This window comes from Ensifer sp. ENS11 (assembly GCF_014851895.1).
Lineage (GTDB): Bacteria > Pseudomonadota > Alphaproteobacteria > Rhizobiales > Rhizobiaceae > Ensifer > Ensifer canadensis.
Window position 1 is genome coordinate 1 of record NZ_JACVAN010000026.1, and the last position, 57671, is coordinate 57671.

51 protein-coding genes and 6 pseudogenes (1 of these 57 running past the window's edge) are annotated in these 57671 nt (G+C 60.6%); 35 read left to right on the forward strand and 22 right to left on the reverse strand.

Annotation, left to right across the window (positions count from 1 at the left end; all coding sequences use genetic code 11):
• Window positions 1–372: 372 nt before the first annotated feature.
• Both IB264_RS30125 and IB264_RS30130 read left to right on the forward strand, forming a co-directional pair.
• On the forward strand, window positions 373–558 hold the full coding sequence (locus IB264_RS30125; RefSeq protein WP_192434732.1) for a hypothetical protein: 186 nt from the start codon (window positions 373–375) through the stop codon (window positions 556–558).
• A gap of 381 nt (window positions 559–939) precedes the next feature.
• Window positions 940–1176, forward strand: a complete 237-nt coding sequence (locus IB264_RS30130; protein ID WP_192434842.1) for a hypothetical protein — start codon at window positions 940–942, stop codon at window positions 1174–1176.
• A 345-nt stretch (window positions 1177–1521) separates the two neighbouring features.
• Here IB264_RS30130 and IB264_RS30135 read toward each other — a convergent pair whose 3' ends face one another.
• Both IB264_RS30135 and IB264_RS30140 read right to left on the reverse strand, forming a co-directional pair.
• On the reverse strand, window positions 1522–1677 hold the full coding sequence (locus tag IB264_RS30135) for a hypothetical protein (protein ID WP_192434734.1): 156 nt from the start codon (window positions 1675–1677) through the stop codon (window positions 1522–1524).
• Window positions 1678–1774: 97 nt separating this feature from the next.
• Window positions 1775–2641, reverse strand: coding sequence for a hypothetical protein (locus IB264_RS30140; RefSeq protein ID WP_192434736.1), 867 nt, complete (start codon window positions 2639–2641; stop codon window positions 1775–1777).
• Window positions 2642–2882: 241 nt separating this feature from the next.
• On the opposite strand from IB264_RS30140, the pseudogene IB264_RS34905 reads away from it, so the two are divergent.
• The 15 genes and pseudogenes from IB264_RS34905 to IB264_RS30210 form a co-directional block, all read left to right on the forward strand.
• Window positions 2883–3091, forward strand: a pseudogene (locus IB264_RS34905) (hypothetical protein); the annotation flags it as partial.
• Between the two features lie 289 nt (window positions 3092–3380).
• Window positions 3381–3809, forward strand: coding sequence for a SyrB-like regulator (locus IB264_RS30145; protein ID WP_192434738.1), 429 nt, complete (start codon window positions 3381–3383; stop codon window positions 3807–3809).
• A gap of 229 nt (window positions 3810–4038) precedes the next feature.
• Entirely contained in the window at window positions 4039–4554 is a 516-nt protein-coding gene (locus tag IB264_RS30150; protein WP_192434740.1) for a hypothetical protein, read from the forward strand.
• Window positions 4555–4586: 32 nt separating this feature from the next.
• Window positions 4587–5165, forward strand: a complete 579-nt coding sequence (locus IB264_RS30155; RefSeq protein WP_192434742.1) for a hypothetical protein — start codon at window positions 4587–4589, stop codon at window positions 5163–5165.
• 361 nt (window positions 5166–5526) lie between these two features.
• Entirely contained in the window at window positions 5527–5970 is a 444-nt protein-coding gene (gene dtd, locus IB264_RS30160; RefSeq protein WP_192434744.1) for a D-aminoacyl-tRNA deacylase, read from the forward strand.
• Window positions 5971–6481: 511 nt separating this feature from the next.
• Window positions 6482–7369 (forward strand): amino acid ABC transporter permease, encoded by an 888-nt coding sequence (locus tag IB264_RS30165; RefSeq protein ID WP_192434746.1) that lies wholly within the window; start codon window positions 6482–6484, stop codon window positions 7367–7369.
• Entirely contained in the window at window positions 7369–8130 is a 762-nt protein-coding gene (locus IB264_RS30170; RefSeq protein ID WP_192434748.1) for an amino acid ABC transporter ATP-binding protein, read from the forward strand. Before IB264_RS30165 ends, IB264_RS30170 begins: the two co-directional genes overlap by 1 nt.
• A 34-nt stretch (window positions 8131–8164) precedes the next feature.
• On the forward strand, window positions 8165–8992 hold the full coding sequence (locus tag IB264_RS30175; protein WP_025430818.1) for an ABC transporter substrate-binding protein: 828 nt from the start codon (window positions 8165–8167) through the stop codon (window positions 8990–8992).
• Between the two features lie 168 nt (window positions 8993–9160).
• On the forward strand, window positions 9161–10054 hold the full coding sequence (locus IB264_RS30180) for a polysaccharide deacetylase (RefSeq protein WP_192434750.1): 894 nt from the start codon (window positions 9161–9163) through the stop codon (window positions 10052–10054).
• Window positions 10051–10944, forward strand: a complete 894-nt coding sequence (locus IB264_RS30185) for a polysaccharide deacetylase family protein (protein WP_192434752.1) — start codon at window positions 10051–10053, stop codon at window positions 10942–10944. The genes IB264_RS30180 and IB264_RS30185 overlap by 4 nt, the downstream gene beginning before the upstream one ends.
• Entirely contained in the window at window positions 10937–12298 is a 1362-nt protein-coding gene (locus IB264_RS30190; protein WP_192434754.1) for an MmgE/PrpD family protein, read from the forward strand. Before IB264_RS30185 ends, IB264_RS30190 begins: the two co-directional genes overlap by 8 nt.
• A 56-nt stretch (window positions 12299–12354) precedes the next feature.
• Window positions 12355–13743 (forward strand): argininosuccinate lyase, encoded by a 1389-nt coding sequence (gene argH, locus IB264_RS30195; RefSeq protein WP_192434756.1) that lies wholly within the window; start codon window positions 12355–12357, stop codon window positions 13741–13743.
• A 73-nt stretch (window positions 13744–13816) separates the two neighbouring features.
• Window positions 13817–14734, forward strand: a complete 918-nt coding sequence (locus tag IB264_RS30200; RefSeq protein WP_192434758.1) for a LysR substrate-binding domain-containing protein — start codon at window positions 13817–13819, stop codon at window positions 14732–14734.
• A 247-nt stretch (window positions 14735–14981) separates the two neighbouring features.
• Window positions 14982–15278 carry a DUF1778 domain-containing protein gene (locus IB264_RS30205; protein ID WP_192434760.1) on the forward strand — a complete coding sequence of 99 codons (297 nt, stop codon included), beginning with the start codon at window positions 14982–14984 and terminating at the stop codon, window positions 15276–15278.
• Window positions 15275–15772, forward strand: a complete 498-nt coding sequence (locus IB264_RS30210) for a GNAT family N-acetyltransferase (RefSeq protein ID WP_192434762.1) — start codon at window positions 15275–15277, stop codon at window positions 15770–15772. Before IB264_RS30205 ends, IB264_RS30210 begins: the two co-directional genes overlap by 4 nt.
• A gap of 184 nt (window positions 15773–15956) precedes the next feature.
• Here the strand turns inward: IB264_RS30210 and IB264_RS30215 are convergent, their stop codons facing one another.
• Genes IB264_RS30215 through IB264_RS30245 form a run of 7 tightly spaced genes read right to left on the reverse strand, consistent with a single transcriptional unit; the run spans window position 15957 to window position 23397 of the window.
• The gene (locus IB264_RS30215; RefSeq protein ID WP_192434764.1) at window positions 15957–17258 is read right to left on the reverse strand and encodes an NtaA/DmoA family FMN-dependent monooxygenase; all 1302 of its coding nucleotides are present in this window, start codon (window positions 17256–17258) and stop codon (window positions 15957–15959) included.
• Between the two features lie 15 nt (window positions 17259–17273).
• The gene (locus IB264_RS30220; RefSeq protein WP_192434766.1) at window positions 17274–17924 is read right to left on the reverse strand and encodes an NAD(P)-dependent oxidoreductase; all 651 of its coding nucleotides are present in this window, start codon (window positions 17922–17924) and stop codon (window positions 17274–17276) included.
• Between the two features lie 19 nt (window positions 17925–17943).
• Window positions 17944–19194 (reverse strand): NAD(P)/FAD-dependent oxidoreductase, encoded by a 1251-nt coding sequence (locus IB264_RS30225; protein ID WP_192434768.1) that lies wholly within the window; start codon window positions 19192–19194, stop codon window positions 17944–17946.
• Window positions 19191–20069: an NmrA family NAD(P)-binding protein gene (locus IB264_RS30230; protein ID WP_192434770.1), complete on the reverse strand. Its 879-nt coding sequence runs from the start codon at window positions 20067–20069 to the stop codon at window positions 19191–19193. Before IB264_RS30230 ends, IB264_RS30225 begins: the two co-directional genes overlap by 4 nt.
• Complete coding sequence (locus IB264_RS30235) at window positions 20066–21100, reverse strand: ABC transporter substrate-binding protein (protein WP_192434772.1); 1035 nt, start codon at window positions 21098–21100, stop codon at window positions 20066–20068. Before IB264_RS30235 ends, IB264_RS30230 begins: the two co-directional genes overlap by 4 nt.
• Window positions 21101–21110: 10 nt before the next feature.
• Window positions 21111–22343, reverse strand: a complete 1233-nt coding sequence (locus tag IB264_RS30240) for an acyl-CoA dehydrogenase family protein (RefSeq protein ID WP_025430805.1) — start codon at window positions 22341–22343, stop codon at window positions 21111–21113.
• 13 nt (window positions 22344–22356) lie between these two features.
• Window positions 22357–23397 (reverse strand): ABC transporter substrate-binding protein, encoded by a 1041-nt coding sequence (locus IB264_RS30245; RefSeq protein WP_192434774.1) that lies wholly within the window; start codon window positions 23395–23397, stop codon window positions 22357–22359.
• Window positions 23398–23695: 298 nt separating this feature from the next.
• On the opposite strand from IB264_RS30245, the gene IB264_RS30250 reads away from it, so the two are divergent.
• The 5 genes from IB264_RS30250 to IB264_RS30270 are packed head-to-tail and all read left to right on the forward strand — an operon-like array spanning window position 23696 to window position 28679.
• Window positions 23696–24682, forward strand: a complete 987-nt coding sequence (locus tag IB264_RS30250) for an ABC transporter permease (protein ID WP_192434775.1) — start codon at window positions 23696–23698, stop codon at window positions 24680–24682.
• Window positions 24682–25680 (forward strand): ABC transporter permease, encoded by a 999-nt coding sequence (locus IB264_RS30255; RefSeq protein ID WP_084814791.1) that lies wholly within the window; start codon window positions 24682–24684, stop codon window positions 25678–25680. Before IB264_RS30250 ends, IB264_RS30255 begins: the two co-directional genes overlap by 1 nt.
• A gap of 2 nt (window positions 25681–25682) precedes the next feature.
• On the forward strand, window positions 25683–26681 hold the full coding sequence (locus IB264_RS30260) for an ABC transporter ATP-binding protein (RefSeq protein ID WP_025430801.1): 999 nt from the start codon (window positions 25683–25685) through the stop codon (window positions 26679–26681).
• Window positions 26659–27603, forward strand: a complete 945-nt coding sequence (locus IB264_RS30265; RefSeq protein ID WP_192434777.1) for an ABC transporter ATP-binding protein — start codon at window positions 26659–26661, stop codon at window positions 27601–27603. Before IB264_RS30260 ends, IB264_RS30265 begins: the two co-directional genes overlap by 23 nt.
• Before the next feature lie 14 nt (window positions 27604–27617).
• Complete coding sequence (locus tag IB264_RS30270; RefSeq protein ID WP_192434779.1) at window positions 27618–28679, forward strand: aldo/keto reductase; 1062 nt, start codon at window positions 27618–27620, stop codon at window positions 28677–28679.
• A gap of 88 nt (window positions 28680–28767) precedes the next feature.
• On the opposite strand, the gene IB264_RS30275 is transcribed toward IB264_RS30270, so the two are convergent.
• The gene (locus IB264_RS30275) at window positions 28768–29721 is read right to left on the reverse strand and encodes an amidohydrolase family protein (RefSeq protein WP_192434781.1); all 954 of its coding nucleotides are present in this window, start codon (window positions 29719–29721) and stop codon (window positions 28768–28770) included.
• Complete coding sequence (locus tag IB264_RS30280; RefSeq protein ID WP_192434783.1) at window positions 29718–30818, reverse strand: LLM class flavin-dependent oxidoreductase; 1101 nt, start codon at window positions 30816–30818, stop codon at window positions 29718–29720. Before IB264_RS30280 ends, IB264_RS30275 begins: the two co-directional genes overlap by 4 nt.
• A gap of 348 nt (window positions 30819–31166) precedes the next feature.
• Between IB264_RS30280 and IB264_RS30285 the strand changes: the two genes are divergently transcribed.
• On the forward strand, window positions 31167–32798 hold the full coding sequence (locus IB264_RS30285; protein WP_192434784.1) for an ABC transporter substrate-binding protein: 1632 nt from the start codon (window positions 31167–31169) through the stop codon (window positions 32796–32798).
• Window positions 32799–32887: 89 nt separating this feature from the next.
• Window positions 32888–34111, forward strand: coding sequence for an acyl-CoA dehydrogenase family protein (locus IB264_RS30290; RefSeq protein WP_192434785.1), 1224 nt, complete (start codon window positions 32888–32890; stop codon window positions 34109–34111).
• A gap of 515 nt (window positions 34112–34626) precedes the next feature.
• Here the strand turns inward: IB264_RS30290 and IB264_RS30295 are convergent.
• The gene (locus IB264_RS30295) at window positions 34627–36384 is read right to left on the reverse strand and encodes a SulP family inorganic anion transporter (protein ID WP_192434786.1); all 1758 of its coding nucleotides are present in this window, start codon (window positions 36382–36384) and stop codon (window positions 34627–34629) included.
• A gap of 83 nt (window positions 36385–36467) precedes the next feature.
• Window positions 36468–36740, reverse strand: coding sequence for a helix-turn-helix transcriptional regulator (locus tag IB264_RS30300; protein ID WP_025430787.1), 273 nt, complete (start codon window positions 36738–36740; stop codon window positions 36468–36470).
• Between the two features lie 254 nt (window positions 36741–36994).
• On the opposite strand from IB264_RS30300, the gene IB264_RS30305 reads away from it, so the two are divergent.
• Window positions 36995–37297 (forward strand): alkylphosphonate utilization protein, encoded by a 303-nt coding sequence (locus tag IB264_RS30305; protein WP_025430786.1) that lies wholly within the window; start codon window positions 36995–36997, stop codon window positions 37295–37297.
• Window positions 37298–37592: 295 nt separating this feature from the next.
• Here the strand turns inward: IB264_RS30305 and IB264_RS34910 are convergent.
• From IB264_RS34910 to IB264_RS30320, 3 genes and pseudogenes are all read right to left on the reverse strand, one after another.
• A pseudogene (locus IB264_RS34910) lies at window positions 37593–37812 on the reverse strand (sugar phosphate isomerase/epimerase); the annotation flags it as partial.
• A gap of 191 nt (window positions 37813–38003) precedes the next feature.
• The gene (locus IB264_RS30315; RefSeq protein WP_309141680.1) at window positions 38004–38429 is read right to left on the reverse strand and encodes a plastocyanin/azurin family copper-binding protein; all 426 of its coding nucleotides are present in this window, start codon (window positions 38427–38429) and stop codon (window positions 38004–38006) included.
• 867 nt (window positions 38430–39296) lie between these two features.
• Entirely contained in the window at window positions 39297–39818 is a 522-nt protein-coding gene (locus tag IB264_RS30320) for a universal stress protein (RefSeq protein WP_192434788.1), read from the reverse strand.
• Window positions 39819–40329: 511 nt separating this feature from the next.
• On the opposite strand from IB264_RS30320, the pseudogene IB264_RS34915 reads away from it, so the two are divergent.
• Together IB264_RS34915 and IB264_RS30325 are read left to right on the forward strand one after the other, a co-directional pair.
• Window positions 40330–40496 (forward strand): annotated as a pseudogene (locus tag IB264_RS34915) (transcriptional regulator); the annotation flags it as partial.
• Between the two features lie 192 nt (window positions 40497–40688).
• Window positions 40689–41051: an EF-hand domain-containing protein gene (locus IB264_RS30325; protein WP_192434789.1), complete on the forward strand. Its 363-nt coding sequence runs from the start codon at window positions 40689–40691 to the stop codon at window positions 41049–41051.
• A 264-nt stretch (window positions 41052–41315) separates the two neighbouring features.
• Here the strand turns inward: IB264_RS30325 and IB264_RS30330 are convergent, their stop codons facing one another.
• Together IB264_RS30330 and IB264_RS30335 are read right to left on the reverse strand one after the other, a co-directional pair.
• Window positions 41316–41801 carry an adenosine-specific kinase gene (locus tag IB264_RS30330; protein ID WP_192434790.1) on the reverse strand — a complete coding sequence of 162 codons (486 nt, stop codon included), beginning with the start codon at window positions 41799–41801 and terminating at the stop codon, window positions 41316–41318.
• Between the two features lie 393 nt (window positions 41802–42194).
• A complete protein-coding gene (locus IB264_RS30335; protein ID WP_192434792.1) occupies window positions 42195–43025 on the reverse strand; it encodes a universal stress protein in 831 nt (276 codons plus the stop codon).
• Window positions 43026–43324: 299 nt separating this feature from the next.
• On the opposite strand from IB264_RS30335, the gene IB264_RS30340 reads away from it, so the two are divergent.
• Both IB264_RS30340 and IB264_RS30345 read left to right on the forward strand, forming a co-directional pair.
• Window positions 43325–43765: a universal stress protein gene (locus IB264_RS30340; protein WP_025430778.1), complete on the forward strand. Its 441-nt coding sequence runs from the start codon at window positions 43325–43327 to the stop codon at window positions 43763–43765.
• Between the two features lie 58 nt (window positions 43766–43823).
• On the forward strand, window positions 43824–44000 hold the full coding sequence (locus tag IB264_RS30345) for a hypothetical protein (protein WP_192434794.1): 177 nt from the start codon (window positions 43824–43826) through the stop codon (window positions 43998–44000).
• 261 nt (window positions 44001–44261) lie between these two features.
• On the opposite strand, the gene IB264_RS30350 is transcribed toward IB264_RS30345, so the two are convergent.
• Window positions 44262–46148: a heavy metal translocating P-type ATPase gene (locus IB264_RS30350; RefSeq protein ID WP_192434796.1), complete on the reverse strand. Its 1887-nt coding sequence runs from the start codon at window positions 46146–46148 to the stop codon at window positions 44262–44264.
• A 181-nt stretch (window positions 46149–46329) separates the two neighbouring features.
• Between IB264_RS30350 and IB264_RS30355 the strand changes: the two are divergent.
• The 4 genes and pseudogenes from IB264_RS30355 to IB264_RS30370 form a co-directional block, all read left to right on the forward strand.
• Window positions 46330–46890 (forward strand): annotated as a pseudogene (locus tag IB264_RS30355) (mechanosensitive ion channel family protein); the annotation flags it as partial.
• A 598-nt stretch (window positions 46891–47488) separates the two neighbouring features.
• Window positions 47489–47721: pseudogene (locus IB264_RS30360) on the forward strand (LysR substrate-binding domain-containing protein); the annotation flags it as partial.
• Between the two features lie 495 nt (window positions 47722–48216).
• Window positions 48217–49845 (forward strand): DUF1254 domain-containing protein, encoded by a 1629-nt coding sequence (locus IB264_RS30365; protein WP_192434798.1) that lies wholly within the window; start codon window positions 48217–48219, stop codon window positions 49843–49845.
• 92 nt (window positions 49846–49937) lie between these two features.
• Window positions 49938–50693: a hypothetical protein gene (locus IB264_RS30370; RefSeq protein ID WP_057210195.1), complete on the forward strand. Its 756-nt coding sequence runs from the start codon at window positions 49938–49940 to the stop codon at window positions 50691–50693.
• Between the two features lie 307 nt (window positions 50694–51000).
• Here the strand turns inward: IB264_RS30370 and IB264_RS30375 are convergent.
• Window positions 51001–51633 (reverse strand): annotated as a pseudogene (locus tag IB264_RS30375) (tyrosine-type recombinase/integrase).
• Between the two features lie 366 nt (window positions 51634–51999).
• Here IB264_RS30375 and IB264_RS30380 point away from each other — a divergent pair.
• Together IB264_RS30380 and IB264_RS30385 are read left to right on the forward strand one after the other, a co-directional pair.
• Window positions 52000–53706, forward strand: a complete 1707-nt coding sequence (locus IB264_RS30380; RefSeq protein WP_192434800.1) for an adenylate/guanylate cyclase domain-containing protein — start codon at window positions 52000–52002, stop codon at window positions 53704–53706.
• Window positions 53707–53886: 180 nt separating this feature from the next.
• Window positions 53887–54090, forward strand: coding sequence for a hypothetical protein (locus IB264_RS30385; RefSeq protein ID WP_192434802.1), 204 nt, complete (start codon window positions 53887–53889; stop codon window positions 54088–54090).
• 88 nt (window positions 54091–54178) lie between these two features.
• Here IB264_RS30385 and IB264_RS30390 read toward each other — a convergent pair whose 3' ends face one another.
• Window positions 54179–55477 carry an alpha/beta hydrolase gene (locus IB264_RS30390; protein ID WP_192434846.1) on the reverse strand — a complete coding sequence of 433 codons (1299 nt, stop codon included), beginning with the start codon at window positions 55475–55477 and terminating at the stop codon, window positions 54179–54181.
• Between the two features lies 1 nt (window position 55478).
• Window positions 55479–57671, reverse strand: partial view of an efflux RND transporter permease subunit gene (locus tag IB264_RS30395; RefSeq protein ID WP_192434804.1) — the 3' portion only. It continues 858 nt past the right edge of the window; only the last 2193 of its 3051 coding nucleotides appear in the window; its start codon lies beyond the right edge, outside the window; its stop codon occupies window positions 55479–55481.

Sequence of the window (57671 nt, forward strand, 5' to 3'; positions counted from 1 at the left end):
TCTGGTCCCATAGTGGGAGGGCCACGCAGGCCGATCCCGGAGAGAAGCGCGATACTGCGAAGACATCAATCAACCATAGCTACGGACAGTCAGAAGGTGCTTGACCTCACCACGCCGAATAGAGAAGGCAACCAGTTGCGTGCGCCGATGCCATCGTCCAAAGCGCTAAATGCGGCAAACTCCGTGCCGCGATCTGAGGTGAAGCTTTGGCGTGCAGAAGATAGTTAGGGGGAGAATGTTCCCATCCTGACCGCCCAGCGGCTGCTGTGTTTCGGCGTGCAAATTTTACCCCGCCATGGAGTGCGCCCCTGAGGGTGGACAGATAGGCCTGATGAATTGACCGGGCTGGCCGGGTTTCCGAAAGTGGAACCCATGGCAAAACATCGCATTCACAGTATGGAATTCAAACGGCAGGTCGCGCAGGAGTTTGTCGCGGGCATTCGAGAGGCCGCATCCGCATTTCCTGCGCTGGCATCGAGAGAACTGTTTCAAGCAATAAAAGGTAGCGCAGAGCACGGTACTCCTCGCAAGAAGTTTGAATCCGCTCCAGACGGCTAGCCGCCGAATCCGAGCTTCAAATTATTCTCGCTCAGGTTAGCGGACCACCACCACCGAGCGAGGCCAAGTTGGGGCGTTGAGCGTCGACGGCAATGGAAGGCGATGGGTTGGAACCTTCCGTCCGCATTCGAAGACATGTGGCACTGGAGGCAGACCAGCGCGACCCGCCCCTTGCAATCGAGACGCTACGGTCGCTTCGCACGGTTTGCGGTCAGTGGCGCTGTCCCGAGGGAGGCGCCCGGGGCAGAGGGACCCCCACGGGCAATCCGATGCACTAAACGGTGCTGAAGCGGCGCCACGGCCTTCGCCTTGACGTGGGCATTTTTCACGAACATAGGATCAAGCAAGAAAATGTGGTAAGCGCCAGCCAAAGGGAAAATAATCGTGAGTGAGCCGACCGTAGCAGATGCAACAAACCGCATTTATGAATCGCTCCAGGCGGACAATGCCGACATCGATGTACATATCGCGACCCTCAAGGAAGCGTTGGTGCGGGTAGGTTTGAAAGAGGCCGTGTTCGACCCTGCTAAGCTCATGCAAAATAATCGTTCTGGCAGGAAGTTTATGCAGGCCTACTTTCGCCAGCGCGGCGTGACGGTGAAGTTCTCGGCTTCATGAAGTTTCCATTGACGCCAGACAGGTCGCATTTGGACGGCCGGATCACCCTCAATGGCCTGACACCCAAGTTTTGACCTCAAGCGCGAATTGAAGTGCCGCCGCCGTTCCGGGCGGGCTGCCCAAGCAATTTGGTAGCGATCGGCCATAAATCAGTCATTCCAGCCCGGCCAAGTTCATGTCTTGCCGAATGAACGTGTATCAGGGGGAAATGGTAAAAACTGGGTCATTGGTTCTGATCCGCGGATATTTTCCCTGGCCGATGGCGAAGGATGGCGTGGCGCACCTGACACAGGCCCCACTTTCCATGCTTGTCGAGGGGATCGACTGGCGTCGACCGGCGTGGGCTTACGCAAAGTTGCTCTTGAACCATTTGATTTCATCTTTGACGGTGATCCAACTCTCCATTGATTCATCGGAGCGCTGCTCTTCGATGGTCGCGATCGTTCGGATCCACGGCGTGGCGTCATGGCGCTTCCGGGCAACGTAGTTCGGATGCGGCATTCTATCTGCGATGCTGACGTCAATGCTCTTGAGGTAGCGTGAGCGCGCACTTGGTCACAACGGCTGTTCGAGCCGTCGTCTGCCGAATGAAGACAGCTTAGCTAGCGTCCCCCTTCGGAAGCGCCAGCGCCGTCTTGCTGGCATTTTCAGAATCAACGATGTCGGCCAGTTGGTTCTGGAATGCGATGAAGAGACGGTAGGCTCCGTGGGCGGCCTTGCCCGGCATGGTTCCGTTCTGTGTTTCGCACGTGAAGGAGAGTTCTGCGACGCTCGGCTTGGCCTCAGGCCCATCGAAGCACCAAAGGCTCAACGTGAATTTGCCATCGATGTTATCGCTGAACTTTGCCTTGGCTCTCTTGAATGCGTATTCGTGGATCATTGATCCGCCGACCAAATCTGCACTGGTCGCCTGCTCGCCGATCAGGTCTCCCACCCCCGGGAACATTCCAAAAACATCGGCGAGCCTTACGGGCCGCTGCTGCGGGTTGCCTTCGATGGTCGTAGAGAGGGAAAACCGGTTTCTCGTCGACCTCTTGACGGGAACAATGACGCGAGTCCCCGCTCCTGGACCGACAACTTCGAGCGGACCGATGTCTTCCTCAAATTTTGTCTCTGGGCCCTCACCGTCCTCAGCGAAGGACGTCGTCGCGACCACGAACTGATCGGGCATGCGTAGCTTCAAGGTTGTCTCGAATGTACCGGCCGAAACAAAGTTCTCATCCATCTCTTCGCGCGTTCGCAGGATGAGATCGTTTCTCGACAGGACGCAGTCTGCCGTATCCCAGAACCGGATGGTTCTATGGACTACCCTCTCGAAGGGTTCAGGTTCCTCGTCTATCAGCGAGACAATTCCCGCTATCCGCGACGTCCAAAACGCGTTGGCGGATTGTAGCGTTGGTTCTGCCTGAAACTCACTCGCCTTAAGTAGTAGTTTGTATTCTCGTGCAGCAAGCACGTGTCCCATGATCCCAGTCCTCCCGGGAATCCGGCAACCAAGGATTTCGCCCTTTGCGATCCCACCCGTAGATTGCGGTTAAATTAGCCGTAACGCAAGTACAAGCGGAGATAGACCGATCAGAATAATTTACAAGTTCTGGCGCGATCATGAACTTAAGCGATGCGTTTAGAGGAATATCGCAATGGTGCCGAGGACGGTTTCCAATGTGCGATTGTGCTGATGGCATGAATGTAAGTGTCGAGAGCACGCCGGCAGTCTCGCCGATGGGCTTGGCGAAAAACGCCATGCAGATCTACTTGCACCGCATCGTCGGCGCCTTCGTCGGATCGGCCCATGGTACCGAGCAGCTGTATTCCCGCGCAGTCTCCGGGGCGCGACGCCACAGCCAACGCGTCGAACGACTTCCGCGACGAGGATCTCGACGGTCCAGTCGGCTACGACAGCGCCGACCAACGAAATGATATTACCGGAATGCAAGCGCTCGCAATGACCCCTCGGCGACAACCTCGGGGTTCTCTTCTTCCTGATCCCGACGGGCAGCACACACGTTCGCGCTTTGCCCCAAGACTTACAGGCGAAGAGTGTAGCGGATCTACTGAACAACTCTCAAAGCACGCGGGAGCACAGGTTTAACCGCGCGAGAGAACTTCTGAAAGACGCGGGCGTGGGTCGGATCTCCACAGCGCTTATTGACTCCACCTTTTTCTCCGCCGAAAAGAATTCTTACCACAGAGGGAGATGATTTATGGCTGACGAGAACAGTTCGGGCTCGACTACCGACGTTGTAGAAACGGCTGCACCGGCAGAAATACCGGCGCCTAAAAAACAGCGCGCGCCAAGGCGTCCGAAGGCAATTGCCGAAGCGTCTGCAACACCACTCGTGAAAGCACGCAGGGGCCGCAAGAAGCGTAGCGAACAAGGCGTAGACGCGAAGCAAACGTCTGCCGAAACGCAAGTCGCTGGCAACAGCGCGGCGAAGGACCTCACTAAAGGCACGAGAAAAAAGCGGGCGCCAAAGCAAGCCGAGCGATCGGCTAACCTGCCTCTTCCGGCGATGGATGAGATGGCAGACCTTATTCGGCTCGAAGAAGAAAATAAGCGGCTCCGGAAGACTCTGGCAGACAAGCTGCGTGCCGAAAACGCAGACCTGCGCAAGCGGCTCGGACTCGATTGATCACCGAGGGGCGGTTGAGCGATCGACCGTGTCCACTACATTCGTGGTCGGACAGATTTTCGCCGGGCTCACGTCGTGAGCCCGGAACTCAAATTGCGGAAACGTCGTGGTGCGGGCTGCTCGAGGTTGAAGCGCAATGAAATCACCTTGGAAATTCCTTACTCAATTGGTGTCGCGGCGAGGGTCGCCCGAGACACCAGGGGGTTCGGTTGGGCATGATGCTGATGCTATGGCAAACGAAAACACAGCGCAGCGAGCGTCGGCGCCTGCACAAAACCCAACGGAAGCACCCCGCCGATCTGAGCACGGTGAAAACCGATCTGCTGGGTTCGTAGCGACCGCATCTTCAGATCAAACGGAACCTGAGGTCGATACCGCGCGCGTTGGCGACGGGCCAGGGAATGTTGAAGAGGCCCAAGCACCCGCGCGTCAAGAAGTCAGCCGATCCAGTGCAGAAGCGCATCCGATACTGCCGGAAAGCGAGACCGGCAAAAAGCCTCCACGAACAACACGGGCAAAGAAGCCAGGACATGCGAAGAATTCCCGTACGGACGTGATTGCGCAGAGCGACGCCGTGGTAAACAGCGATCAAAATGCACGATCTTCTTCGTCTGGAGGGGTGTTCTTTGACGAGGTGTTAGGCCTTGACGATGAAATCCAGCAACTGAGAATTCAATTGGCTCGAAAGCTGCATTTGCAGAATGTTCAGCTTAAGAAGATGCTTGAGCGTTTCGATATATCCTGAGCCTGCCCTACAATCTCAAAGATCGGACACATATGAAAACACCACAACGAAAGTTCGTTGTCGAACTCAAATCGGCGCGCCGACGGTCGTCCATGCGGCCTACCTCCATCTGGGGCGACACAGATCTCAAGGCTCTGGTGCGTGAGGCTGAAGCTGACGCGCCGCATCTTTTCGAACCCGGTGTGGTCTCAGAGGCTCGGGCCCAAGACCGCGATCCGCAGCCGGACCCGAGACTGGAAACTCACATCACGGAGAACACTCAAACCGGTGACGGTGAGCTGATTACATCCTCCCCAGTGGAGGCGGAGCAAACCTATCCATCACCGCAAGGTAATGATCCACCTTTCAATTCAGTTTCAGATTCGAAAGAGGAAACTTCAGCGCCGCGTTCTCCACGAACAGCGAGGCGCCGGCGCCAGGTGAGTGACAAAACTGAGGCTACGAGAAGCATGCCGATTGCGCGATCAACCGCCGTGTCGGGCGGAGAACCTGTCGACGAGTTGACCGCGCTTGAAGAGGAGAATCAGCGGCTCAAGGGCCAGCTGACAGAACATCTTCTTGAACAAAATATGCGTCTTCGAAAGATGCTTGCGCGTTTTGGTGTCGTTTGAATTCCACAGCGTGGCGCCAAATGAGCCACACAGTTGCACCTAACGAAAGGCGGCGACGATCAGCCAGATTCAGCTGCGAATAGCTTCGTGACATCCCAAAATCTCCAAGGGTATGCCATTGAAATAATTGGATTGTCGCACTTCGAATTCGAATGTACCTTTTGTGCTTCGAGGATCGCACAATGTATCGTCCAGAATGAGCTCTCGGGGCAGAGACGGGTCGCACACGGCCGGCCGCTCTATGCTTCCGATTACGACTTCAACGACGATCTCCTGACCGTCGACGCGAAGTTATGGGTAGGGCTTGATCGCGACTGCCTCGGAGCCGATAAGAGCGCGAAGGCATAGGGAGATCGTCGCCGTGAGAGCACTGATCCAGCGCGTTTCATCTGCGCGCGTCACCATCGACGATGCGGTGACGGGGGAAATCGGCAATGGTCTGTTGGTCTTCGTATGTGCGATGAAGGGCGACACTGAAACGGAAAGCGAATGGCTGGCGCGCAAGATCGCCAACCTGCGCATCTTCAGGGACGATGCGGATCGCATGAACCGTTCGCTTGTCGATGTGGGCGGCTCAGCTCTGATCGTCAGCCAGTTCACGTTGGCCGCCGAGACGAAAGGCAACCGCCCGGGCTTTTCTACGGCTGCGCCGCCGGACGAGGGCAAACGCCTTTATGAGAACTTCTCTGCCAATGTCTCGGCCCTTGGCATTGCCGTTGCGAATGGCGTCTTCGGCGCGGACATGCGGGTGGAATTGGCCAACGACGGTCCTGTAACGATCTGGCTGGACACGACGTCCAGTTAACCGGTCAAACCGCACGCGAACGGGCTCTGGCCGCTTGTGCGGTCGACGCCTGGTGCGCTCATTTTTGTGTCACAGCGTCACTGCGCCCAGGCTTGCCTGTGGCACCGTTCGCTGCTCGTCGCCTCGATTGTAGCGTCGCAATCCGAATTCCGAGCGAATCCACGGCTTCCACGCACGTCAGCTGGTAGCCGCCGTTCACGCAACCGGCGCATCAAGACGTCGATCCATTGATCGAGTGGTTCGCGCGCCAGCCCCTGGGGCCGAGATCGAGGAACCGATCCCGAGAGAGAAAACGCGGCCAGGATCGTTGGAGACTGAGTCGAGTAGATATTTGATTCAGAAGGCTTCGTTTGTGGTGCCTGGTGCAATTAGATCGCCCAGCAGAAATTCGGATTTATGCATTCGACGCATGAATTGTATGTCGATATCTCGTTTGCGCGGGCCGAGCCGTCAGGACTAGGCTGACATCAATCCAGAACAACAGTGAAGCACGAAGCTTCGGGGAACCTATATGAGCGATACCAGACTTGCCGAATCCGGCCAGTTTGTCGTCGTGCCGCGACGCAAGATCGGCACGAAGATACTGGCCCTCGTTTTCATCGCAATGCTGCTCCTGCTTGTCAGAGCCTTCTGGCTCGGCGACATCGCTTGGAGTTACGTCGGCGAAAACCTGTTCTCGAAGGCGGTGATGGCCGGTGTCGTCAACACGATCATCATGACGTTTTGTGCCATGGCACTCGGTATTCTGCTGGGTGTTCTAGCAGCTGTGATGCGCATGTCCGACAATCCGGTGCTCAGAAGCGTTTCGGTCGGCTATATCTGGCTGTTCCGGGGCACGCCGGCGCTGCTGCAGCTGCTCCTGTGGTTCAATCTCGCGCTGATCTTCCCGACGATAGGCATTCCCGGCCTCTTTGCGCTGCGCACCGTCGATGCAATGACGCCTTTCGTCGCCGCTTTTCTCGGCCTGGGTATCCAGCAGGGCGCCTACACGGCGGAGGTCGTGCGCGCCGGCATTCTCGCCATCGATCGCGGACAGACGGAAGCTGCGCTATCGATCGGCATGACGAAGCTGCGCGCCACCCTGAAGATCGTGCTGCCGCAGGCGATGCGGGTAATCGTGCCTCCGATCGGTAACGAGACGATTGGCATGGTCAAGCTGACCTCGCTTGCCAGCGTCATCCAGTATTCCGAGGTGCTGCGCAGCGTCGAGGACATCTACTACGTCAATTCGCGCGTTATCGAGCTGCTGATCGTCGCCGCCGTTTGGTACATGGCCGTCGTCACCGTCCTCAGCATCGCGCAGATGTATGTCGAGCGCTATTTCTCCAAGGGGTGGGGTGCCTCCCGGCGAACGGAAGCCGCTCCAGCACCGCAGACCACAGTCGAGGAGGCCGCCTGATGGAACCGCTTATCGTCGCCCACGGCCTTCAGAAGTACTTCGGCACTTTCCATGTGCTTCAGGACATCGATTTCAGCATCCGCAAAGGTGAGGTCGTCTCCATCATCGGTCCTTCCGGCTCCGGCAAGAGCACGTTCCTGCGCTGCATCAACCAGCTCGAAAGCATCGATGGCGGCTACGTCACCGTCGATGGTGAAATTGCCGGCTATCGCCGCGACGGAAACCACCTCTATCCCCTCTCAGACGGGGAGGTTGCCCGCCAGCGGCAATCCGTAGGCATGGTCTTCCAACGTTTCCATCTCTTTCCCCATCGAACAGTGCTCGAAAACATCATCGAGGGGCCGGTCGGCGTCCAGCGGCGACCGAAAGCACAATGCGCCGAGGAAGCACACGTCCTGTTGAAACGCGTCGGCCTCGCACACAAGGCGGATGCCTATCCGGGCGAGCTATCGGGCGGCCAGCAGCAGCGCGTCGCAATTGCCCGCGCTTTGGCGATGCGGCCGAAGGCGATGTTGTTCGACGAACCGACATCCGCGCTCGATCCGGAACTTGTGGGTGAGGTGCTCGGCGTCATGAAGGAGCTCGCTGCCGCCGGCACGACGATGATCGTCGTCACCCACGAACTCGGTTTCTGCCGAGAGGTCGCGGACCGGGTGGTGTTCATGGACGCAGGCCGGATCGTCGCAAGTGGGACGCCCTCCGAGATCCTTGAGAATCCCACAAATCCCAGAGTGAAGAGCTTCATTTCTGCGGTGCTTTGAAAAACCAAGAAAACAACCTCAAGAGGAGAATGACATGAAATTTCTAAGGGTAGCCGTGTCCGCACTCGCGCTTCTTTCCGCCGGCGCCGCCGCGGCCGAGACCAAGCTCAACCTCGTCAACGACGGCGAGCTTCGCATCCTCACCAATCCGATCTATCCGCCGATGGAGTTCGTCAATCCGGAAAAGGGCACGCTCGATGGTTTCGACGTCGATCTGGCGACCGCGATCGCCACAAAGCTCAAGCTCAACCCGCTGTTTGTCACCTCCGCCTTTCAGGAACTGCAGAGCGGCCTTCAGACCGGGCGCGGCGACGTGATCATCTCCGGCATGAGCGACAACGTCAAACGCCAGGAAAGCATGGACTTCGTCGACTACCTGACGAGCGGCCCGATCCTGTTCACGACCAAGGCCGGCGGCGAACAGTACAAGCAGCCGGAAGACCTCTGCGGCAAGACGGTCGCCGGCAGCCGCAGCACCAGCTTCGGCGAGAACGTTACCGGCTGGAGCGAGGCCAATTGCGTCGGCAAGGGCAAGGCGGCGATCAAGTTCGAAGGTACGGCCGATTCCAACGCCGCCCGCCTCGGCATGAAGCAGGGTCGTTATGACGCCGTCGTCCAGGGCATCGAAACCATCGCCTACCAGATGCGCGTTGAGCCGGACACATTTACGTTGGTCGGCGATCCACTCATCAGCAACGACACCTTTGGCATCGGCTTCAAGAAGGACAATTCGGGCTTGCGCGACGCAGTTGCCGGTGCGCTCGACGAGCTGATCAAGGATGGCACCTATAGCCAACTCCTGACGAAGTGGGGCCTGGTCCATAACGCTGTACCGAACGCCGTGATCAACGGCGTCAAGTAAACCGCCTCTTCCGCCCCCGCATCCGATCTTTCTGAGACGACCGGGCGGCAACCATTCCAGAGTTCTACCGCTTTTCAACCGGCCGCGGAGCCGGAACGGCAGAGCTTTGACTCTAGAAAACCGCTCCCGGCGCTCCGGTCGGGTGCGGTCGCCAACCGGACAAACACCATGCTCACCGAACTTTCCCTTTCCGCTGACCTTCGGGCTTCGCGCTGGCCAGCCGGAAAACAATCCGCCGTCGCGCTCGCCTTCGACGTCGACGGACCGACCGGCGACGCAATGCTCGACGGGTCGCTGCTTTCCAACCCGCGCTATTTCACCCAGGGCGCCTACGGTCCCTGGAAAGCCCTGCCGCGCCTGCTCGATCTGCTCGGCGCCTATGACCTCAAGGCAACCTTCTTCATTCCTACATGGGTCGTGCTGCATTGGGGTGAGCGCTGCGAGCGTATCATCCGCGAAGGGCACGAGGTCGCCTATCACGGACACCGCCACGAGGTTTTCATCGATCTGAGCCGCCAGCAGCAGCTCGACATCATGGAGCGCTCCCGCGCGATCTTTCAGGAGCGGCTTGGCGTCACCCCGATCGGTTTTCGCACGCCATCGGGCGACTGGAGTGCGGAAACTGCGCACATCCTGCGTGCCTTCGGCGTGCTCTATTCGAGCTCGATGCGCGGCGACGATCGACCCTATTTCCACCCGAGCGCCACGCCCGAACATGGCCTCGTCGAAATCCCGGGGCGCTGGGACATCGACGACTATACGGCGCTCGCCTACACGGAGGAGCCCGACTTTCCCATAGGTCTCGACCGGATCTCCGACTACCGCACGGTCGAGAAAAACTGGCGCGCCGAGTTCGAGGGATACCACCGCGAGGGTCTCTGCTGGACGACCATCCTGCATCCCAAGGTCTGCGCCAAACCCGGCCGTCTCTCGATCCTGGACGGGCTTTTCCAGGCAATAGCAGCACATGGCGACGCGGTGTGGGCGGCGCGTTGCGGCGATATCGCTCGCTGGTGGATCGACCAGCATTCCCCCGGTGACCGGCATGGGAGGTCGGCATGAACGAACTCACGGCAATGACGTGGCCTGAGGGCAAGCGCTGCGCGGTTCTGGTCTCTGTGCTGTTCGACGACGGCATGGATGCGGTGGCCACCGCTCCGGATCTCCTTGAGCGTAGCAAGAGCTTCTCCGTCTGGAAATATGGCGCTGCGCGCGGTGTCGAAAGGCTGTGCCGGACCTTTGCGTCCTCCGAAATCGCTACCAGTTGGTTCGTGCCGGGGCAGGTAGCGGAAGAGCATGCCGCTCTTCTGACGGATGTTGCCGCAACCGGCCATGATCTCGAAAGCCATGGTTGGGCCTTCGAACGCCACGATCGCCTGCCGGCGGCGCAAGCGCTGGAGCTCTTGAAGCGGTCGCGCGATGTCCTCGCAAGGCTATCGGGCCGGGCAGCGACAGGCTTTCGTCTCCCCGGCGGAAACTGGCCGCGCGGCTTCGACCGATTGCTGTCTGAAGCGGGGTACTCGTGGTCGGCTTCGCTCAACGGCGACGACGTTCCCTATCTGCATCCCTCGCGTCTGATCGAGATACCAGTTCATGTCGAGCTGGAGGATCGTCCCTATTTCCAGTTCAACTTCACCCCGGCCTTCCCCAAGGGTCAAAGCCGCATCCCGCCTTATAACGGCGTTCTCAACAACTGGATCGCGGAGTTCGAGGCCTATCGTCGCTTCGGTCTCTGCTACGTACTTCAGCTTCGGCCGGAATGGAGCGGCACGCCCGGAAGAATCTCAATCGTCGAAGATCTCTTGGCGCACATTTGCGGCTTCGACGACGTCTGGTTCGCCACCGGCGCGATGATCGCCGACTGGTATCGGACAATCGGCGTCGCGCCGCCGCCGTCCCACCCCCTTCGCGTTTACGATGCTTATCAGCGGGAGCATCAATCCCATGACTGAGACCGTCCTGCATTCGCTGGCGCGCAAGGTCGTCGCCACGGCGTTTGATGATTTTCCCGAAGCGACCGTCAAGAAGGCGAAGCTGCACATTCTCGACACCTTCGGCGTTGCTGTAGCGGGCTCGGTCTCCGCCGAGACACGCATGACACTGTCGGCTCTCGGTGCTGGGGCGTCAAACGGCGCTTCGGTCATCTGGGGGACGCCGCTTTTGCTCGATGCCCGCACCGCCGCTCTCGTCAACGGCGTTTCGGCCCATGCCCTCGAACTCGATGATAGCGGTGGTTGCGACCACTCAGGCGCCGTCGTCCTGCCGGCAGTCGTGGCTGCCCTCGGAGAGATACAGCGACCTGTTCATGGCCGGGAACTCCTGAAAAGCGTCTTGATCGGATACGAGGTCGGCCGGCGCGTGCTGGAAGCGGCCGGCGGCTACGAGACGCACAACGGGCTCGGCTGGCACTCCACAGGAACTTGCGGCATCTTCGGCGCCGCGGCGGCCGTTGGCACCTTGCTTAGTTTTGATGCCGAGCGAATGGCCTCCGCTCTTGGTCTTGCCTGTTCCTTTGCGAGCGGCACATGGGCTTTTATCCACGATGGCAGCCCGGCGAAGAAGCTTCACGCCGGCCGTGCCGCCGAAGGGGGTCTTCTGGCCGCGCGTCTTGCCGCCAGCGGCTTTGCCGGTCCTGGCGGCGTGTTTGAAAAGGGTGCGTGGGGAAGCTTTTTTCAGGCGTTTTGTCGGGGCGCGGGGGATCTGGAGGCACTCGACCGCGCGTTCGGCGAGAACTGGCGTATCAACCGCTGCTCAATCAAACCTCATGCCACCTGCCGCGGCACCCATTCGGCAATCGACGCGGTAGACAAGTTGCTTGGCGATCATGATCTGAAGAGTGCCGATGTCGCTGCGATCACCGTCGACATGAGCGGTTTCCAGTTCGGCATGTGCGGTGGCAAGACATTGAGTTCGCGGGCGCAGGCACAGATGAGTTTGCCCTATGCGGTCGCCGCACGGCTCCGGTACGGCAAGGTGTCGCTCGCAGAGCTTGAGGAGCGAGCTTGGCGTGACGCGAGCATCGAGCAATGGCTCGGCCGGATTGAGGTGCGCATTGATCCGTCCATGTCCGACGAGGCGGAACCTGCAATTGCCCTTTCAACGCAGGACGGGAAGCGCCTGAAGACCACGGTGGAGTTCCCGCTCGGCAGCCCTGCAAATCCACTGAGCGACGACCGACTGATCGGCAAATACAACGAGCTCTCTGGCACCGTCTTGCCGGAGAAAAAGGCCGCTTACCTGCGCGATTGCGTTCTTGCGCTCGACAGTTTCGTCGATGCTCGGGCTCCTCTGGAGCTGCTGCACTGACGCCACGTCGGCCCAAGTGCCGGAGCCAAACCCCTAGAAAATGCTGAGAGGATCAGATGACAGCACAGGCACACGCGACTTGGTCGCCGCTTTTCAAGGAAGCCGTTTCCACGGACTTTCGCGATTTTCACGAATGCCTCGACCAGGACAAGCGCATCGCACTTTACGACGTCGCCGGCTCCAAGGTCCACGCCAGCATGCTGACGCGCGCGGGGATTCTGACGGCAGAGGAAAACGGGCAGATCCAGGGCGGGCTCGATCAGATCGCCGCGGAGATGCGCTCCGGCACCTTCGCCTGGAAAAAGGAGCTTGAAGATGTTCACATGAACGTCGAAAATCGCCTGACCGCACTCGTCGGCGACGCCGGCAAGAAGCTGCACACGGCGCGCTCCCGCAACGATCAGGTGGCAACGGATATTCGCCTCTATGCCCGTGCCGAGTTGGACGCGCTTGCATCCGAGCTGAAGGCGCTGGTGCTGTCGTTTGTCGATCTTGCTGACGAGCATGCCGATACGATCATGCCTGGTTTTACCCATCTGCAGGTCGCACAGCCCGTCACATTCGGTCACCATATGATGGCCTATGCTGAGATGTTCTTGCGCGACATCGAAAGGGTGAAACAGGCTCGCGAGCGGCTCAATGTCTCTCCGCTCGGCGCGGCAGCGCTTGCCGGCACGGGTTATCCGATCGATCCGGCCTATAGCGCTGCGGAACTCGGTTTTGCCCGCGCCTTCCGCAACTCGCTCGATGCCGTTTCCGATAGGGATTATGTCGTCGACATCTGCGCCGCCGGCGCCTTGATCCTCGGACATCTCTCTCGCTTTTGCGAAGAAGTCATCCTTTGGTGCACACCGATGTTCGACTTCATCGAAGTCGGCGACCAGTTCTGCACCGGTTCCTCGATCATGCCGCAAAAACGCAATCCTGATCTTGCCGAATTGGTCCGCGGCAAGGCGGCGCGGGTCATCGGCAACCTCGCGACTTCGGCGGCGTTGATGAAGGCGCAGCCGCTAGCCTTCAACAAGGACCAGCAGGAATCGAAGCCACCGCTGACCGATACGTTGGAGAATGTGCGGGGCGCGGTCACGGTAACCACCCAGATGCTCCCGACGATCAAGGTCCGCGACCGGAAGATGCTGGCGGCGGCCGAACAGGGTTATTCGACGGCGACGGATCTCGCCGACTATCTCGTGCGTGCCGGCCTGCCGTTTCGCGATGCCCATCATGCTGTAGCGGCAATCGTCGGCGCTGCTCGTGAAAAGGACCTTGCAACGCTTTCCGACATGCCGCTTGTCGAGATGCGGGCATATGCCCCTGCCATCGGCGCGGATGTCTATGAAGTGCTGACCGTCGAGGGCTCCGTTGCCAGCCGCAATCATCCGGGCGGGACCGCACCCGAGCAGGTAAGGAGCGCCATCGCCGAACTTCGTTCGCTTCTCGCCTGATCGAGCCATTCAGCGCTTTACCGCCGCGGTGGCGACTGTTTAAATGCTACGGTTGCCATCGCGGAGGAGCCCTTTGAAGCCGGTTTTCGAACAAAATCGCTTGCCGCCCTTGCAGACGCTCCAGACGTTTTCGATCGTTGCGGAAACCGGCAGCTTCACGGCTGCCGCCACCGAACTCAACTTGAGCCAGAGTGCGATCAGCCGCCAGATCCAGCAGCTTGAGCACTATTTCGGCTGCAGTCTGTTTGAGCGCCACACGCGCAAGGTGGTCATCACCGAGCAGGGGGCGGCAATCATGCCGATAGTCAACGGGTTGCTCGTCTCGTTGCGAAACTCGTTCGAGGCGACGCGAACGAAGAGCAGGTCGCTCACTATCAGGATGCCCCCGACCTTTGCCCGGCGGTGGCTTCTGCCGCGGCTGCCGGAATTGCAAAGTCGGCATGAAGATCTGAATATCACGATCGACACGGCTTGGTTTGCCCGCCCGACTTTCACGGTCGGTGACATCGATCTGCTGATCACCTACGGTAATGGTCATTGGCCCGGTATGGACGTTTTTCTGCTGCTTCCGGAAAAACTGACGCCGATGTGTGCACCCACCATGGCCGGAACGCTCGGCGATCCGGCGACGCTCGATAACCTCTCGTCCTGCGTACTGTTGCACTCCAACCCGCGTCAAAGCGACTGGACGTTGTGGCTGCAGGCGGAGGGCGCCTACGATTTTCGTGCGGCCCGCAACCAGATCTTCGATACGCAGGATTTTGCCATGACGGCAGCCGCAAGCGGCTACGGCGTCACGATGGGCGACCTTTATCTCGCAAGACAAGACTTGCAGAGCGGGGAACTGGTAAGGCCGTTCCCGCGCATCATCGACAGCGGCTACGGCTACTATGCCATCTATCCCGCTCAAGCCGAAGCCCGCAGGAAAGTGGCGGATCTGGTGGAGTGGCTGTCAGAATCGTGTCCGGAGACCGCGTCGCCTAGATCGTAATTCCGTCACAGTTGTTCGTCTGCGCCATCGAGCTCAATATCCAATGGAGAATCGGTCAGTTTCTAACGAAATCAATGTGCTAGGAACGACCTACGTGAGGGTAGCGCTGCTCTCAGCGGTTCGAATAGCGTGCAATGAACCTAACGCGGCTGAAGCCTGGGTCGGAATTTGTAACGACATCATCTTTACGGAATCTTGTAAAGATGATGTCGTTACGCTATCTAATGAGGGCAGACAGGAGTTTCCCATGCCTACCACCCGCACGAGTAGAAGTCCGGACGCAAGTGTGCCACTAAATATGCGCATCAAGCCTGCGACACGCAACTTGATCGACCGCGCCGCCGAGCTGCTTGGTAAGACGCGCACGGATTTCATGCTTGAGGCTTCCGAGCGCCGCGCTGAGGAAGTGCTGCTAGAGCGTTCCGTGTTCACGGTCAGCCCCGAAATCTATGCCGAGTACCTTGCCCGGCTCGATGCACCCGTGCAACCTAATGAGCGCCTGAAGCGCACTATGTCGACCAAAGCACCGTGGGATGAGGCGTGACTCTCAGTGCACCGACACCACTGGCCGACCACCATGAACTGGCCGATTTTAATTCCGGCGTGCCCGAACTGGACGACTGGCTGCGTCGCCGCGCCCGTACCAATCAGATAGGCGGCGCATCGCGAACGTTCGTCGTGTGTGAGGGAAACCGCGTCATTGCCTATTACGCACTCGCCTCCGGCGCGGTGAAGCAGCCGGAAGCACCTGGCCGTTTTCGGCGCAACATGCCAGATCCAATTCCAGTTGCCGTGCTTGGCCGCCTCGCCATTGATGGGGCCTATCAGGGGCGCGGCATCGGCAGAGCATTGGTGCGCGACGCAGGTTTACGCCTGCTCAATGCTGCAGAAATCCTGGGAATCCGCGGCGTGCTGGTGCATGCGATTTCCGATAGCGCGCAGGCCTTCTATGAGGCGGTTGGCTTCCTGCCTTCGCCATCGGACCCCATGATGCTGATGGTCGGGTTGCAAGATCTCAAAAGCGCGCTGAACTTCTAACCGTAGCTTGGGAACAAATCTGCTCCAGAGCAGAAGTCAGCGCGTGCCTGTTGGTCAGGCATGTTCACGTTCTGTGCTTCTGGAATCGCATAAGGTGTCGACCGGAACGGATTGCTCTCGCCGAAAGAGCGGTGCGATGACGCGGGGGCGGCCGCGAAGATGGGGAGGTCGAAGGCCTGGATCTTCAATCTGCCGGAAAAGGCAAACCGTAGCGCTCCCTCACAGTTCGCTCTTCGTAGCGGTTGCGATACACACCGCGGTCCTGAAGGATCGGGACGACCTTCTTCACGAATTCCTCGATATCGTCGGGTGCTCGTGGCGGCTGAAGCGTGTAGCCGTCGACGGTGCCGTCGTCCCACAAATCGATAAGCGCATCCGCCACCTCTTCTGCAGTCCCAAGTAGCAGGCGATGATGACCCTCGGAGCGGCGCACCACCTGTCTTGCCGTCAGTTTTTCATGCGTCAGCAGATCGGAAAGCCCCAAGCCCATCCCGACCGCCTGTAGACGGTTGGGATCCGGGATGAAGCGATCGGCGTTGAGCACCTCATCCGGATCGAAACCGGCGGGATCGATGCCGTTTTCCTTGACGAACCGCGCGATCAGACCGTCCTCCGAGCCGGCGCCGCTGAAGAGTTCGTGCTTGCGCCACGCTTCTTCTTTCGTCTCGCCGAGGATCACCACCACTCCGGGCACGATCCGGATGCCCTTGGGGTCGCGGCCGAGGGCTGTGGCGCGATCCCTGACCTTCTTGCCGAAGGCCTGGCCGGCCGGGCGGGAGAGGATGTTGCAATAGATGATCTCGCCGTGGCGGGCCGCGAGCTCGATGCCGCCCTCGGAAGCGCCTGCCTGCGCGATCACCGGATGGCCTTGCGGGCCGCGGGGAACGTTCAACGGTCCCTTGACCGTGAAATGATCGCCCTCGTGGTCGATCGCATGCGCGCTCCCGGCATCCCAGAAACGTTCGTCGGGCACATGGCCTTCCCGGGCCGGATCCCAGCTTGCCCAGAGCTTCTTGGCAACGTCGAGGAATTCGGAGGCCTTGGCGTAACGCTCGCTGCGCGGAGGCAACGGTGCTGAGCCGAAATTGGCAGCCACGTTCGGATTGAAGGACGAGACGATGTTGATGATCAACCGGCCGCCCGACACGATATCCGTCGATTGGGTCCGGCGGGCGAGATTGTAGGGAGAATTGTAGGTCGACGACATCGTCGCGACAAAACCGATGTCAGGCACCTGCGCGGCGAGCGCCGCACACAGGATCAGCGGGTCAATGGTATGAAATGGCCGGCTGTTCGGGTCGGTCATCAAAGCTGGATGATCGGAGAAGAACACGGCGTCGAACAGTCCGCGATGAGCGAGTTCCGTCAGGCGTCTGTAGTAGCCGGGATCGTAAATGTCGTGGCGGTTGCCGCTGCGGTACTTCCAGGCGGCCGGTAGATAGCCGGTCGTGTTGATGCCGACATTGAGGTTGAGCGTACGGGGCATGCGAACGAAAGTCCTTCAATAGGCCGCAGTGAAGCGGCGGCGGATGAACTGTCCCTTGTCGAGTTCATCGAGAATGGCGATGGCGAAATCGGCTTCGGAGATGCGGCTCTCGCCCGCATCGTCGCGCAGCAGTGCATCTTCGCCGAGCCTGAAACGGCCGGTCCTCTCCCCGGCCTTGATCGACAGCGGCGGGGAAACATAGGTCCAGTCAAGGTCGTGCTCGCCGCGTTTCAGGCTGCGCAGGATCTCGCGGTTGCGCAGGGTATGGGCTTTGTGGTCCGCGGGGTAGAAATCGCTGTCGACCACGTCGATGCCGGGGCTTGCCTCCAGGCTTCCAACACCGCCGACGATGATGATACGACGGACGCCCGCACGGCTGACACCTTCGAAAAGGGAGGCATGTGCTTTCTCGATGAGATCAGCGGCATCCTCCGCCGAATGGCGGCGCAGGCCAGGACTATAGGCGCTGATGACGGCGTCGTGACCGGCAACGATCTTTGCCACCTCCTCCGGATCGGCGATATCTGCCTTCAGGGCCGTCAGGCGTTCGGCGGGTTCAAGCGCGGTGGAGCGGGTCACGGCGGTCACACGGTGTCCGCGCGACAACGCCTCTTTGCGGATGTTGCTGCCGATGTTTCCGGAAGCGCCGAAGACGACGATGGGCATGATCAAATCTTTCCTGATGCTAGAGGGCAGGTATGGCCTTCAGCGGCCGAGTGGCGCCGACATTGCGCTGCATGGCTGAAAGTGACGACCGCACGGCTTCGTAGCCGTGTTCGCGCATGGCGTTTTCGTAGTCGTTCACCGCGGCAAGCGCCGGCTTGCCATGGCGCCGTGCAGCCACGAGCTCGCGAACGAGCAAGCCGGCATCGTAGAGGGCGGTGTTGCCGCCAAGCGCGCGGAAATAGGTCATTGCGTGGATGGCGTCGCCGAGCAGCGTCACCGGACCGCTTTGCCAGACCGCGCCGGGCGTGGAGCTCTTTACCTTGAGGAAGGCGACCGTCGACGGATCGCTGTGGCGAATAAGCTTCAGGATGCGCTCGTCCCAGTGGCCGATGCGCTGAAGGAGCGTTTCGAGCAGGGCCTCACCGTCGAGAGATTCAAGCACCTCGTCGGGCCCGAGTTCGTCGGTATCGTAGGCCGTGTTCCACCAGGTGTAGCTGGTCGAGTTGTTGAAGTGGAAGCCGGGGATGTCGCGGTGGCCGGGGTCTTCTGCACTGACAAAGTCGTAACGGGCATAGACGGATGGATCGACCCGGTGGCTGGTGATCATTAGGCCGCGGCCGTCGCGCGGGCGAATGTTGGTATTGAACTCCGTGAGAAGCGGCGAGATGGCCTGTCGTTCCGCCTCGTCGATCGTGATCTTGCCGGCCAGCCGCCGCACGCCGGTGTCGATGCTTTGGAGGTCAGGCAGACGTTGGCGACGTACCGCCGACCCCGCCCCGTCGGCCCCGACCAGCAGATTGGTGTGTATGGCCGTTCCGTCGGCGAAATGCGCAAGCACCGTTCCGTCGGCAAGCTGCTCGTAGCGCTCGAACCGTTTGCCTGTGTGAAAGATGCCGTCTAGCCCGGATAGGAGGATCTGGCGGAGCGTGATCCGGCTGACCGATTTCTCGATATGCGTATCCTCGGGTTCGCCTGATCCCTGGCTTGCGCTTTCCAGCCGATGGAATGCCTCGTCGAGAACAAGGCTTTCCGTCGGCGCAAGCCCAAGCGTATCAAGGAAAGCTCGAAAGAGATGAGCCGGCAGGTTCGCCCCGAGCGCGTCGATACCCCGTTGCCGGATCCGCATGCGAAAACCCTGCACATAGTCCGACCGGACCGGGTCGCGTTCGAAGACGGCGGTGTCTATGCCGTTCTTCTTCATGCCTTGCGCCAGGGCGAGACCACCCGGTCCCCCACCGATGATGGCAACGTCGACGAAGGGTATGGTCATGGCTGGTACTCGGGGACGGCAGTTTCGGCGGTCACTTGTTCGTGGATGAAGTCGGCGACGGCACGAGGCGAACGGCCAAGCAGGGTTGGAACGACGTCGGTCGTCGTCGCGGCGTGGCCGGCTGCGATCAACCTTACGAATTGCGCAACGGCGCGGTGTTCGAAGTCACCATCTTTTGGAACCGTCTGGGGCGGCTTCTCGAGTGCAGCAACCGGCCGTTTTAACGCAGCCGTCACTAGAGAAGCGATCTGACGGAATGAGACCACGTCCGGGCCGGTGAGGTTGAGCGTGCGGCCCCGGACGCGATCGGCCAGGAGTTGGTGCACGGCGACATCGGCAATGTCACGGGCGTCGATGTAGCCGATGCCGGCGTCGAGGTTGGCTGCGACGACCTGATTGTTCTTGATGGCGTGCCGGATGGTGTTGGCGAGCGAGACCTGCATCCAGGCATTGGGACGAAGCGAAACGGTCTCGTTCGGAAGGCCATTCAAGTGTCGTTCCACGGCCGCGTGCGCTTCGCCGGAGATCGAATTCCCCGGCGGCTCGATCGTCCAGTCGGAGCCCGATATCTTGACGATGCGGGCCACGTTTGCGGCGACGGCAGCATCGGCGACAGCGATCTGATCCGTGACGAGCCTCGTGCTGATGGGGGACAACAGAAGGAGGCGTCCAACGCCTCGAACGGCCGCGTCGAGTGCGGCGCGGTCGCCAAAATCACCGGCCGCAATCCGGACAGCTTCGCCGAACAGGGCACGTGCCGTCTCCGGGCGTCGGGTAAAGACGCGAACCGGTTGCCCGTGCGCGAGCAGTCGTTCGACAACCAGACGCCCGAGCTTGCCGGTGGCGCCGGTAACGAGGATCGGCGTGGCGCTCATGCGGCCGACCGCTGCGAGGCGGCCTCCAGTGGTCGGCGGTCGATCCAGCCGAAGACATCGAAATCATCAGGGATGAAATCCCAATCGAGAAGGAAGCGCTTGAAGTGATCGAACGCGGCGACCTGGTCTTCGTCCAGTGCCAATCCGAGATGGCGATGGACGTCCGGGCCATTGGCCGCCCAGACTGCGTCCTCGCCGACGCCGATCTCGTTGGCGATGAACCGAACCGCCGTATCCGGGTTCGAAGCCGCCCAGTCGCCGACACTGGCAACGGTCGACACCAAATCGACAACGAGGTCGAAATACTCATCAAGAATGCGGGCGTCGACTGTCAGCGGTCTTGGCGTGCCATTGTTGATGCGGATCTTCGGATCCGGATGGAAGCCGAATTCCGCCACCACCACGGCGCCGATCTGATTGGCGAGCACGATCCCTTCCGCACCTTTGACGAAGAAAGCGTCGATCTTGCCCGAGGCCAGGGCCAAAAGTTCGTCGCCATAGGGGTATCGGCGCTTCAAGCCCAGAAAGGTGGCATTGCCACGTTCGATCAGGTTGCCCTCGTTAGTGTCGAGATAGACGAGTTCGACATCGCCGGGATCGAGGCCGTCGAGCGAAAGCGCCGAGACGATGCCTTTCAACGCGGTGGCCCGCTGGAAGTCGACGACGTCGGAATTGGGCTTGCGCGGCACACCGATGCGGCGGCCTTTCAGGTCACCCGCTATAGCAATGCCGGAACCTGGAAGCGCTATGATCGCCTGGAACTCGTCGGTTGTGGTGATGCCGACGACGCGTGTCTCACGACCGCCGGATCGCGCCCAGATCGGTGGAATGTTGCCGCCTTGCCGGAACGAGTAATCCAGCGCATGGGTAAAATGGCTCTGGCGGACCGACGGGTCTTTGCTGTCGCGGATCGAGCGCACTGCAACGCCGGCGCTCTGAAACTGTTTGTCGATCCAGCCGAGCTGATGGGCGATCGACAGTGGGGTCGGGGCGGGGCAGCGCGTGTACCAGACGGAAGAGAGGGATGACATCACGGAACTCCTAGCGGCCGCCGACAACGGCAAGACGAGGTTGCTGTTGAGGCCGAACGGGTACCGGCTCGATGGCGACGGCAGGCGCAGCGGCATGCCGACTGAACGCGGTTTTGGCGAGCATCGTCCGAATGAGGTTGTTCTGCGGCGCGTGCGCCTTGCCGGAGAGCGCGTCACGATGGTGACGTTCCAGCGGATTGTCACGGCTGATGCCAGGATTGCCGCCAAGCTCAAGGGCAAGGGTCGTCACCGTGATTGCGTTGGCGATCACCGTGTGTTTGACCGCGGCGGCATCAGCGCCAAAGGCGCGTCCGCTGTCGAAATCTTCGGCGATGGAGCGCAGGAGCCTGCGGTTGACCGTCAGCAAGACCTCGATCTCCCCAAGACCATCTTGGATGCGGGGAACGGTCGAAAGCGGCGCGCCGAGGCTTGCCGGCGCCCGCGAGGTGGTGAAGTCGATCAGCCAGTCGCGTGCACCGCGCGCGGCTCCGTCATAGATCGCCGGGACGAGACTGAAGTACCAGGCGCCCATGCGCTCGTCGCGTTTCAGGCCCTCGCTCGCCGGTGCGATGTCGAGAACATCCTCCAGCGGGATCGCGACGTCATCGAGGATCAGGTCATCGCTGTTGGTTGCCCGCATGCCCGTCGCGTTCCAGGTCTTTTCGACGCGAATGCCGTCGGCCGATGTCGGCACGAGGAACGAGCCCAGTCGCGGTTCGGGTTCGTCGGTCACCGCAAGAACCGACACCCAGCGCAGCAGCGGAATTCCGGTGGCATAAGTCTTGTGGCCGGTAATGCGCCACTGATCCCCAACGCGTCGGGCAATCGTTTCCGGCAAGGACCCATGCGACGGCGAACCGACGCGTGGCTCCACCTGCGCGGCATTGATCAGCGCCACGCCCTCGCGGTTGGCCCTGGTAACACGCTCGACAAGGTGCAGCGGCCATTTGCCTGAGGTGCGCACCGAATAGTGCTGGTTGTAGTGCATCGAAAGGACGAGAGCGGTTGAGGGCTCACCACGGGCAATTGCCGAGATTACAGAGAGCGCCTCCGTCAGTCCGCCACCGAGACCGCCGTGCTCGGGCGCCGTTACCAGGCCTAGCAGTCCCGCCTCATGGAGCGCGTCGAAATTGGCGAACGGGAATTCACCGGTTTCATCGTAGTGACGTGCTGTCAGGGCGAAGCGTTGTCCGAGCTCTTCGGCCCTGGCAATCACCGGCTCGAAACGTGTGGGATCGGTCATCGGTTTCTCTCGTTCAGGCGACAGCGCGGGTTTCTAGCTCTGCCCAGGGACGGCGGTCGACCCACTGGTCGATCTCGAAGTTCGTGGCCAGGAACCCCCATTCATGCAGGAAGTCCTTGTAGTGCCCGATCGCCTCGACAAGCTCCGGTTCGAGGCCGATGCCGAGATGTTTGTGGAGATCAGGACCATTGGCCGCAGCCACGACCTCTTCCGATGCGCCGACTTCGCGGGCAACGAAGCGGCGCACCTCGTCCGGATGTTCTTCGGCCCAGGCACCGGCCTGCTTCAAAGTCGCGATCAGCTTGGCGACGAGATCGGGGCGGTCTTCCGCCAGCCGTTCATCGACGGTCAGCACCCGTGGGGATCCGGAATTGATGCGGATCTTCGGGTCGGGGTGGAAGCCGAATTCCACGACCGTGTGGGCCGCGAAGAGATTGGCGACCGCAATGCCGGGCGTGCCTTTGACATAGATGGCGTCCACCTCGCCACGCAGCAGCGCGGCGATCTCCGGACCATAGGCCTGTCGGTTTCGCAGTCCGTAGAGCTGCGGCCCCTCGCTACCGTCGAGCACGCTTTCGGAAAGAGGGATATCGACGATCTCGACATCGGAGGGTGCGAGCCCTTCGAGCGAAAGAGCGGAAACAAGGCCTTTCAGCGCCGTAGCGGCCATGAAGTCGACGATGCCTGGCGGACGGCGCGCAATGCCGAAGCGCCGGCCGACGAGGTCGCGTGTCGTTTTGATCCCGGTCGCCGGCAGCGTGATGATGGCCTGGAACTCATCCGTCCAGGTGATGCCGACGAGCCGCGTCGGGTTGCCTTCCGAGCGGGCGCGGATCGGCGGGACATTGCCGCCATGGCGAAACGAATAGTCGAGATGGTGATCGAAGTGGCTGGACCGGATGGAGCGATCCTTGCTGTCAATAATGGAGTTGAGCGTGATGCCCTCGGCGGCAAATACCGTGTCGAGGAGGCCAAGCTGGGTGGCAAGCCCCACTGGCGTCGGCACGGGGCAGCGGGTGTACCAGATTTGTGAGATGGCATTCTTGCGTGTCACGGGATCCTCCGCTGTCTTTGATGGGATGTGCCGGGAAGCGTTTTTCGTTCGAGCGCGTCTTCCTGGTCTGTCATTGCGAGGGTCGTACTAATTTCGGATTTGTATTCCAAGAATGGTGCGGATCGCGCGAATTCGCAGGAATGGTGTTCCTGTAATCGAGCAATCGCAGGGTGAAATTACTAAAACAGATTTGACAAAGCCTATGTAATTAGTCAACTATAAAAATCATCCACGGCGAAAGGTCAGGCCGAGGTGAAGGTTCGCTGTTGGCGGACAGCCAAACGGAGAGGCGACATCGATGCCGGTGCTGATCAGAATTGCGCGAACGCTTCGACGAACGCTTCTGCAGGCGGTTCCGACGATCCTCGGGATTGTGATCCTGAATTTCTTCCTTTTGCAGTTGGCACCTGGCGACGCGGCGGATGTTTTGGCAGGCGAGGCGGGATCGGCGACGGAAGAGAGTGTCGCTGCGCTCAGAGCCCGCTTCGGGCTGGACAGCCCGGTGCTTGAACAACTGGCGACCTATCTCGGCAACCTCGCCCAGTTCAGCCTCGGCTTTTCCCCGCGCTACGGAATGCCGGTCGCTGACCTGATCGCCCAGCGCCTGCCGGGAACGCTGACCCTGATGGCTGTGGCCCTCTTCATCGCGATCCTTCTCGGGGTCCTCCTGGGATCGCTGATGGCGACATTTGCAGGGCGGATCCCCGACCGGCTGCTGTCTGTGTTCTCGCTGCTTTTCTACTCGATCCCGAGCTTCTGGATCGGCCTGATGCTGATCGTGCTCTTTTCGGTCAAGCTCGGCTGGCTGCCGAGCGGCGGTGCGGGCACGATCGGCTCGCAGCTGAAAGGGTTCCCGGCGCTCTTCGACAAGGCGCGCTATATGGTGCTGCCGGCGACGTCGCTCGCGCTGTTCTACGTCGCGATCTATGCGCGGCTGACACGTGCCGCCATGCTCGAAGTCAAGAACCAGGATTTCGTGCGCACCGCCTATGCCAAGGGGCTGACGCCGTTTGGGGTGACCGCAAGGCACATTCTGCGCAACGCGCTGATCCCGATCACGACCATGGCCGGCATGCATATCGGCGGCATGCTCGGCGGGGCGGTGGTGGTGGAGACGGTCTATAGCTGGCCGGGTCTCGGCAGACTTGCCTTTGAGGCGGTCATGGGGCGGGATTTCACCGTGCTGCTCGGCATCCTGCTCCTGTCCTCTCTTCTCGTCATCATCGCCAATGCTGCAGTGGACCTCGTCCACGCCTGGCTCGATCCCCGAATTGGAGCTCGCTGATGTCCGCCACTGACTTCGGGGCTTTTCCAGCTGTCACGGGCGGCGCCTATGCTGCTCCGGCCACGAACGAGCAGGCAACCGCGCCGGAACGTCCGGCCTGGTCCAACGTAAAGGCGCCCGACGCGCGCTCCCAGCCAACCGCCGCGGTCGCCCTCACCAACGGGCGGAGGGCACTGAAGGTCTTTCTCGCCAACCCCAATGCGCTGTTCGGCACCGCATTTCTCGCGTTCGTGATCGCCGTCGCGCTGCTGGCGCCGGTGCTTTATCCGGACGACCCCCTGTCGATGGTCGGAAAACCGTTCCTTTGGCCGGGCCAGGATCCGGCTTTCCCGCTCGGCACGGATTCTCTTGGGCGTGACGTTCTGGCTGGCATCCTGCACGGTTCGCGCATCTCCTTGTTCGTCGGGCTTATGGCGACAGCGCTCGGTCTCACCTTCGGCGTCTTTGTCGGTGCGATTGCCGGTTACTTCGGCGGCTGGGTCGACGACCTCCTGGTCAGGCTCATCGAGATCTTCCAGACCCTGCCGAGCTTCGTGCTTCTCGTCGTTCTGGTCGCGATCGTCCAACCTTCGGCAACCACCGTCACGCTTGCGATCGCCGTCATCTCCTGGCCGACGGTCGCGCGGCTGACGAGGGCCGAATTCCGTGCAATCCGTGAAAAGGATTTTGTCATGGCCGCACGCAGCCTCGGCTTTGGCCATGGACGGATCATCTTCCGTGAGATCCTGCCGAACGCACTGCCGCCGATCATTGTCACCTCTTCGGTCATGGTCGCAACCGCGATCCTGATGGAATCGGCGCTTTCCTTCATGGGCCTCGGCGATCCGAACGTGGTGAGCTGGGGCTCGATGATCGGCACCGGCCGCGAGCTGGTCAGAACCGCCTGGTACCTGACCGCGCTTCCGGGCCTGGCGATCGTCTTCACCGTGCTTGCGCTCAATCTCATCGGGGACGGTCTGAACGACGCCCTCAATCCTCGCTTCTCGCAGGACCGTTGACGATGGCGCCGCTGCTTCAGGTCGAAAACCTCACCATCGGCTTTCCGCGCGCCGAACCGGTCCGCAATCTGTCTTTCGAGGTCGGGGCGGGCGAGACGCTGGCGATCGTCGGAGAATCCGGTTCGGGCAAATCGCTGACGGCGCTCGCCCTGATGAAATTGCTGCCGGGCGCAGCACAAGTGACCAGCGGCCGCATCGTCTTTGACGACCGGGACCTCCTGGATCTGGATGCGCGCGAAATGCGCCACCTGCGCGGGCGCGAGATCGCCATGATCTTCCAGGAACCGATGACGAGCCTCAATCCCGTCATGTCGATCGGCCGGCAGATCGGCGAAGTGCTGAAGGTGCATGAAAAGCTCTCGGGCAGGGCGGCGCGCGAACGGGCGATCGAGCTGCTGAAGCTCGTGCGTATCCCGGCCCCCGAAAAACGGGTCGACGACTATCCGCATCAACTGTCGGGCGGCATGCGCCAGCGGGTCATGATTGCCATGGCGGTTGCCTGCCGACCGAAACTGCTGATTGCCGACGAACCGACGACGGCTCTCGATGTGACGATCCAGGCGCAGGTGCTCGACCTGCTCGACACCCTGCGGCGCGAACTGCAGATGGCGGTGGTGCTCATCACCCACGACCTCGGCGTCGTCGCGCAATGGGCCGACAAGGTCGTCGTCATGTATGCCGGCCGCAAGGTCGAGCAGGCGTTGCCTGGCGATCTCTTCAACGATCCGCTGCATCCCTATACACGCGGGCTGCTTTCGGCCTCGCCGCGTCTGAAGACCGATTTTCACTATCTGAACGGTCCGCTCACCGAGATCCCCGGATCGATCGTCTCGGCGGCAGGCGAGGTCGGCTGTCCTTTCAGGCCGCGCTGTCGCCAAGCGCGCGCGAGCTGCGGCCATCAGGTACCACCCTTGATTGCTCAAACGCCGGACCGGCTCGTTGCCTGCCCGTTCACCTCGTCCCTCAAGGCCGTCCCCGATGCCGCTCATCTCAGCCTCTGATCTCAAGACCCATTACAAGACCCGCGACGGTTTGTTGCGTTCGGTCGACGGCGTCGATCTCGTGGTCGAGCGTGGCGAGACCGTCGGGCTTGTCGGCGAAAGCGGTTGCGGCAAGTCGACGCTTGGCAAGACACTTCTGCGCCTGGTCGATCCGACCGCGGGGCAGATCGAGTTCAAGGGCGAGGACATCACCGCACTGGATCAGGGGCGGCTCAGAAACGTCCGCAAATCGATCCAGATGATCTTCCAGGACCCGTTCGCATCGCTCAATCCGCGACACACAATCGGTGAAATCCTGGAAGCGCCGCTGATCGTGCACAAGGCCGGCAGCCGGTCGGAGCGCCGTCGCACGGTCGCCAGCATCGTCGCCAAGGTCGGGCTGCCTGCCGATGCCATCAATCGCTACCCGCACGAATTCTCAGGCGGCCAGCGGCAGAGGATCGGCATTGCCCGGGCGCTGCTGCTCAATCCGGATCTGATCGTCTGCGACGAGCCCGTTTCGGCACTCGACCTGTCGATCCAGGCACAGATCCTGAACCTCTTGGTGGAGATGAAGAAGGAGTTCGGTCTCTCCTACCTTTTCATCAGCCACGACCTGTCGGTGGTGCGCTACTTCTGCGATCGGGTTCTGGTGATGTATCTCGGCCGGATCGTGGAAAGTGCCGATAACGAGACGCTCTGGTCGGACCCGCGCCATCCCTATACGCGCGCGCTGATGGGTGCCGTTCCCGATCCGTCGCGGCCGAGACAGGCCGCTCCGCTCGGCGGCGATCTGCCGAGCCCGAGCAACATTCCGTCGGGCTGTCGGTTCCACACCCGCTGCCCGCTGGCGACCGAGCTTTGCCGCGTCGCCGAGCCCGAATTCCGCTCCATCAAGCCGGGCCACCAGGTGGCCTGTCATGTTGCGGACCACATCAACTGAAATGGAGAACTTGAATGGTTGAGTACCGCTATCTTGGGCGCAGTGCCCTCAAAGTGTCGCCGCTGACGCTCGGATCCATGATGTTCGGCAACCAGACGCCGGATGACGTCGCCTTCCGCATCATCGACAAGGCGCGCGAACAGGGCATCAACTTCATCGACACGGCCGACGTTTACCACGACGGCAAGTCGGAAGAGGTGGTCGGGCGCGGCATCAAGGCCCACCGGGATCACTGGGTGCTGGCGACCAAGTTCGTCAATTCGCACAAGAAGGGACCCAACCTCGGCGGCTACTCGCGCAAATGGGTCTATCAGACTGTCGAAAACTCGCTGCGCAATCTCGGCACCGACTACATCGACATCCTCTATTTCCATCGGGCCGTGTTTGACGCGCCGCTGGAGGAACCCGTCAGGGCCATCGCCGATCTGATCAAGGCCGGCAAGCTGCGCTACTTCGGCGTCTCCAATTTTCGCGGCTGGCGCATTGCCGAGATCGCGCAGCTGGCAGACGAACTCGGAATCGACAGGCCGGTCGCAAGCCAGCCGCTCTACAACATCGTCAACCGCACGGCGGAGGCAGAGCAACTGCCGGCCGCCGCCGCCTATGGGCTCGGCGTCGTCACCTACAGCCCGCTGGCACGCGGCGTTTTGACCGGCAAGTACAATCCCGGCGAGGCGCCGGGCGCGGAGACCCGTGCCGGCCGCGGCGACAAGCGCATGCATGATGTCGAGTTCCGCGACGAATCCATTGCCATCGCCAAGCAGATCGCAACCCACGCTCAAGCCAAGGGTATTGCAGCTGCGGATTTCGCGCTTGCCTGGGTGCTGAACAACCGGCTGGTCACCTCGACGATCGGCGGGCCGCGCACCGAAGAGCAGTGGGACGGCTATATCCGCGCGCTGGATGTGAAGATCGATGCCGAGGACGAGGCCGTGGTCGACCGGCTGGTCGCCGCCGGCCACCCGTCGACGCCTGGGTTCACCGACCCCGGCCATCCGCTCGAGGGCCGTTTCCCGCGTTCTGGCGCGGCGGAGGCGGAGATCATTCCGCTCGCACGGGCGCAACGCGTCGCCTGAGGCGTTTTAGCCCGGCGCACTGCCGAGGCCGATCATGATCAAGAGAAGAAGCGCCGGATCGTCGATCCGGGGCTTCTTGGTGTCGGCTTTACTCTGATGCTACGGCTCTCGTCTCGCGCAGGCCGAGCAAGCGTCTGGCATTGCCGCCGGCGACAAGCTGGGCCTCGCTTTCGTTTAGCCCAGCTTCCGCGAGGCTGTCGGGCAGGCTCTTGTGATCAAGTGCTGCAAGGATGGGCCAGTCCGTGCCGGCCAGCACCCGCTCGGCGCCGAAGAAACCGGTCAGGGTGCGGATGATCTCGGTATCGTGCCCCATCGTGTCGAAATAGATGTTGGGACGTTTGCCGGCCGCTCGCTCTGCCCGGCTGTAGATGCCGCCGCGTGCCGCCTGGACGATGGCGCCGAGGCCGAGTGTTGCGAAAATCAGATGCAGATCCGGGAGCTCGTCGAGCACTGTCGACTGGATAACCGACAGGAAGGCGACGCCGTTCATCAGCCCGCGGCCGAGCGAATTGCCGAGCCTGCCTGCGCCATCGATCAGCGCTTGCGCATTGGGATGGGCGACCGGATGGACGAAAACCGGCACCTTGTGGCGTGCTGCGACTTCGAGCGTCGGACGCACAGCGGGATCGGCGAGGAATTTGCCGTTCCGTGCGGAATCGATGACGAGACCGGAAAGCCCGAGCTCGACGATCGCGCGCTCGGCCTCACGCGCGCCTTCCTCGCCGGCAAAGGCGTCGACGACGCCAAAGCCGGCCAATGCCGGGTGATCGCGCGACAGGGTCGCCAGCCAGTCGTTGGCTTCCCGCAAGGCGGAAAGCGGCACAGGCCCTTCGAGGCCGAACAGGCTCTCGATCGTCGCAGTGACGATCGCCAGCGACACGCCTGCGGCCGCAAATTCGTCCACAAGCGCTTGAGGTGTGGTGATCTTGCGATAGATCTCCGGCGTGAAGCCGCCGACAGGCTTGGCGTATCTGCCGCCTGGTCTCCAGGCCGGCGGCCAGAGGTGCACATGGATGTCGACGATATCGAGCGGCGCGGTCATTCGGCGGCAACCTTTCTGGCTTCGCGTTCGGCGATACCCGCTTTGACCAGCGGCACGACATCACGTCCATAGGTGACGGTATCTTCCGTCGGGTAAAAGCCGCGAACGAGGAAGTTGGAGACCCCGGCGTCGTAGTAATCGAGGATGGCGTCGGCGACCTGCTCAGGCGTGCCGACCAGCGCTGTAGAGTTTCCGCCGGCGCCGCTCGCTTCCGCGACTTCGGTCCACAGCCGCTTGTCGAGGACCTTGCCGCGGCTGGCGGCCTCCCGTAGGCGAACGGAACCGACGTTCGTCGGCAGCTTCTCGCCGTTGCCGCCGGCCGAGCGTGCGACCTGCGCCTTGACCTTATCGAGGATATCCGCTGCCTTTGCCCAGGCCGCGTCTTCAGTCTCCGCCACGACGGTACGAAAGGCGAGGGTGAAGCGGATATCGTCTGCGGCGCGACCATTGGCAACCGCAGCCGCCCGCACCTTCCCGATGGTTTCCCGCGCGCCGTCGAGCGGTTCGCCCCAGAGCGCGTAGATATCCGCATGCTTGCCGGCAACGGCGATCGCCGCGTCCGAGGAACCGCCGAAGGAAATTGGAATCCGTGGCTTCTGGAAGGGCTTCACCTGGCTGAAGGCGCCCTTGAATTTATAGAAGCGCCCGTCGTGGTCGAAGGGCTGGTCGCTCGCCCAGACCTTCTTCAGCACCGTCAGGTACTCGTCTGTGCGGGCGTAGCGGGTATCGTGGTCCTCGAAGTCGCCGTCGCGAGCCTGATCCGCGTCGGATCCACCAGTGATGATATGCACCCACACACGCCCTTCCGAGAACTGATCCAGTGTGGCGAGCTGGCGCGCGCCGAGTGTCGGGGCCATCAGGCCGGGCCGGTGGGCAAGCAGGGCCCCGATCCGGTCGGTCTGGCTGAAGACATAAGCCGCGATCTGATTGTTGTCGGGCCATTGCGCGAATTGGCCGATCAGCAGGCGGTCGATGCCTGCCGCTTCCGCCGCCTGGACGTGATTGCGGATATAGGCCTTGTCGATGACTGGACCGGACGCGGGCACAATGTCGGACCCTTGCCTGTTGGACGTGTGGCCGATGAATTCGGGGCGCATGGAGGAACTCCTTCAAAAGGCTAGGTGCGTAGAGTTCAATAATCTATGTATTAGATGTATTTTGTCGATTGCGTTTTGCGGGCCAATCTTGGGATGGCGTTGTCACGCGATCGGCCATTGCCGAAATTTTTCCTCCCCTAGAGCCCGCTCCGGCCCTCGCACTGTCCGCCCGCAGGCCAGGCATCCGGCAAACGGAGTGGCCTGAGTAGCTTTTTTCATAAAAGCCGCGGAGTTTAGAATTACACCATCTCGATAAATATAGTAGATTTTATATGGTCTGGCTAACACCTCCATCGGGTGCTGGAGAAATCGGCGTTGCCTGCGCTTCGCCTGCTAGGGGATACTCAGATGATAGCAAGACATAACGGGACTTTGAAGCCGACGCGCCGCGCGTTCCTCCTTTCCTCCGTTGCTCTGGCGACTGCGATTGCCGTGCCATTGCTGCCGGTGCCCTCGTTCGCGGCGGAGGAGCCGACGCGCGGCGGCAGCGTCTCGATCAACATCGGCACCGAGCCGCCCGTGCTCGTGCTCATCGCCCATAGCGCCGGCGCCGCCTACTATATCAGCGGCAAGGCGACTGAGAGCCTGCTGACCTATGACAAGGACTTCAATGCTCAGCCGTTGCTCGCCACGGAGTGGACGGTGAGCGAAGACGGCCTGCGCTATTGGTTCAAGCTACGTCAGGGCGTTCGTTGGCACGACGGCAAGGATTTCACCGCCGAGGATGTCGCCTTTTCGATCCTGGCGCTGAAGGAGAACCATCCGCGCGGCCGCGCGACCTTTGCCCACGTAAAAGAGGCAAATGTCCTCAATTCGCATGAAGTGGAGCTGATCCTTTCAAAGCCGGCGCCCTACCTGCTGACCGCCTTTGCCAGCTTCGAGGCGCCGATCGTTCCGAAACATCTCTACGAAGGGACGAAGATCGCGGAAAACCCGCACAACGTCGCGCCTGTTGGCACCGGCCCCTACAAGTTCGTAGAATGGGTTCGCGGCAGCCATGCGCTCTTCGTCCGGAACGAGGACTATTGGGGTTCGCCCAAGCCCTATCTCGACCAAATCATCTTCCGCTTCATCATCGATCCGGCCGCAGCCGTCGCGGCGATCGAGACCGGTGAAGTGCAGGTCTCCACGGCCAATCTACCGCTGACCGACATCGACCGCCTGAAAGCCAATCCGAACCTCGTCGTCGATACCGACCCGGCGCCCTATTCGCCGAGCATTGCCCGTGCCGAGTTCAACCTCGAGAACAAGTATCTGGCCGATATTAACGTCCGCCATGCAATTGCCCATGCGGTCGACAAGGACTTCATCGTCAACACTGTCTACCTCGGCTACGCGACCCGGCTCGATGGGCCGGTCAGCCCGGACCTTGCGAAGTTCTACACGCCGAACCTTCCCAAATACGAGTTCGATCCGGCCAAGGCCGAGAAGCTCCTGGATGAGGCGGGCTACGCGCGCGGAGCCGATGGTTTCCGCTTCAAGCTGTTCATCGATCCAACCCAGCCTTCCGGTCCTCCCAAGCAGACCGCGGAATACATAGCGCAGGCCCTTGCCAAGGTCGGCATCAAGGTGGAACTGCGGACGCAGGACTTCGCGACCTTCGTGAAACGGGTGTTCACCGATCGCGACTTCGACATCGCCATCGAAGGCATGAGCAACCTTTATGATCCGACCGTCGGCGTCCAGCGTCTCTACTGGTCGAAGAACTTCAAGCCGGGTGTCCCGTTCACCAACGGCTCCAGGTATTCGAACCCGGAGGTCGACCGGCTTCTCGAGACGGCCGCCGTCGAGATCGACCCGAAGAAGCGCCTGCAACTCTTCAACGAGTTCCAGAAGCTGGTGGTTCAGGACCTTCCGACGCTCGACATCGTCACCCCGGCGGTGATCACCGTCTACGACAAGCGGGTGAAGAACCTGAAGCTCGGCGTCGAGCATCTCTGGAGCAACGGGGCAGACATCTATCTCGACGGGCAATCGTAAATGATCTCGACGAGTAATCGTCGAAAGCGCGAGTGCAGCCGGAGGATTATCCGGCTGCATCGTCTTTTTTCCAGTCTTGGAGTTGACGCGTGACGATAACCAAGGTGCTGACCGTTCCCCGTCCGACACGTGCGGAACTTCTCGCGCGCGTCCCTGACTTTGTGTCCGAAGTCTCAAAGGGCGCGGCCGAGCGCGATCTGTCGCGCTCGCTCCCTTTCGAAGCCTTCGAACTGTTTCGTGAACTGGAACTTGGGACCCTGCGCATCCCGGTCGCCCTCGGTGGGCCTGGCGGTTCGGTTGCCGACTATATCGAGATGATCGCTGCGATCGGTGCTGCCGATTCCAACGTCGCACATGCACTTCGGTCTCATTTCAACTACGTCGAAAACGTCATCCTCAGCGAGCCTCGGGAGCGGGATGCCGGTGCCGTCGAGCTGATACTGGCCGGAAAACTCTTCGGTGGCGCCCATACTGAGCAAGGCACGGCGCGACCCGGCCAGGTGACGACGACGATCGTCAGGCAGGGCGACACCTACAGGCTCAACGGTCGCAAATGGTACGCCACGGGCACCGCCTTCGCCGACTTTGCTTCGTTCAGTGCGCTGGACGAGGAAGGGCAGGCGGTCGGCGTTCTCCTGCCGGTCGATCGGCAAGGCATCACCATTCTCGACGATTGGGATGGCATGGGGCAGCGGCTGACCGCGAGCGGCGGTGTGATCCTCGACAATGTCGAGGTGTTCCCGCACGAGATTGCCCGCCGCGCCCTCGACAATCTCGTGGGGCGCCATTGCTCGACGCTGCGACAGTTACACCTGGCTGCAAGTGCGGCCGGTGCCGTACGCAACGTCCTTTCCGATGGCCTTGCCTATGTCCGCAAGCAGGCGCGCGCCGCCGCCCACAGCAGCGCCGAAACGGCAAGCGAGGATCCCTTCGTCCAGCAGGTCATTGGCGAGATCGCTGCAAACTCCTTCGCCATCGATACGGCGGTCGCCGCAGCCGCGGAGGCGCTGGACCGCACGATCGCCGCGTTCGGCGGGGGAACCGACGTCGCGATCGAGGATGCCTTGATCGCCAGCGCGCTTTCGACGGCGCGAGCACAGCTCGTTCTTGGCCAGCTCGGATTGCGAAGCGCCGAACGCATCTTCGAACTGGGCGGCGGGTCGGCGACCTCCCGCAACAACAACTTCGATCGGCACTGGCGCAATATCCGCACGGTCCTCAACCACAACCCGCTCCTGCACAAGGCGAGGGTGCTGGGCGACTACCTGGTTAACGGGACGACCACCCATCTGAGGGAAGGAAAGGTGTTTTGACTGCGCACCCACCTGTCAAAACAGGCGCGCCGCGGGCTCTCCCAACGGTGAGCACGTGCCCGCAGGTTTTAACTGAATCCCACGGAGACCTGGTCGAGAAGTTCTTCAACTGAGCGTACGCCTCAAACGTCGCTATCTGCACTGTTTGTACTAAATTGATCGCATGATGTATCGTCGGGAACGGCGACCCAGGCTTCGCTTGAGATGGAGATCACTTTCAGGCCGTTTGATCGCACCGGTCGCTCACGGATCGCGCAGCTGATAAACAAGCCTAATCAGTTCAATCTGACCACCCGGCAGCGGCCGGACATGTTGACGGGCGCTCTATGGGTGAGATCCCCACCGGTCTTGAGGTCCAGCCCGAGGTTCGTGTCGCCGGGGTTGAGCAGCGCGAGGGCAAGCCGTAGACCTGTAAATTGGCCGGGCCGGCGGTGAGCATGCCGGCATGATAGCGGTCGAGGCTGAAACTCGTCTCACCGGCGATGAACGTGTCGCGCCCGACAATCGTACAGTTGTTATGCTCCGCCGGGTTTATCTTCCTTCTCGATTTGCCTTAGGGCGCCCTCAATCGTGGCTTTGTATCGCACGCGAGGGGGCCGCACATTGTGCGCAAACAGCATGCGGCGAGCCTGCGTAGAGGCGCCCGTGATGAAGAAGCGCACTTTGGCACGCCCAGCTTTGTGCACCGCGCCTTCAATGACACTGGCAGCAGTAGAATCGAGAAAGGAGACTGCCGAGCAATCGAGGATGAAGTTACGCCGCTGGTCGGCGATGCGGTCGAGGATTGCGCCGACAGTCGTGGCAGCGGCGAAGAAAAAGGCGCCGGAAATGCGGTAAACGACCGTGTCCGGATCGCTGGCGGCTTCCGCGCGATAAGCCTCGCGCCCGCCATTTGCCTCGTCGGCGGTGTCGTCTAGCGACGGAGGAGTGTGAGCTTCGACGGCGATCGTCTTCGACATACGGTCGATGAAGAGCACTGCTCCGAGCGCGAAACCCACGACGATGCCCTCTGTCAGGTCGCGGAAGACGACAAGCAGGAACGTGACGAGCAGCACCAGTGCATCGCCCCGCGAGGAGCGGATCAGCGCGGCCACTGATTGCGTCTCGATCATGTTCCAGGCGACGACGGTGAGCAAACCGGCGAGCGCAGAGAGCGGGATGTAGCTCGCGAGCGGTGCGGCAATTAGCATAAAGCCGAGGAGGAACAAGGCATGTAGCATCCCAGAGATGGGGCCATGCGCGCCGGCACGGACATTGGTCGCCGTGCGCGCGATCGTGCCAGTCGCACAGATGCCGCCAAACAGCGCCGAGGCTATATTGGCCAAGCCCTGCGCTACAAGTTCGCAATTGGAACGGTGACGTCGTCCTGTCATGCCATCTGCAACGACCGCCGAAAGCAGCGACTCGATTGAACCGAGCAAGGCGAAGGCAACAGCATTTGGCAAAACGGCAAGCAAAAGTTCGTTGCTCATCGCGGGAAATGAGGGCAGCGGCAGGCCGCGCGGAATGCCGCCGAAGCGAGTCCCAATTGTGTCCACAGGCAAGGAGAAGACTGCCGCGACGAGCGCGGCGGCGGCGACGGCCAGCAGCATGCCTGGCCAGCGCGGCCGCAAACGTTTCAGGGCGAGGATAGTGCCGATCGTCAGTATTGCCACGGCAAGCGCTGAAGAATTGAACGTGGGCGCTGCGGCGGTCAGTGTGGCCAGCTTCGCCAAAAGTTCACCCGGTTCCGCGCCCGACAATCTCAGCCCGAACAGTTCTTTGATCTGGCTGGCGAAGATGATGACGGCGATACCGGCGGTAAACCCGATGGTCACCGGATAGGGGATAAATTTGATATAGGTGCCGAGCCGCATATAGCCGGCGGTCAGCATGAAGAAACCTGATAGCATTGTCGCAAGAAGCAGGCCTTCCAGCCCGTGGCTGTGTACCGTCGCCGCCACGAGCACGATGAAGGCACCTGCTGGTCCACCGATCTGGAAACGGCTGCCGCCGAGAGCGGATATCAGGAAGCCGCCGACAATCGCGGTGAAGAGGCCGCGTTCGGGGGAGACGCCCGAAGCAATGGCAATCGCCATGGAAAGCGGCAAGGCCACGATCGCCACGGTAAGCCCGGCGACCGCGTCGCTGCGAAATTGCGACCAGCCATACCCCTCGCGAAGCACGGTGACGAGTTTGGGTGTGAACAATTCCCAGAACGTTGGGGCAGAAAATTGTGCCGAGTTCGGCCTGCGGGCCGTTAATACCGTCTGCGTTTGCCGCGATATCCCCATTTGTTATTCCGGCCCTTCGTTATAGGCGACGGGACGTCGACGTCACGGTCGGCGATTGCCGCCGTTGGAGAGAACTCCGCGTTTCACCTCTTCGCATCGACGGATGGACCCGGCTGGACTAGGCGGACACCGCGCCCGCCGCGCTCACTCGGCTGGTTGTCGCCGATCAGCTCTACGCCGCAGGCATTGAGCGCTTCGATCACTCGCGTCAACGTTTCGACCACGCCACGCACAATGCCCTCGCTGGCCTCCATGCGCTGGATCGTCGGTACTGACACGCCGGCCTTCTCTGCAAGCATCTTTTGGTCGATGCCGGCAAGGGCACGAGCGGCACGCATCTGTGCAGCTGTGATCATTCAGATTTGTTCCATAGCCGTTAATCTAAATTAGTGACGCATTGAAGTTCATGTTTCAAGCCTAAATCCTGAGACACCGACGATGCGCCAGAGAACTATCTCAACGGCTCGTTCGCTGGGTTCGCCTCCGGCGCTAAACCGCGATTTGATTTCGCGCGGTGACAGGGATAGAGGCACATATGAGTTTAGCAGCCGATGCCGAGAGCATCACGGCGATGCGATAAAGACAAGCAGGGTACTACAGCGGAGCGAACATGAGCGACCAGGGCGATGACTACGTTTACGACGAGGCGACCGGCGAATGGCGGCTGGCATCGGAAATCGCCGCGGAGGCCGCGAAAGCTGCGGAGGTTCGCGATGCGTCCGGTAATCTTCTTACCGACGGAGACTCTGTGGTCCTTATCAAAGACCTCAAGGTGAAGGGGGCCGGCCAGACCCTCAAGCAGGGCACAATCATCAGGTCGATCCGGCTCACCAACAACCCGGAAGAGATCGACTGCCGGCACGACGCGATCAAGGGACTGGTCCTGCGCACCGAGTTTGTCCGCAAGCGGTGACCGACGACATCAGTTGGCCGGACTTGCAGTCGGTGCGCTGTGTCCGAATTTACCTCAGCCTCCGGCGTCGGTTGGGCGGGCACTCCGATGGGCCGTCTTCTAGATGGACGACTTCCCACTAGAAGCGGCTCAGAACGCTCTTCCACAGCTACCCGTGGCTGGCAGTGTATCCCTGGAGCACTTACTGCTGCTTGGATGGGGCGGCAGTCACATCGCTGGGGTGCGGCGGTCTTCACTACGACGATCACCGCCGCCTCCCTTTGTGACAGCGGAGTGTCGGCTGCCAGTAGGTCGGTCAGGCGCGCAATGCGGCAAGATGCCTTGCCGTTTCGAGGCAGGCTGGTTGCTGGTCTGCAAATCGGCGTCGTGTCCGGCACATGGGAGTCGCCCCAGCCGATCGGCAGATGAAGGTCGCCGATACCGAGCGCGGCTGCCTCGGCCGGATGATAGAAACGCTTCATCGAATAGGGCAGGCCGAAGCTATCGTGCACATGCAGATGGCCGGTCACCGGCGCTGCTGGGACTGCGCGCTTTCCTTGGCCGGAGCCATGGACATGCTGAAGCGCCAAGTGGCAAGGCTTGCGGTAGGGAAAATGAGATTCGTGTTTGCAACAGACAAATGCGCCTATTGCTGTACCTGATCTCGGAGACGAACATTTCGCAATCTCCGAGATCGAAGTAAGCTCTCTGGCTAACAAGGGCCGTGTTATTTCGTGACCGTCAACCTGGCTTGCATGCCGGCTTCGAAATGGCCCTTGATGTTGCAGAGAAGTACGTAGGAGCCCGGCGCGAGTTTCGCCTTTAACTGGCCATTGGCTCCCGGCTTCAGCTCGGAGACTTCGCCCAAGCTTTGGAGCTTCTCCTCGTTGACCCGTCCCTTGGCGGCATCAATGGCAATCTTCTGATCGGCTGACTTCAGCTTCACAAGCACCATCTCATGCTCTTCAGTCATGGCGTCGTTGTGGACGAGAAATGTCGTCTCACCGGCCTTGATCGTGGTCTGGTCGAGAGTCAGGGCCATCGGGCCACCACCTTCACCACCCTCGGTGACCTTGACCATGGTTGCTGCGAATGCAGGCGTTGCAAGACAGACGATGGCAAAGGCGGCAAATGTGTTCTGGAGGTATCGCACGCGGAATTCTCCTTTTTGAATGGTGCAGTTCAGCAGTTCATGAGGTCTAGACGGTGATGCTGCTGGGCGCCGAACGTACGAGGCCGGTTCTGTCTATTCCCTGTCATTCTCTCGAATTTCGGGAAATGGACGAGACAGCCCTCAGGCGCCGTGCGCCACTGCGCATCGGAGTGCGCATTTTACGAAAAGACGATTATCGGAATTGCGCAAAGTCACGCGAACGGCGGGTTTGATGTCGAAAGTTGTCCTTTGTCGACTTGGCGACAACCAGCAAAGTAATGTCGAGATTTACACCAGTTGTTGCCGATCTTCGGCTCTTAGCTGTCGCGCGGAAGCGCACCCGAGCGTCGGGCGACGGTGCAAAAAGATAGAGCCATTCACCGCGCACTCACAACGCGCTCGCGCAGCATCGAGGGCATTGCCCGCGAAAAGCCGAAGCCGGATTCGCCATTGATGGAAATCGATAAGCGTGGACATGCCGCGCCGTGACTTCGCCCATGACCTTGAGCGGCGCGCGACGCTTGTTACGGAAGCGGTCTTCGCAATGGACTTGCTCATGCCAATAGGCAGACCTGCACGCCCGATGGGAGCGGCTGATGTCCATGTGCTCATCCGAGCCGGATCGGTACTGATTGCCCTGCCACTGGCGGGCGCCTCGGTCTGTAGCTGGCCACCTTGCCCGCCACACTTGCCGCCACCACGCCATCATGGTCTGATCCGCAGCCGGGAACGGAAGCGATGCTGGCCGCACTCAAGCCGCCGGGCTCGGCCCCTCGCGATCGTTGGCATCAACGACGCCGCGGAAGGTCAACGGGTCCGAAGCGCGATTTGAGTTGTCCACGGCTGATCTCACGCTGGCGGGTGAGTTCACCGCACTATCGTGACCGAGCAAAGCGCCTGTTGTGCGACCTTCTGCGAGACGCTTCCAAGCAGCATCCCGGCTAACCTTCCCAGCCCACGGCTGCCGACGACGATCATGTCTGCACCAATCTCGTCCGCTACGGCGAGAATGGTCTCAGCATAGTCGCCAGGTTCGACCCGCGTGTGCACGTCGTTGACGCCAAGAGTTCGTGCACGTTCCGCCGCATTCTCGACAATGCGTTCTCCGAGCACCGACCTCGTCTCGCCAATGCCGCCTTGCGAACTTTTGAATAAATCGTGCCTCGAGGAGAGGGCGCGCTCTTGCCCAGGCATCGTGATCGCCGAGACACGCCGCACCATATGCTCGGCTCGTGCAAGCTGGCTTGCTTCCTCGGCCCTCACGGCGCTCAATATGACGTGAAGGATAGTAACGCGCGCGCCCGGACCCCTTGCGATGTTGGCTGCCATCTCCACGGCTTTCCAAGCCGTATCGGAGCCGTCTGTTGCAACAAGAACGTGTTTGATCATCATCGTCCCTCCGGTTCAGCAAGTCTCCCACAACTGAGGCGGAATGTATTGATACTGGTCAAAGGACTGCAAGCGTACTTCGAAACCTGCGCTGACGTCGCGGCGAGCGCCAAGGCGCCGGATAATACGGACAGCGCGGCTGCGGCCACGCAGACTTGGCATCGGCATCCTTGATGCCGATCAATGTAGGCTCTCTGGTCGCGTTCCGGATGGATTTCCGCAAACTGGTTTTACGATACTTGCGACCGACAGCCGGGCATAATTTCTATTCTTCTGCACCAAAAAATCTCAGGCGAGCCTCAGCTTGGTACGCTGCGGGGGAGGGCGCAGGCGGCGTTGTCAGCACTGTGCTCCGTGTCGCGTGTGAGGCTGGAACCGCCTACGCAGTCCACGACGTTATCGATGTCCGTTCTCGTTACCGCTCTCAACCTCACCATCGACGTTTCAAGCCTCGCTGAGCGTCCATTTATGGACCGTCGTGTTCGATCGGGCCCTTGATGCGCGCCATTGACGAACGGAATGCGATTATACAGCCGAGCGCTATTGCGCCGAGAAGTTCGAGGAGCACGATCTTTCGAAGGACGTCATTTACACACCTGTGACGACACCTTCTCGCCGGTGTCACTGGTGTCGGCCGGTCTTGGCATCGGCTTTGCGTCGAAGTGGAGGGGCGGTCTGTGAATTTCGATCCTTGAACCTGCTATCATGCCTATCGGACAAATGTCCTGCTCCAATTGACGTGGCGCAAGGAAACCGGTCCGCCCTATTGGTAGTTTGTCGCATGTTCATACGACTGCACTTGAGCGCCAAAACGCGGACGCAAACCCGTGCCTTGCCTTGGATCTCCTGCTTCTCGAAAGGAGAACGAACATGACTACAGCAAAACTTGCATATGTGGCGATTGGCGCCACGCTCCTAGCAAACAACCCCACGCCATCCTTGGCTCAAACAGCCCCCGCCGAGAAACAAGATGCGCGGCCGGGTTACTCTGAGATGATGCCTGGCGAGATGATGGGGGGGAGGCAGCGCGGCATGATGGGTGGCATGCGCCAAAACATGATGCAAGGCCACATGATGAAGATCATGTTTGCCGTTGCCGATGTTGATGGCGACGGCGCCCTGTCGTTCGACGAAGTCACAACGATCCACAAGAGGATCTTCGAGACGGTCGATGGGAACAAGGACGGCAAGGTGACGCTCGAGGAGATGCAAGCCTTCATGCGCGAACAATGAGGCCTGGAAACCGGCGTTTTTTGCCGGCATGCGGACCATAAGAAGGTCTGGAGAGCCGGATCCGTCCGTTCGCAAACGTCCCCGCACGCGGCTCCGCCGCGCCTGTGGTCCATTCCACATGAGAACTCGTTGGAGCTGGCGCAATGCCCGCATCATCGTAGAAACAATTGCTCACCGTTTGTCGTTGTGCTCAAAGTGTGTCGCCCTCCACATCCGGCAGTCTCGAAATCCCTTGACACCGCAGGCGCCGACTTTATCCAGCCGCTACAGTTTGTAGCCGATCTTTCGGAGCAGGTCTTTCCGCCACGCAATGTCCGCGTCTGTTTCGACGCCCACCGGTGAGGCGCCATCCACCACGCCGAGCACGCCGCGCCCCAATTCAGTTTGCGCGACGATCACCTGTGTCGGGTTGGCCGTCGCACAGTAGATGCGGCAGACCTCTGGCACCGCACGCACCGCGGCCAGCACGTTAACGGGAAAGAATCCGTCGCCCAGGAAGATCAGGAAAGTGTGACCGGCGCCAATGGCCAATGCGTTGTCACGTGCGAGGGCAAGCACGGCTTCGTCGTTACCCGACCAACGCACCAGCCGCTTACCGGAGGCTTCGCAGAAGGCCAGCCCGAAGCGGATGCCTGGAACCGCGCCCACCAGCGCCTCGTGGAGGTCTTCCACGGTCTTGATGAAATGCGATTGGCCAAAAATGAAGTTGGCGGCGTCCGGCTTGACGATGGGCACCACGGTTAGTTCCATGGCTGCGCTCCTTCAAGGTAGGCAACGCAATGGTAAGTAGTCCCGCGCTAGGTGATTTCAAGCCGCCACAGCGGCCAATTCGCCCTCCGCGCCGCCACCGGAGGGCCAAAGCGCCCGCGACTTCGAAATGATCCGCGCGACGCAACGGTGGCTGGTGAGCTGGATCAGGCTGCGCGGCGCGAGAGTGTCGAGGTCGGTGTCGGCGTCGGTTCAGGCTGCTTCAGCATCGTTATCGGCGAGGAGCCTACTACGTCCGCCGCAATGACGAGGGTTCAGACCCGAGGTCCGGTATTGCACAACATGGGCACCTCCGTCCGACCGAAACCCAGTCCGGCCTTGTCCGCCTTGCCCAAAGGATATTATCGTCCTGCCACGAGCAGGTCCCCAATCGCTTCAATGCGCCATGAAGATGGGTGACTTCGCGTGCTTGAGCGTCGATTTCATGACGCCTCCAAGGAGAAGCTCCAGCAGCCGGGAATGGCCATAGGCGCCCATGACAATCATGTCGGCGTCGATGTCCACCGCGTGCTGTTGCAGCACGTCAGGCACGGCTCGTCCCGAGCTCGGCAGGTTCTCGACCGACACGTTGATACCGTGGCGGGCGAGGTAGGCAGCTACGTCGGCCCCTGGTTCCTCCCCGCTTGCCGTCTGCGCTAAAACCGGATCGACCATGGTGACGTGAACCGATTCCGCCGCCTTCATCATTTCGAGTGCGTCTCGGGCAGCATGGGTCGAGCTCGGGCGGGAGTCCCATGCCAGCAGGACCGTTCTCGGTTGCAAGGTCGCTTTGCTGCCGGGTGGGACGAAGAGGACGGGACGCTGCGCCTGAAAGAGGCTGCCGTTGACGATCTGCGACTTTAGATCCTCATTCCCGAAGACAGCCGGGCCGACCAGAAGCAGGTCCGCATAGAGCGCCCGCTGGCCGATGGCATAGCTGGCTCCTGCCACCTCCGCATAGACGCTATCCACGTCAAACGACAGTTCCGTTTTGGCAATGCGGTCGCGGACGTTGCCCACCCGTTCCGCGAGTTCCTGCAGGTTGCGCTCTCGCTGTTCCAGCCACCTCGGCGCCAGCGTTGTATAGCGCCCGGTCGGTTGCGGTGCCATCACAGCAAGAAAAACGCTGAGATGGGCGCCCACTTGACTGCAGAGGTCCATCGCGACTTGAAGATCCTGATCGATCTCAGACACGCCGGTCACGTTGAGAATGGTCTTGAAAGCCATCGGTTTCCTCCATTTGGTGCGCTGCCGTCCGCAAACGCACTCGCGCGTTTGTGGAGCGAGAGTTCGCTGTCAGTCTGTGTTTATCTCGATCTTGCGCTCGTCCTGCCGTGCTTCCTCGGCTTTCGGCAGCCGGAAGTTCTGTCGCTGTCGGCCAAACTCACCCCCATGACCGAAGCTGGTCATTCGTTTAATTTTTTTGTTCATTGGATAGATTAGCAAAAGCTAAATTAATTGATCTGGGTCAATGTGGCTGAGGGCGATGCGGCTACCTTGATTCCGATTTCAATCGGGAGGCTTTCATGTTCAGCAACATCCTCATACCCACCGACGGCTCACCGCTCGCGACGCTGGCCGTGGATGCCGCCATCACATTCGCAAAGGAAGTGGGCGCGAACATCACCATCTTTATCGTGACGGAACCTTTTCACCTCGTTTCTCTGGATGCGGAGCAGGTCAGCAACACCCGCGCGCAATATGAGGCGCTTTCCGAGGTGCATGCTGCCGAGACGCTTTGCGCCGCTCGGACCAGGGCCGAAGCGGCCGGCGTTCGCTGCGTGACCGATCATTCCATCGCGCACGAGGTTTACCTCGAGATCATCAGGAAAGCGGAGGATATCGGCGCCGATCTCATCATGATGGCTTCGCACGGCCGAAGCGGTGTCGGCGCCTTGATAATCGGCAGCGTCGCCGCCAAGGTTCTTACGCATTCGACCATCCCTGTCCTGATATATAGGAAATAGCACGAAGACAGGGAGACTGGCATACGTCGTGGCGATACAAAATCGTCCGGAGTTCGACATGCTCGCGAGCGCACACTTCTGGGGCGGCCTTGTCATCCTTGCCCTGGTAATCCTGCAGATACTGGTGCGCGTAGCCAAACCGGCGGCAACCTCCCGGGCCTTCGAATTGGCAGTGCAGGCGATGCTCACCTTGTTCTACTTCATGCTTCTTGCGGTTCCCGCAAGTGGGCTGTAGCGGCTTATATCGCTGACGAGTTCGGCGATATTCACGCGACTGCAAAGCCGGTGTTCATCGTCCTGATCTGGTTGCACGCGGTCCCACGGGAGGCGTCAATATCCGTACCACGATAGGGTTTTCCGACGTCTAGGGGCTGCGCCTTACGAGCGAAAATAGGGCGGGTCGTGGTCAGCGTGTCGTGATCAGGTTTTGAGACAAGGCGATGGCATAGACCGAAGCCCGATCGGCAATCCTCGCCACCTTCCCGAAAATATGCACTTACGAAATTGCCGTGGCAGGCGAGGCGGATCCTTCGGTGGAAGAAATGTTTGACGGCCCGCTCAAGGCTCGCAAAGCGTTGACGATCACTGCGATGTCTATCCCTTCCTGCAAAAGGGCGCCGGCGACCGGAGTTATGTATCCAAAGGCCGCAAAGACCATCGCGATCCCCGACAATGCCAGACCGACAACGATGCTTTGCAAGGCGATTCGCCTTGTATGCCGTGCGATCATGACAGCATGAGGTACGCGATCAATCCGATCGACCAGGATCACGACGTCCGCAGCTTCTGACGAGGCGGTCGCCCCGCGGGCACCCAGGGCGATGCCAATATCAGCCGCGGCCAGTGCCGGCGCATCATTGATCCCGTCACCCACCATCATCGTCGGCTGGCGACGCTGTTCGGCCGCAACGGCTGCAAGCTTTTCAGCCGGACTACGATCGGCATAGACCTCGTCGATCCCAAGGGAAGATCCGACGACGCTGGCGGTCTCGGCGTCATCGCCGGTGACCATGATGATGCGCGAAATGCCGGCTGCATGAAGCTGAGCCAATGCGGCCGGCGCCTCAAGGCGGATTGCGTCCGCCAAAACGAGGAATGCAGCGATCCGACCGTCCACGGACACATAGATTGCGAGTCCCGAACTGCCTTCCCTAGCTGATGCAACCGAACAGGCCCATGCCGGTGCCTCTCCATCTGCAAGGACAAGCGCACGCGACCCGGCACGCACATGCCTACCATCGACAATGCCCTCCAATCCGGAGCCGCGAAACTCCCGGACATTTGTCGGCGATGACAGTGGCATTCCCTTTGCTCGCGCCAAGGCAACGATGGTCTCGGCCAGAACATGGTGTGAGGCCTGCTCGAGGGACGCGAGAAGGCGCAAGATTTCGTCGGCGTCGCTATTTGGCGCCGTTTCGAAGAAAGTGATGCGTGCCCCGCCTTCAGTCAATGTCCCTGTCTTGTCGAAAATGACAGTGCGGACAAGGGCAAGCGCCTCGAGCGCGGAGCTTCCTTTCATCAGGACGCCCGCGCGTGCGGCGCGCGAGACGCCGCCGATGAAGGCAACGGGTGCGGCGAGAATGAGCGGGCAGGGAGTGGCAACAACGAGCACGGCGAGTGCCCTGATGCGATCACCCGATAGCCACCACGCAAGACCTGCAACGAGAAGCGTCGCCGGCAAAAGCAGCAGGGCGAAACGATCGGCTATTCGGATGAACGGTGCCTTGGCGGTCTGTGCCTCTTCGACCATGCGGACAATGCCGGCATAGGTGCTCTTGCTGGCCGGGGCAGACGCTCGATAGTGGAACGCCTCGCCGGCATTGACGGTGCCGCTTCTAAGGTGTTCACCCTTCCGCCGAATTTCCGGCAAAGGCTCGCCGGTCACGGCGGACTCGTCAAGCTTGGCCCGTTCATCAAGAAGATGTCCGTCTACGGGCAACAACTCGCCGGCTCTTACCAGCAAGTCGTCACCTACGACGATCTCTCCAGCCGCAATGTCCGTTACTTCGCCCTCAGCGACCTTGTGGGCAATACGGGGCGTTCGATCACGAAGCGACCTGAGGTCGCGTTCGGCTTTGCCGCGTGCATAGTCTTCCAGCAGGTTGCCGCCGGTATACATCATGGCGACCACCACACCCGCGAGTGGCTCCCCCATGGCGATCGAAGCTATCATCGCAACGAGCGCTATGGCGTCCACACCCATCCGTCCGACCAGGAAATCGCGCACTATCGTGATAGCGAGCGCTGCGACGACCGGAACTGTCGCGGCGCTCCAAATGAGGTCGGGTGCCAGCGGCCAGCCGACGTATTTTACCAGTAAGCCGGCAAGCATGCCGGTTAGAGCGACCGCCAGAAATGCAAGGTGGAAGAAACCCGCTCTCATGCAATCCGCACCTCCCGCTGTCCATTCCGAGGCTCAGGCGATTGTGCCGCAATAGAGTACCGGCGCGGCAGCCCCGGTTGCTCCCACCCCGCCACTTGGCGTATTCAGAACCGCCGAGGCTCTAGTCGCAGCTGGATGAAGATTCAGTGGCAGGTCACCTGCACGTCATCTGCGACTGCCTTACATGCTCGACGATGCTTTCCGTGTCGGCGAATACATCCAGAGCGGCAGTTACAAGGGAACTGTCGAATCGTTCAGTCTGCGTTCGGTTCGCCTCCGACACCATCGTGGTCCCATCTTCACGGTTCCGTTCGGGGAGCTTGGCGCCATCCAGAACCTGAGCCGCGATTGGGTGATCGACAAGATGACGATCAATGTAACGTACGACTCCGATGTAGAGTTGGCACGCAAACTTATCAAAAAGATCGGTCAAGAATTTGCAGCCGATCCGGAATTCGCCGCCGACACACTGCAGCCACTAAAAATGCAGGGCGTCGACAGCTTCGGCGACTTTGTCATCGTTCTGAGGCTCAAGCTCATGACCTAGCCCGGAGTGCAGTTTGGCATCAGAAGACGTGCCTTCGTCATGATCAAGAAGGCATTCGACGAGAACGGAATCAAGATCGCCGTTCCGACAGTCCATGTGGAAGGAAGCGGCGAGACCGCCGCCGCGGCCCACCAGCTCCAGCGGGAAACCAAACGGGCCGAGGCAGCGCTGCTGGCAGAGGGCGACGCTGCCTGACGTTGATGGGTAGTACGCCTATGGAAGCATTGAATCGCGTCCAATCCTATCGACCGGTTGCGATGTGATCGGTCGTTGCCGCTCAAGCCATGATTGCTCCGCCTCGACCGAAGCGAACATCCCCTCCTAGGCCTTGCGGCAGGGCTCCTCAATGGCCCCCTTGATTAAGTTGGTGCCCGGTTGTGAGCGGCATCTGTAGCTCTTTGAGGCTGTTGCTGGTTAGCCTTGTGCTTAAAGAGATAGGCATTGGTGGGTTGGCGTTTGTCGCCAGTGTAGTGTTGGTTTGCGCCAATCCCCGGGTAGTAATCTCCGTCGCATTCTTGTGCAAGAGAAGAAAGGGGGGCGGCGGTTGCTATGGTGGAGATTATCGCCGCGAACAAAATTCTACAATTCTCATTCATTACTTCCTCCCACGTTGACGACATCGTTTCTCATCGCATCGAAAGGGGCATGAAGAGGTGGCAGCAAGCCATTCACACGCTCATGGACATCCAATACTGCGAGCATAAACGGGCAATTTCGAGACGTGTTGGGGAGTGCAGTCGGTCGCGGGACATCAAGTCGGCCTTGCGAGGAGCACGGTCTGTCGAAGAGCGTCGCCTATACCTGTGACGACACCTTCTCGCTGGTGTTACTGGTGTCGGCCGGGCTTGGCATCGGCTTGCACCGGAATGGACACTGGATCTTCCCAACCGAAATTTCGAGCTCAGGAAGGTGAGGGGGGTCGACTTCAGGATCGGGCTCGGGGTCGCCTGGAGTAAGGAAGACCCGACAGCAGCCCGGGACGATATCATCGATATCGCACGGTCGCTGGTGAGGACGGGCAGGTGAGGGACGAAGTGTCGGAACAATCTGGTGAACTGCTGAGCCGGATCGATCGCTTGCTCGCAAAACCGATTGATCTATGGTGGCTACTTCCGGCGGAGCGCATGGGGGCTCAGGCGATCGGACTGCGTCTGACGAAGACGGCGAAAGCGATTAGCGCGGCCCGCGAAACGGCGGGTGTCGGACCTCTGACCCAGGTCGGCGCGCTGCTGGCAGCCACAGCCGTAGCAGCAACGGAGGTGCTACCGCCACTAAAGCCTTCTTGCCCCAAAGAGGCGCCTCGTGTTTGAGGCTTAGTAAACTACACACTCGTTACAGTAATTTACGTTGCTCTAAGCCCGGAAGCGACGCAGCGTAAGTAGTGCATTGAGGGAATTCTATTTCACAGATCCATCGTAATTTTACAGGTTCGGCCAGGAGCCGTGCGCTCGCAACGCTGGCAAGATGACCTCTAGCGAGCCGCCACTACCAAACCCAAAGAACCTACGGAGAGAACGACCAATGAAATTGATCGACAGCAGACTCAGTGGGCTGATGATGGTCCTTGCGGCATCGACGTTCCTCGCCTGCACGATTGGAGCAAGCGCCCAAACGGCAACGCCGCCTGCATCTATCCTGACGCCGGACAAAGTCGAGACTCGCATTGGCACACTCGACTTCAAGGACGGCATGCCGAGCAAGGAAACCATTGAAAAGATCTATGACAATCTGGACTTCACGCACGGGTTCGAGGCGTTCGTGAACACTTTCCAGGGTGTCAGCATAGCGGCCCTTCACAAAGGCTTTCAGAGCGTCGGGGTGAAAGACAATGAAGTCCTCATTTTCTCCGATCTGATGGATGCCAAGTCTCTATTCCTGACGGCTAACGCGGACACGATCTATTCCTTGGGAATGCTCGATCTGTCCAAGGGGCCGATGGTGCTTGAGGTGGGACCCAAGATGTTGGGCGCTATCGACGACCAGTGGTTCCGCTGGGTTATTGATTTGGGCGCGCCCGGCGCTGATCGCGGTGAAGGCGGTAAGTATCTCATCCTGCCACCTGGCTACGAGGGTAACGTTCCCGAAGGGGGCTACTTTGTGGCCCGCGCCCGCACCAACTTCGTTATCTGGTTCGCTCGCGCGTTCATGGAGAACAACGATCCGAAGCCGGTGGTCGAACAGATCAAGAAAACACTCAAGGTCTATCCGTACCAAGCCGGCGGCTACGGCACGCCCGTTGCCGAATTCCTTGACGGTAAAACCAAACTCGGGCCGATCACCCCGCCGCCGCCGACTGTGTTCCACGAAGGCAGTGGTGTGGTGATGAACACGATACCGCCCAACGACTACTCCTATTACGAGTGGCTCAACGAAATCGTGCAACAGGAGCCAGCAACGGCGCTCGACGCCGAGTTGATGGGCCCGATCGCAGCCATCGGCATCGTCAAAGGCAAACCCTTCGCGCCGGATGCGCGGATGAAGAAGATCCTCACCGAAGCCGTGGCGCTCGCCAACGCCACGTCGCGCACCTTGTTCATGGCTCCTCGCGCTGAGGACTGGTACTATTACCCCGGTTCGAGTTGGGTGAATCAGTTGTTTGTCAGCGGCTACGAGTTCGAGACGCCGATTCCGGAAATTACGCCAGAGGGCGCCAAGCCCTACCCAGCCACAGGATACCGCTTGCTGGACTCGAGAACGTCCTTCTTCTACGGCGTCACCGGCATTACGCCAGGGATGGCCATGCGCGTGCCGGGCATTGGCTCGCAGTACCTATGGACGATCGTGGATGCAGACAAGCAGCCCTTCGACGGTGCCAAGACCTACAAGGTGACGCTGCCGAAGGACATTCCTTACGCCAATTTCTGGTCCTTTATTGCCTACGACAACCAGACGCGTTCGATGCTCGATACCCCCCAGCGCTACCCGCGCGCCGGCAGCCAGAGCTATCCTTCGCCCGCGGCCGAGGCAGCTGCCGACGGCACGACGACGGTCTGGTTCTCGCCGGAACAACCTGAAGGCGTCGCTCGGGGTAACTGGATCCAGACCGTGCCCGGTAAGGGGTTTATCCCGTGCCTGCGTCTCTACGGACCGCTCGAACCATTTTTCACGAAGGAATGGAGGCCCAGCGAAGTTGAACTGGTGACCAAGTGACGGGACACAGATCTCCAGTCGAGAGCTGAAGGATACCAGCTCTGCAGCAGTGGTGAAGGAAGCTTGCTCTCATTTCTAAGGAGAATTTCAATATGAACATCAATCGCTTCGCAACCGTAGTAGCCTTTGCGGGAGGCCTTGCCATCGCGACGGGTGCGATCGCGCAAGACGTCGCCAAGAAACCACACGTCCCGCTGGAAAAAACCATCGGCCATGTCACGCCGACTGGTCCGGTCCCATCGCTGGCGGTGATCAATTCGGATGGCGCTACGCTTGACGGTAGCAAATTGGTGCTGACGGGTGTGTCGAAGAACTCGATCGTCTTCGCCGACCGGCCCGTTCGCGCTGCAGGTCACGTAACCACCCAGCAGTTCATCATGCAGTGGGATGAAGGCAAGGACAACTTCGCCATCGACCCGCCAAATGCGACGGTTTCAATTCTTGGCGGCGACGGCTCGGATGTGAACGACGCCGTGGTTACGCTCAAGTCGCCGAAGCTGGAAGGAAATACGCTCACATTCGACGTTGCCGTCCTGGAAGGCAGCCTGAACAATGCGAGCGGTCCAGCAGCTCTTTTCATTGACGCCTTCGCGTTTCGCGGACCGGGTGGCGGTGGATTCGCCCATGTGGGTGGCTACGGTGGCGCGGTTTGGCACGGTGGTGGGTACGGCTACCACGGCGGCGCTTACTGGCACGCCCCGGTCTATCACGGCGCGTGGTATGGCGCTGGCGCCGTCGCGGGGGCAGCTGTAGCCGGGGCTGCTGTTGGCGCAGCCGTAGGTGCTGCTGCTGCGCCCTATTACCCACCCCCGGCGTGCGGCTACTATCCCTATCCGCCCTGCTACTGATGCAATTGAAAAGTGGTCCATTCATGAAGCCCTGCGCCGCCGAACCGTCGACGGCACAGGATCTTCCTCCCACGTCCGATCGCATACGCACACTTTCCAAGGCCGATTAGAAAACACATCGAGACCACAATCACATCAGGGAGCTTGCCTCCGCCTCGGAGCAAGCGCGATTACGAGTGCTTTCAGGCGGCCGCTATCTTGATCTGTACGACAGCATAGGGGGCGCATTGCCGTTCGATTGCAAAAGCCAGAGTTGAATCATTTCTCCCTACACATGCGACCCCGCTATGCGCGGGGCCGCACGCGCTCAGATCTCGGTATGCTCCGTTAATTCGAGCGCATCCTCAATATCCACCCCCAGATACTTGACCGTGTTTTCGATCTTGGTGTGGCCCAACAGGATTTGGATCGCGCGAAGATTGCCGGTCGCCTTGTAGATCATTGCGGCTTTGGTGCGCCGAAGCGAGTGCGTGCCGTAGTCTTCGCGTCATAGACCAATTGCGGTCACCCACTCATCGACCAATCGGGCATACTGGCGAGTACTCAGATGATCGGTATGGTCGACTCGACTGGGAAAGGCGTAGTCGTCAACTGTTCCACCTCGCCGCTCAAGCCATGCAAGCAAACTTGCCCTCACGTCCGCCGTGATTTCGAACTGAATCGGACGGCCGGTCTTTTGCTGGACGACCATGGCTCGGGTTCGAATTTCCGTTCCTGTCACGAGGCTTCCGATTTTCATTTTCACGAGATCGCAGCCACGCAGCTTGCTGTCGATTGCGAGGTCAAACAACGCGCGATCTCTCATGCGTCCCTCCCGGTCGAGGAAGAAGCGGATCGCCCAGTTCTGGCGTTGTTTCAGCGGCTTCTTGACGCCGACCGTTCGGCCGGCGTTCCACGCCGGACGGCCCAGTGCGGTAGGATCGTATTGTGCAATACCCATTTCAGTTCTCCTTCGGCCAACATTGGCCGTTAGGAGCGCAGGGATCGAGGGGGCCGGAAGGAGACTGGCCGCATCTGGAGAGCTGGCCAGAAATGCAGACTTAGCGCAGTTGCAGTTCGGGTCTCCCCCGGAACGCAATTTCGCGAACAGAACTAGGCACTTCCGCCACCGCTCTCCGCCCATCACGAGACGTTCAAGAACCGTCCGGTTTCCGTGGATACTCATTTCCGTGTCGTCCACTTCGGCGCCGTCGGTCATGACGGCTCGATGGAGGTGGAGATCGCCTGGACATTAGCTCTTGCCACTTGTTGACTCACCCGCGGGTGAACAATAACTTGCGAACTCGGTCGTTAGGCTTGTCCTCACATGACGGATCAATCTCTTCAGCGTCGCCTTGCCGCCATCGTCGTTGCCGATGTGGTGGGATATTCACGCCTGATGGAGGCTGATGAAGTCGCAACGCTGGCGAACCTCAGGGAACTCCGTTCTGGCGTTATCGAGCCGGCTGTGATGCGCCACAACGGTCGCATCTTCAAGGTCATGGGCGACGGTTTCTTAATCGAATTCGGTAGCGCGGTGGACGCGGTCGCAGCAGCGTTGGAAATGCAACGGGCCACCACTGCTGTTGAGGCTTCCGGAGACCGGCGCCTGCTTTTGCGTGTAGGCGTCAATCTGGGAGATGTCATTGACGACGGTTCAGACGTCCTCGGCGACGGCGTCAATGTCGCGGCGCGCCTCGAGACGCAGGCCGCACCGGGAGGTATCTGCATTTCAGCCAAAGTTCACGGCGAGATCGTCGGCAAGATCGGCGACCGGTTCTTTGATGCAGGCGAACGCTACCTAAAGAACCTGACTCGCCCGGTCCACGTGTGGCATTGGCCGGATGCGCTGCAGAGCATATTGCCGCTGCCCGAATGTCCCTCGATCGCTGTATTGCCGTTCACGAATATGAGTGGGGATGAAGCGGACGCGCCTTTCGTCGACGGCTTGACCGAAGACCTGATCACCGACCTTTCCCGTACGGCTGGCCTGTTCGTCATCGCGCGCAATTCCGTATACGGCTACAAGGGCAAGCCGGTCGACGTACGGCTGGTCGCCCAGGAACTCGGCGTCCGCTACGTCCTCGAGGGGAGCGCCAGACGCACAATGGGCCGTGTCCGCATCAATGCCCAATTGATCGACGCGCTTGGCGGCCAGCACTTGTGGGCCGACCGGTTTGACAGGACCGTGGAAGATGTTTTCGAATTACAGGATGAAGTTAACGCCAAGATTGTTGAAGCCCTCGTCGGCCGGCTGACCATCCCGACGCAGCGCAATCGGCCGAAGAACTTTGAGGCGTACGATCTGTGTGTGCGCGCCCGCCTCCTGACGGAAGAGTCGCCACAAACTGAGCGTGAGGCCTATATGCTGCTCCAACGCGCGGTTAAGCTCGAGCCATCATATGCCGAGGCGGTCGGTCTGCTCGCCTATAACCGTTGGCTTGCCTGGACTCATTTCGGCGAGCCCGAAGATCCTAACCGTCGGATGGCGGCGACGTTCGCGCAGAAGGCGGTCGACCTAGATCCCAACGATGCCGGCTGCCGTTACGTTCTGGGGACCATTTTGGCTTATGAGCGGCGATGGGAGGAATCGGAGGCCGCCTTCGCCAAGGCCCTGGAGCTGGACCCCAACCACGCCGACACCTGGGCCGCCATGTCGGACATGTCCGTGCTGGACGGCAGGGTTGCCGACGGACTAGCGCAGATCGAAAAAGCTCTGCGGCTCAATCCCTATCCAACCTGCTGGTATCTTTGTCATCTTGGGCAGGCGCAATACGCCGCGCGTGACTATGAGGCGGCAACCGCTACACTCCGCAGGAAAGACACGTATCGTACCAACTCACGCAAATTCCTGGCTGCTACGCTTGCGCAGTTGGGCCACCGTGAGGAGGCGCGGCGAGAAGCAGAATTGTTCCTGATCGCCCACCCTCATTTCACGATCGGCCATTGGCTCAGCTCCCAGCCGCTGCGCGATGCATCTGTACGAGACCACTTTGTCGACGGCTTCCGAAAGGCTGGCCTGCCGGAGATGTGACAGCGGGTGGGGACAATCCCGACGCGTTCGAGGACTTGATCAACGGATATGCGCTGCGCGAGAACGGCGGTCTGGATCGCAGTGCCAAGCTTCTTCAGACGCTTCACAAAACGCGTAAACCAGCCCGAGGCGACGAGTACCGCATCTGGTGCGACGCCACGGTCAAGCAGGGCGGCTGCGGTGAAGCTTTCCGGCGGGCGCATCGTCGTCGTGCTTGTCGAACAGGCTTCGAGGCTTTTAGGCGGCGGCAAGATCGATGCGGCGGCGGTGCCGGAAATCGTACGTGCCGTTTTGCGTGCGATGGGATGCGCACCGGACGACGCGGCGCAGCGGGCCGACGAGGCGGCACACAATACGCCTTTGCACAACAGGCATCCGTCATAGATCGAGGCGACCGAGAGCAGGATCACGGCATGCCGGCCCCAGCGAAGGCGAGGGTCAACCTCGACCGCCTACCCAGCCAGTCTCGACCTTAGTACGCGATCTGCCCGTCCACCATCTGGCCGGTCGACGGTGTAAGCTCGCGTTTCAATACTTCGCGAGCCTCGCCGCTGATGACCGACACCGGAGCCGCGACGGCCACGCGCGCTGCCGATCCGGCGAAATTGGCGGCGGCCACCCCTACACGATCCGAGAATGTCGTCTCTCCACCCGTCAGCGTCTGACCAGCCAGACGTCGCCCAAGCATGCGTACGATCTCAGGACTGTCGGCGAAGGCATTGTGGCCGAGTGGATCTTTGGTCGCGACGGCACTGGTGTCGATGACCGAAACGCCCAGTTCTTCAAGCACAGAGGCATAGGGTTTGAGATCGGTTCCACCGACACGGTCTACGCCGCCCGAGAGCCAGCCAGACACCTCGAGCGCCTTATCGCGTGTGGATGTCAAGATCGCAAAGTGCGGTCGCTTTGGCCCCATCTCGACGAACTGACGACGAAACACGTCGATGTCGATGTCCGGCGACGCCAGAATGACATTCCTGACCTTCGCCGGGATTGATTTTTCACGCATCGCGACACCCCGCAGCGCCTCTGCCGCGAGCCAGCCTCCCATGGAATGAGCAAGAATCGTGACGTCTTGAACATCGGGACTTTTTGCGGCCTGAAGGATCAGATCCTCCAAGGCCCGACGCGAATAGTTGGCGCTTTCCCTGTCATAGAGGTAATCGAACGCACGGCCCCGCGACGGCCAAGTGAAGAGGATTGGCGCCGCATCCGTTCCCGAGTCGTGAACGATTTGCGCCAGCCGGAAGACGGCGTCGGCATAGGTGTTGTTGAAGCCGTGTACAAAGATGAGCACCTGACGCTTGGAGCTGCGATGTTTGCGAAACCACTCCAGTGCCTGACGTTCGGAGTCGGCTTTGGTGACTTCGAGTACCGCAAATTCCTTTTCCGGATTCGGCGGCACGCGGGAAGGCCACTGCACCTCGCCGATCTTGCGGTTCCGATCCGGAGGAATGGAGACGGCGACGCTGTTGAGCGAGATCGCCGTTCCGCGCTCGCCGGTATAGAGTTTGCCGGGGCTTTCCGAAGGCTTGCGTGTCGTAGCAACCAGCATGTTCACCCTGCTGGCGTCGCGGGCGGCCACCTCAGGGGGCTGAAGGACATTCTCCACCCGAGTCGCGCAGCCGGGTGCGAGGATAGATAGCACCAGCAGGGAAGCAAGCGCCCGCCGCGGGAACGCATATATTGCAGCGATCCGGTACGGTCGGGCAGTCCGTTGCGGTCCCCGGGCGTCGTTTCGTCCGGGGAAAGAGAACCTGGAAATTGTCATATCAGTTTTGCTCGACTTCACGCGGGATCCGGAACCAGGCGACATAGAGCGACGGCAGGAAGAGAAGCGTCAGCGCCGTTCCCACGACGATGCCGCCCATCATTGCGTAGGCCATGGGCCCCCAGAAGATCTCGTGCGAGATCGGGATCAGCGCCAGGGTCGCCGCCGCGGCGGTGAGCATGATCGGCCGCATACGGTGTTCTGTCGCCTCCACGACCGCATTCCATGGCGACTTACCCGCTGCCCGTAATTCTTCGATCTCCACGATCAGGATGACGGAGTTGCGGATGAGGATGCCGACGAGTGCAAGCACACCAAGGAGTGCGACGAACCCAAGCGGGGAATTGCTGGCGACCAGAGCCACCACGACACCGATGAGCGCCAACGGGGCAACCGAGAAGACCAGGAACAGCCTGTGGAAGCTCTGAAGCTGAACCATCAGGAGCGTCGCCATCATCAAGAGCATAGCCGGTACGACTTGCGCGATGGGCCCCTGCGACTTGGCGCTTTCCTCGACCGCGCCGCCGACTGCGACGGAGTAGCCGACCGGCAGCGTCTTTTCGAACGCCGCAATCTTGTCGCTGAGCGCCTTCACAATGGTCGCCGGCTGCGTCGCATCGGCGATCCCCGCCTTGACCGTGATTGTTGGAACCCTATCCCGGCGCCAGATCGTCGGCTGTTCGAGCTCGTAGCGGAACGTTGCGACCGATGACAATGGGACCGACTGGCCGCTGCTGCTCTGCAGTTGCAGGTCGAGCAGCGTGTCGATCGACTCTCGCTCCTTCGCCGCGGCCCGGCCGACCACATCGACCAGATAGATGTCGTCCCGGACCTGCGTTACCGCGTCCCCTTGCACGACGGTGTTCAGGGCCATCGCGATATCCTGGGAGGAGACACCAAGTTGTCGTGCCTTGTCCTGCAGCACGTCGATCTTCACGACGCGCGCCGGTTCATTCCAGTCAAAGGCGAGGTTCTTAAGGGAAGGGTGGGTGCCTACAACAGACCCCAGTTTCTGTGCCAGGTCGCGTACCGTCTGGAGATTCTCGCCGGACACGCGGTACTGAATTGGCTTGCCGACCGGGGGGCCGATTTCCAGAAGCTTCACATAGGCATCAGTTCCAGGAAAAGTCTTCTGAAGGTAGGCCTCCACTTGCCTCTTCAGCTTGTCGCGATCCTCGAGCCCCTTGGTCAGGATGACGGTCTGGCCGAATGAAACGTCAGCCGGCTGTACGTCGAACGAAAGGATAAAGCGCGGTGCGCCCCTTCCGACGTATGTAGACCAATGCTCGACCGCAGGGTTGTCGGTCAGCACCTCACGCTCGAGCTGAGCCATCTGTCGGCTGGTTTCCGCAATTGAGCTGTTCTGCGGCAGGTTCCAGTCAACGATCAGTTCTGGCCGGTCGGAGCTCGGAAAGAACTGCTGTTGCACCATCGACAAGCCGACGAGCGATCCGACGAAGAGGGCGATCGTGGCGATAATCGTCATCCAGCGCCAGCGCAGGCAGAATTGCAACGTGCTGGAGAACGCCGTGGCGAACCGTCCCTTGTGGTCGGAGTGCTTCTTCATGGCCTTGGGAAGCAAGGTCACGCCGATGAGCGGCGTGACCAAGACGGCAACGATCCAGGAGACGACGAGCGATACGGCGATGACGACGAAGAGGGTGAAGGTAAATTCGCCGGCGCTGCTTTTGTTGAATGCGACGGGTATGAAGCCCGCGACGGTCACAAGCGTGCCGGTTAGCATCGGGAAGGCCGTGGAGGTGTAGACGTAGGTGGCGGCCTTCCTGAGACTGTCACCCATTTCCAGCCTTGCCACCATCATTTCGACCGCGATCATGGCGTCGTCGACGAGAAGACCGAGTGCGATTATGAGCGCGCCGAGCGAGATTCGCTGCAATGAAATACCTGAATAGAGCATCACCATAAAGGTGATAGCGAGAACCAGCGGGATTGCGATTGCCACGACCAGGCCCGCCCTGAACCCTAGACTGATGAAACTGATCGCGAGCACGATGGCGACTGCCTCGAACAGGGCCTTCGTGAAGCCTCCAACTGCCTCGTGAACCACCTTCGGCTGATCGGAGACCTGGTCGACCGAAACGCCGACCGGAAGATCCTGAACGATCCTGCTCATCGTCTTTTCGAGCGCATCGCCAAAGGCAAGCAGATTGCCCCCAGTCTTCATGCCAATCGC

Bases quoted from the DNA above. Each gene is read 5' to 3' on its own strand.
- IB264_RS30125 (WP_192434732.1), top strand. From the start codon at position 373: ATGGCAAAACATCGCATTCACAGTATGGAATTCAAACGGCAGGTCGCG.
- IB264_RS30135 (WP_192434734.1), bottom strand. From the start codon at position 1,677: ATGCCGCATCCGAACTACGTTGCCCGGAAGCGCCATGACGCCACGCCG.
- IB264_RS30140 (WP_192434736.1), bottom strand. From the start codon at position 2,641: ATGGGACACGTGCTTGCTGCACGAGAATACAAACTACTACTTAAGGCG.
- IB264_RS30145 (WP_192434738.1), top strand. From the start codon at position 3,381: ATGGCTGACGAGAACAGTTCGGGCTCGACTACCGACGTTGTAGAAACG.
- IB264_RS30150 (WP_192434740.1), top strand. From the start codon at position 4,039: ATGGCAAACGAAAACACAGCGCAGCGAGCGTCGGCGCCTGCACAAAAC.
- IB264_RS30155 (WP_192434742.1), top strand. From the start codon at position 4,587: ATGAAAACACCACAACGAAAGTTCGTTGTCGAACTCAAATCGGCGCGC.
- IB264_RS30165 (WP_192434746.1), top strand. From the start codon at position 6,482: ATGAGCGATACCAGACTTGCCGAATCCGGCCAGTTTGTCGTCGTGCCG.
- IB264_RS30170 (WP_192434748.1), top strand. From the start codon at position 7,369: ATGGAACCGCTTATCGTCGCCCACGGCCTTCAGAAGTACTTCGGCACT.
- IB264_RS30175 (WP_025430818.1), top strand. From the start codon at position 8,165: ATGAAATTTCTAAGGGTAGCCGTGTCCGCACTCGCGCTTCTTTCCGCC.
- IB264_RS30180 (WP_192434750.1), top strand. From the start codon at position 9,161: ATGCTCACCGAACTTTCCCTTTCCGCTGACCTTCGGGCTTCGCGCTGG.
- IB264_RS30185 (WP_192434752.1), top strand. From the start codon at position 10,051: ATGAACGAACTCACGGCAATGACGTGGCCTGAGGGCAAGCGCTGCGCG.
- IB264_RS30190 (WP_192434754.1), top strand. From the start codon at position 10,937: ATGACTGAGACCGTCCTGCATTCGCTGGCGCGCAAGGTCGTCGCCACG.
- argH (WP_192434756.1), top strand. From the start codon at position 12,355: ATGACAGCACAGGCACACGCGACTTGGTCGCCGCTTTTCAAGGAAGCC.
- IB264_RS30205 (WP_192434760.1), top strand. From the start codon at position 14,982: ATGCCTACCACCCGCACGAGTAGAAGTCCGGACGCAAGTGTGCCACTA.
- IB264_RS30215 (WP_192434764.1), bottom strand. From the start codon at position 17,258: ATGCCCCGTACGCTCAACCTCAATGTCGGCATCAACACGACCGGCTAT.
- IB264_RS30220 (WP_192434766.1), bottom strand. From the start codon at position 17,924: ATGCCCATCGTCGTCTTCGGCGCTTCCGGAAACATCGGCAGCAACATC.
- IB264_RS30225 (WP_192434768.1), bottom strand. From the start codon at position 19,194: ATGACCATACCCTTCGTCGACGTTGCCATCATCGGTGGGGGACCGGGT.
- IB264_RS30230 (WP_192434770.1), bottom strand. From the start codon at position 20,069: ATGAGCGCCACGCCGATCCTCGTTACCGGCGCCACCGGCAAGCTCGGG.
- IB264_RS30235 (WP_192434772.1), bottom strand. From the start codon at position 21,100: ATGTCATCCCTCTCTTCCGTCTGGTACACGCGCTGCCCCGCCCCGACC.
- IB264_RS30240 (WP_025430805.1), bottom strand. From the start codon at position 22,343: ATGACCGATCCCACACGTTTCGAGCCGGTGATTGCCAGGGCCGAAGAG.
- IB264_RS30250 (WP_192434775.1), top strand. From the start codon at position 23,696: ATGCCGGTGCTGATCAGAATTGCGCGAACGCTTCGACGAACGCTTCTG.
- IB264_RS30255 (WP_084814791.1), top strand. From the start codon at position 24,682: ATGTCCGCCACTGACTTCGGGGCTTTTCCAGCTGTCACGGGCGGCGCC.
- IB264_RS30260 (WP_025430801.1), top strand. From the start codon at position 25,683: ATGGCGCCGCTGCTTCAGGTCGAAAACCTCACCATCGGCTTTCCGCGC.
- IB264_RS30265 (WP_192434777.1), top strand. From the start codon at position 26,659: ATGCCGCTCATCTCAGCCTCTGATCTCAAGACCCATTACAAGACCCGC.
- IB264_RS30270 (WP_192434779.1), top strand. From the start codon at position 27,618: ATGGTTGAGTACCGCTATCTTGGGCGCAGTGCCCTCAAAGTGTCGCCG.
- IB264_RS30275 (WP_192434781.1), bottom strand. From the start codon at position 29,721: ATGACCGCGCCGCTCGATATCGTCGACATCCATGTGCACCTCTGGCCG.
- IB264_RS30280 (WP_192434783.1), bottom strand. From the start codon at position 30,818: ATGCGCCCCGAATTCATCGGCCACACGTCCAACAGGCAAGGGTCCGAC.
- IB264_RS30285 (WP_192434784.1), top strand. From the start codon at position 31,167: ATGATAGCAAGACATAACGGGACTTTGAAGCCGACGCGCCGCGCGTTC.
- IB264_RS30295 (WP_192434786.1), bottom strand. From the start codon at position 36,384: ATGGGGATATCGCGGCAAACGCAGACGGTATTAACGGCCCGCAGGCCG.
- IB264_RS30300 (WP_025430787.1), bottom strand. From the start codon at position 36,740: ATGATCACAGCTGCACAGATGCGTGCCGCTCGTGCCCTTGCCGGCATC.
- IB264_RS30305 (WP_025430786.1), top strand. From the start codon at position 36,995: ATGAGCGACCAGGGCGATGACTACGTTTACGACGAGGCGACCGGCGAA.
- IB264_RS30320 (WP_192434788.1), bottom strand. From the start codon at position 39,818: ATGATCAAACACGTTCTTGTTGCAACAGACGGCTCCGATACGGCTTGG.
- IB264_RS30325 (WP_192434789.1), top strand. From the start codon at position 40,689: ATGACTACAGCAAAACTTGCATATGTGGCGATTGGCGCCACGCTCCTA.
- IB264_RS30330 (WP_192434790.1), bottom strand. From the start codon at position 41,801: ATGGAACTAACCGTGGTGCCCATCGTCAAGCCGGACGCCGCCAACTTC.
- IB264_RS30335 (WP_192434792.1), bottom strand. From the start codon at position 43,025: ATGGCTTTCAAGACCATTCTCAACGTGACCGGCGTGTCTGAGATCGAT.
- IB264_RS30340 (WP_025430778.1), top strand. From the start codon at position 43,325: ATGTTCAGCAACATCCTCATACCCACCGACGGCTCACCGCTCGCGACG.
- IB264_RS30345 (WP_192434794.1), top strand. From the start codon at position 43,824: ATGCTCGCGAGCGCACACTTCTGGGGCGGCCTTGTCATCCTTGCCCTG.
- IB264_RS30350 (WP_192434796.1), bottom strand. From the start codon at position 46,148: ATGAGAGCGGGTTTCTTCCACCTTGCATTTCTGGCGGTCGCTCTAACC.
- IB264_RS30365 (WP_192434798.1), top strand. From the start codon at position 48,217: ATGAAATTGATCGACAGCAGACTCAGTGGGCTGATGATGGTCCTTGCG.
- IB264_RS30370 (WP_057210195.1), top strand. From the start codon at position 49,938: ATGAACATCAATCGCTTCGCAACCGTAGTAGCCTTTGCGGGAGGCCTT.
- IB264_RS30380 (WP_192434800.1), top strand. From the start codon at position 52,000: ATGACGGATCAATCTCTTCAGCGTCGCCTTGCCGCCATCGTCGTTGCC.
- IB264_RS30390 (WP_192434846.1), bottom strand. From the start codon at position 55,477: ATGACAATTTCCAGGTTCTCTTTCCCCGGACGAAACGACGCCCGGGGA.